Below are 56207 nucleotides of genomic sequence, written 5' to 3'. Positions count from 1 at the left end.
CCGGGCGAGGGCGTAGTAGCCCCACGGGGTGAGATGCGCGGCGACGGCCGGCAAGCCTTGGGAGAACACGGCGAGTATGCAACCAAGCACGCCTATGCCGAGGGCAACGAGCTGGTTCTCCACCTTCGCCGACAGCAGGATGTGCAGGGCCAGGACCGCAAGGTTGACGACGAGCATGCAGAGCGTGAATCCGGCCCAGTGTGCAAGCGGCGCCGGGGGCAGGATGCCGGCAAACACTTTCCCGAAGGCGAGAACGATGAGGCTGGAGCCGATCGTCACCGCGGCGACGATGAGCCCTAGAGCCACGAGCTTGGCTCGGCACAGCCCACCGGGGGTGATGCCAGAGGTGGATTGTAGTAGCCAGCCGTTGCCCTGGTGCTCGATGTCGGTCTGCCGGGACGCGAGCACCGCCAGCAGCAACGGGGAGATGAGAGGAATGCCGAGTGACATGCCCGCCAGCAGCGCATTCCACGCCCCCGGCGTGTCGGGGTCGAAGTCCGGGCTGGACACGACCGCGAACAGCGACAGGGCCAGTACACCGATGACCATGATCGTCGCGACGAGCCCGACTTTCAGATGCCGCATTTTGGCGAACTCGTTCGCCACGGCCCGCCCGGTCACAGTCCACCGCCTGCGGTCAGGCTCATGAACACGTCTTCGAGGGTCTGTTCTTGGCGACGTACGCCGTAAATACCAACCTTCTCGCCGACGAGGGCGGCGACGACGCCGGCGGTCTGCCGGTCGTCCAGGCCGGGTACGGCGACCTCTCCGGTCTCGGTGAGGCGTGCGCTGAACGATTGCAGGGTCACGGTGGCGGCGTGCGGGTTCGAGCAGGTGATGATCACGTCCGGGTTGGAGGCGACCAGCAGCTGGTCGCGGGAGCCCTGGAAGATCATCCGCCCGCCGGAGAGGATGCCGAGCATCGTGGCGGTCTTGTCGATCTCGCCGAGCAGGTGCGACGACACCATGACGGTCACTCCGTCGTCGGCGAGGCGGCGCAGCAGGGTGCGCATCTCCTCGATTCCGGCTGGGTCCAAGCCGTTCGTTGGCTCATCAAGAATGAGCAACCTCGGCTGCCGGGCGAGCGCCATCGCGATACCGAGGCGCTGCTTCATGCCGAGGGAGTAGTTGCGGACCTTCTTGTCCATCTGGTCCTGCAGCCGGACGGCACGGACCGCGTAGTCGATCTGCTGCCGGTTCAGGCCGAGCATCCGCTGCACCAGACGCATGTTCTCCGCCCCAGTCAGATGCGCATAGCCGGGCGGGGCCTCAATGAGAGAACCGATCCTGCCCAGCAAGTCGCGGCGAGTGGCTCGGGTCATGGGCTGCCCCATGATCTGCACCTGCCCACTGGTGGGCTGGACGAGGTTCAGCAACATCTTCATCGTCGTGGACTTCCCGGCCCCGTTCGGGCCGAGGAACCCGTACACGCTCCCGGCCGGGACGGACAGGTTCAGGTTCTCGACGACGGTGCGCTGCCCGTAGCGCTTGGTCAGATCAGCGGTGGCGAGGATCGTGGAAGACATGCCTCAACGATCCCGAAATCACGCGCCTGAATCGTCTCGCCACAGGCATATCTTCTACGTACCACTTGAGGCATACGCCAGCCGCCGCATATGCCCAAAGTCATATAGAGCAGGCCTTATGGGGTCAGCGTTCGCCAGCTTCGACCAGACCGGTCTCGTAGGCCAGAACGACCGCCTGCACCCGGTCGCGCAGGCCGAGCTTGGTGAGGATGCGGCCCACGTGCACCTTCACCGTGCCTTCCGCTAGCACGAGCTCGGCGGCGATCTCCGCGTTCGACAAGCCGCGTGCGACCAGCCGCAGCACCTCATGCTCCCGCGGCGTGAGCTTATCCAGCCGCACACCCGTCTCGTGTGACTCGGGTCGGTCGGGGCGGGAGCGGGTGAAGTGGTCGAGCAGGCGCCGGGTCGTGCTGGGCGCGACGACCGCGTCTCCGGCGTGCACGTGGTGGATCGCGGCCGTGACTTCCTCGACCGGGGTGTCTTTCAGCAAGAACCCGGAGGCACCGGCGCGGAGCCCGTCATAGGCGTACTCATCCAGGTCGAAGGTCGTCAAGATCAGCACGCCCGGGGCGTCCGGCCGCTCGCGCAGGCGGCGGGTCGCCTCGACCCCGCTCATCCGCGGCATCCGCACATCCATCAGCACCACATCCGCCTCGACACGGCCCAACAGGTCCAGGGCGGTGTCGCCGTCGTCGGCCTCGCCCACGATCTCGATGCCGGGCTGGGACTCAAGCACCATCCGCATCCCCATCCGAATCATCTCCTGGTCATCGACCAACATCACCCGCACCGTCATACCCCCTCCACTTCCCGCGGCAGCACCGCGACCACCTCGAAGCCCCCGCCCGTGCCGGGTCCTGCCGTCAGAGTGCCCTCGTGCGCGGCGACCCGCTCGCGCATCCCGACCAGGCCATGCCCGCCCGAGTCCGGCTGTACTCCAGCCGTCGGGCCGCGGCCGTCGTCGCAGACGCGCACCTCGACCTTGTCCGGCCGGTATGTCAGGGCCACGTCGACGCGGGTGAGGCCAGGGCCGGCGTGCTTGCGCGCGTTTGTGAGCGCCTCCTGCACTACCCGGTACACCGCCAGCTCCACGCCCTGCGGGAGCGGTACAGTCTCCCCGTCCAGAGTGAAGGTAACCGGCATGCCGGCCGTGCGGGACTGGGCGACCAGATCGCCGAGCTGGGCGACGCCTGGCTGCGGTGCCCGCGATCCCGGCTCGTCATCGCGGAGTACCCCGAGCATGCGCCGCATCTCCGCAAGCGCTGTCCGGCCCGTGTCCCGCACCCCGAGGATCGCCGTCTTCGCCCGATCCGGCTCCGTGTAGACCTTCGCAGCCGCCCCGTCGGACATCACCACCACCACGCTCAGGCTGTGCGAGACGATGTCGTGGATCTCCCGCGCGATCCGCTCCCGCTCGTCGGCGACCGCGATCCTGGCGTTCGTCTCTCGCTCCCGCTCCGCTTGCTCTGCCCGTTCCCGCAGGCCAGCGATGTATTGGCGGCGGATGCGCACCAGTGTGCCCCAAGTCCATACCCACAGCGTCACCACAATCAGCACGCCGAGCTGCCCCACGTCGATGAAGTCTGCGCCGAGGCGCGGAACGACGGCGACCAGCAACCATGCCAGCGTCACCACGGTTCCGGCGAGTGAGACCCACCAGAGATAGCGCGTCGCCACGTTGTAAACCGCGAACAGCAGCATCGCGTCCGCCGCGAGGATCGGCGCTCCGAGCATCAGCTGGACGCATGCGGCTGCCAGTATGACCCCGAGCACGGCAATTGGGTAGCGACGACGCAGCAGATATGGGCCGCATAACACCACAGACACGACCACCAGTCCAATAGCCGCGATAACGTCGTCGACGTAGATCGGGATGATCGGCAGGTTATAGAGAAACACACCCACCATGACGAGCAGATCCAGCAACCACGCCCGAGAGCCCAGCCACGAACCCGGCCGCAGCGCCGCACCGGGGGCGACAGAGGCACTGGGTGTGCTTACGGGTGTCGGGCCATCCATGCTTTCCAACGCTACCGCTGCAAGCTGACAGAAAAGCAAAGCACGGATACCCCGTGCTGGAGCGTTCTCGCTGCTACGACAGCCAGCACGTCCGATTCGTTCTCAGATGGAATCGGGCCCCCTGCACTCGACAGCGGGAGTCTTCGCTCGCTGTGACGGCTCATCTCCGGGCGAATCTCAGGGACGGCTGTCGTACCAGGCGTCCTCGGCCTCTTCATCGGCGCTGCGCTTGCGCCGGTGCAGACGGGTCTCCGAGGACCCGCCGAGCACGGCCTCGCCGTAGCGGCCACCTGACTGGGTGATCCGGGCGCCGGAGACCAGCGCGTCCTTGTCGATCACCTGCAGTCCGCCGGCCGCGCCTGTCTGCGCGTCCGGGGCGTCGGCACCGTAATGGCGGGAGAGTCTGACCGCCTCCTCGCGGTTCTTTCGCTCCCGCACCGCCATATAGATCAGGGCGATGACGATCATCACGCCGAAGGCGATCCACTGCAGCTGATAGGACAGGTGTGAGCCGGGGTCGGTATCCGGTTTGGCCAGGGGTGACAGCGCCGAATCGGCAGCCGGATCCTCCCGGTCGAGCTGCGCATAGGCGTGCCAGTAGGGGTCGGACAGGCCCGGGAGCCTCCGGGGGTCGATCGCCTTGAGCGTGCCGGGGGGATTGTCGTCCTTCGTCCCGTCCTGCGTGGGGCGCAACCAGCCGGTCACGGTGATGCGTCCCGGGGCCGGCTGGGGCAGCTCGGAGGCCTGGGGCAGGCCGCCGGTGTTCTTCGTGGGCAGGAAGCCGCGGACCACCAGCAGGGTGTGCCCGGTCTGCGCGCCATCGAGGCGCAGCGGGGTGACGACGTAGAAGCCGGGGGAGCCGTCCTGGCTGCGGTTGCGCGCCACGACGGTGTGTGCGGTGTCGTAGGTTCCAGTGACCCGGATATGCGACCATTCAGCCGTCGGGTCCAGCGGGGAGTCGGAGCCGGGCAGGACCGCGGACAGCTCGCCGGGGGCGGCACCGTAGTGGGCCTCGATATTGGCGATCTGCGCGTCTCTGGACTGCCTGCGGTGGTTCTGCCAGTTCGACAACAGCAGGCAGACGACGACGAGCACCAGCGCGAATGCGGCGTATCGAATCCACCGGGCGCTGAAGACGAACCGGTAATCGTGCTTGACCGACAACTCAGCCGGCTCCTTCCGGGATTTCCGTGACCGCGACCGTATCGCGCAGGAATCCGCGCAGGTCGAGGAACTGGGACAGGTGATTCAGGTGGGCCGGGCACGCCAGCCAGACCTTGCGGCGTTCGGGGGTGTGCAACCCGGGATTGTTCCACAGCAGTGCCCACTCGGCTGGTTCCCCACAGCCCTTGGCCGAACAGTGCAGCGGTGCGTCGTCGGCGGCGCTCATCGGCGGTCCTCCGGGGTTCCGGGCGGGAGGGGATTGACGATTTCACCGTAGACCACATCGTCCTCCGGCCGGCCGTCGTCCCTGCTGTGCGGGGCCGAATCGACTGGCTGCTGGGGCAGCTCGGGGGCATCACCGGAGGTGGTGAAGGCATCGGAGCGCAGGCGTTTGGCCTCGGCCCGGTTGTTCGCGATCAGCACCGCGATCCAGGGCAGGATGATCGCCAGAATCGCCGCAACCCAGCGCAACCAGCCATGGAACAGGAAGACCGCCAGGATGAAGCAGACGATGCGGGCCCCCATCGCGATGAGGTATCGCGTCTCACGCGTGCTGATGTCCTTCTCATGGGACTCCGCCGCGTCTGTGATGTTGATCGGGCTGCGCTTATTCACGTCGTCTTCGGCTCGGGTACGGTTCGCCTGCCAGCATACTCTTCCACTATGGGGTCGGGATACCGATTCGGGGCCAACCTGGGTTAGGTTTGTGTGCGAAGCCGTGTCACGGCTCTCGATCGTTTTTCTAGGGAAGGAACCATCACGTGAGTGAACCGCGCGTCGTGCTCGTCACCGGAGGCAACCGGGGCATCGGCCGGAAGATCGCAGAGGAGTTCCTGGCCGCCGGGGACAAAGTCGCCGTCACCTCGCGCAATGGGGAGGCGCCGGCCGGCGCACTGGCCGTCGCCGCCGATGTCACGGACTCGGCCTCCCTGGACGCGGCGTTCACCCGCGTCGAAGAGGAACTGGGCAATGTGCAGATCGTGGTGGCCAACGCCGGCATCACCGCCGATAACCTGCTCATGCGCATGAGCGAAGAGGACTTCGAACGGGTCGTCGACACGAACCTGACCGGAGTCTTCCGGACCGTGCGCCGCGGCATCACCAATATGATCCGGGGCCGGTGGGGCCGGATCGTGCTGATCTCCTCGGTCTCCGGCCTCTACGGTGTGCCCGGACAGGCGAACTACTCCTCGGCCAAGGCCGGCCTGGTCGGCATGGCCCGGTCGATCACCCGTGAACTGGGCGCACGCGGCATCACCGCCAATGTTGTGGCCCCCGGGTTCATCCGCACGGAGATGACCGATGAGCTGCCGGAGAAGAAGCAGAAGGAATACCTGGCCAATGTGCCCGCCGGCCGTTTCGCCGAACCCGAAGAGGTCGCCAAGGTCGTCCGCTGGATCTCCTCGGACGAGGCCGCCTACATCTCCGGCGCCGTGATCCCGGTCGACGGCGGCCTGGGCATGGGCCACTGAACCCCGATCAACCACGTACAGAATCAAAGGAGAAACTGCTATGGGAATCCTGGATGGCAAGCGCATCCTCGTCACCGGTGTGCTGACCGAATCGTCCATCGCCTTCGCCGCCGCCCGGCTGGCGCAGGAACAGGGCGCAGAAGTGATCCTGTCGTCCTTCGGCCGACAGATGAAGATCACCACGATCATCGCCGAGCGCCTGCCGCACCCTGCCACCGTCATCGAGCTCGACGCGACGAATGAAGACGATCTGGCGGCACTGCCCGAACGCCTCGGCGGGAACATCGACGGCATCGTCCACGCGATCGCCTTCGCCCCCAAGGACGCCCTGGGCGGGGTGTTCCTCGACACCCCGTTCGAGTCGGTGTCGAACGCTGTGCACGTGTCCTCGTACTCGCTCAAGGCGATCGCCGTGGCGGCCAAACCGGTGCTCAATCCCGGTGCCGCGATCGTCGGCCTGACCTTCGACGCGACCGTCGCCTGGCCGGCCTACGACTGGATGGGCGTGGCCAAGGCCGCGCTCGAATCCACCTCGCGCTATCTGGCGAAGTACCTGGGCGCCGACGGCATCCGCGTCAACCTGGTCTCCGCCGGCCCGTTGAAGACGACCGCGGCGAAGTCGATCCCCGGCTTCGAGGCCTTCGAGGACGTGTGGGGAACCCGCGCGCCCCTGGGCTGGGATCAGACGAACACCGAACCTGCGGGCAAGGCGATCGTCGCGCTGCTCTCCGACTGGTTCCCCGCGACCACCGGGGAGATGGTCCACGTCGACGGCGGCCTGCACGCCACCGGCGCCTGAGCCCACCGGCGCGGTAGAGTCGCTGCATGCCGACTCTCATCCTGGCCCGTCACGCCCACGCAGCCCACAGCCCTGGCACAACCGATTTCGATCGGCCGCTGACCGGGGCGGGGCTGGCCGAGGCGCGGCGGGCCGCCGCTTTCCTGGCCGCTGAAGCCGCCGCACCGGTCGACTACGCGGTGGCCTCGGCGGCGCTGCGGACCCTGCAGACCGGCGGGGCCGTGGTCGAGCAGGCCGGTGTCCCCGGCCTGGAGCTGGTAGCCGATACCGGCCTGTACGAAGCAGCCGTCCCGGCCTGGCTCGAGGTCATCTCCACGATTCCGGCTGAGAGCCGGTGCGCCTATCTGGTGGGCCATCAGCCCACCGTGGCGGCCACCGTGCTCACCCTGGCGCCGGCCACGGCGCTCACGGCGTTTCGGCCCAGCACCTTGGCAGTCTTCGAACTGCCCGGTTGGGACCTGGCACCGGGGGACTACCCGGTGCCGCACATCGTGGACTTCTGCTAGCAAGCCAGCCCGGTCACGGCCGACCACACGGCGCGCATATCGCGGACGTCCAGGGCCACATCGGCCACCTCGCGCAGGGCGGGTTTGGCGCAGAAGGCCACGCCCAGGGCGGCCTGACCGATCATCAGCGCATCGTTCGAGCCGTCGCCGATCGCCACGGTCCGCGCGGCGTCCAAGCCGTATGCCTCCACGAGCCGGGCCAGGGTTGCGACCTTGACGTGCTTGTCGACGATCTGCCCGGTCACCCGGCCCGTCAGCTTTCCGGCCTCGACCTGAAGATGGTTGGCCAGCACATCGGTGATGCCCAGGGGCTCGGCCAGGGCGCGCACGATCGGGGTGAAACCCCCGGAGACCAGGGCGACCCGGCCACCGGCGGCCTGCACCCGCGCCACGAACTCCGGTACCCCGGGGGTGTAGGTGACCCGCTCGGCGGTCGCGGCGAGCACGGATTCGTCCAGACCCGCCAGCGTCTGCACCCGCGCGTGCAGGGACTCGGCGAAGTCGAGCTCTCCGCGCATCGCGGCCTCCGTGACCCTGGCGACCTGCTCGCCCACCCCGGCCTGATCGGCCAGCAGGTCGATCACCTCTTCATTGATGAACGTCGAATCGACGTCCATGATGACCAGCTGCGGGGGCTGCTGGGCCAGGGCCGGCGGGATCGTCCAGACGGCGGCGTCGCCGGATGCGGCGGGTGCTGCGCTGAGTTCGGACTCCACGGTGAAAGAGGTGCCGGTGGGGGAGGTGGTGGGGATGATGCGGGAGACTCGGTACATGCCGGTCAGTCTACCGGCCGGTCGCCTGCGGCACCGTGGTCAGCACATCGGCCGCCGCGCGGTGCAGCTGGGACAGCAGTGCGCCCACCTGAGCCGGGGCGATGCTCAGCGGCGCCAGGATTGGCGACATCGATTCGTGGATGTCCAGGGCCGCGTGCACCGCGCCGACATAGCGCGGAGCCGGCAGCAGGGCCGCGATCCCATCGCGAATGGACGAACTCATATCGGCCTGCCAGTCCCGCCAAGCTGCATTGGCGATGGCCTCGGGAATGTCGGGGGTGGACTCGACGATGCGCAGCCCTGCCATCACGGTCTCGCGTAGCCGGCGGCACGCCTCTGCCGCGGTCACCACGCCCAGCCCCGCGAAGGGAACACGGGCGCAGTCGAGGACGCGCACCTCGGCGTCGGCGCCGAGTACCAGCACCGCCCTGGCCGGGCCGTAACCGCCGAAGTCCCCGGGCCCATGTGCCACGGCGACGGCGCGCGCCGCGGCGATCACGCGGGCGTGCGCAGGGTCGACCGCCGGCACGGTATACGGCAGGCTCGGGTGCACGGGAACGAAGCGCAGGGCGGCGATACCGGATCTGCGCGCCTGCCCGACCCACAGGAGCAGCCCGGCGGGTCCTCCGCCGAGCGCGTCCTCGACGACGAAGGGCACGGGGGCCTCATCGGCCAGGAACGTCTCGACGACGGAATCGGGAGAGGTTCGACCGTCCAACAGGGCATTGACCGACAGGGTCGTCAGCAGGGTTGCGAGCACGGTTTCCACAGCCGTTCAGACTACCCCGCGGCACCAGCCGATGGCACCCGCGGGGCCCGCCGGGCGTCGGGTCGGCGTGCGATATCGTAGGCACCATGACGGAAGTGCTGAAGTTTGACGATGTCCGCGTGCGCCGCGGTGACAATATGCTGCTCGACGGGATCGACCTGGCTGTCTCCGAAGGCCAGAACTGGGTGATCCTGGGACCAAATGGCGCGGGCAAGACGACCCTGCTGGAACTGGCCGCCGGCCGGATGCACCCGACCTCGGGCACCGTGCACATCCTCGAAGAGCAGATGGGCCGCGTCGACGTGTTCGAACTGCGTCCGCGCATCGGCTACGCCTCGGCCGCCCTGGCCGGGCGCATCCCCGGTTCGGAGACGGTCATCAACGCCGTGGTCACGGCCTCCTACGGCGTGTTGGGCCGGTGGGTCGAGGAATACGACGAGATGGACCTGGACCGGGCCCGCGATCTGCTGGGCGCGTTCAATATGGCCGAATTCGCCGAGCGCGCCTTCGGCACCCTGTCCGAGGGCGAGAAGAAGCGCGTCCAGATCGCCCGCGCGCTGATGACCGACCCTGAACTGCTGCTGCTCGACGAATGCGCCTCCGGACTGGACCTGGGCGGACGCGAGGAACTGCTGATGGCACTCTCGGAGATCCTGGTCGACAAGTACGCGCCCACCACCCTGATGGTCACCCACCACGTCGAGGAGATCCCCGTGGGCGTCACTCACGCCCTGCTGCTCAAGGACGGACGGGCAGTGGCCGCCGGTCCGATCGACCAGGTGCTCACGGAGGACAACCTGCACGAGACCTTCGGCTTGAATGTGGTGCTCAGCCGCGAGGCCGGCCGCTACTCGGCCCGCGCCCGCCTGTAGTCCATGGAATTCGACGCGCTCCAGATCGTCCTCATCCTGCTGGCCGGGGTGGGGGCCGGCGCTATCAACGCGGCCGTCGGCTCCGGCACCCTCATCACCTTCCCAGCCCTGGTGGCCTTCGGCGTCCCACCGCAGGTCGCGACGATGAGCAACGCGCTGGGGCTGATCCCGGGCAATATCGCCTCCTCGATCGGCTACCGGGAGGAGATCCGCGGCCAGGGCCGCAGACTGCTGAGCTGGCTGCCGGCCTCCGTGCTGGGCGCACTGCTGGGCGCGTTCCTGCTGCTGCACCTCCCGGAGACCGCCTTCGAGGCGATTGTTCCCGTGCTGATCGTGCTCGCACTCATCATGGTCGTCGTCCAGCCCGCCCTGCAGCGTCACCTCAAGAAGCGCAAGGCGGCAGCCGGGCAGCTCGCAGGCGACATGGGCGAGGTCGGTCCCTCCACGGGCCGCGCCGTCATCGTCTGGTTGGCGATCGCCGCCACCGCGGTCTACGGTGGCTACTTCGCGGCCGCCCAGGGGATCATCCTGATCGGCCTGCTGGGCCTGCTGACCGATGAGCCACTGCAACGGCTCAACGGGATCAAGAACGTCCTGGTCCTGGCGGTGAACACCGTGGCCGCGGCCTGTTACGTGGTCGTCGGCTTCGAGCGGATCAACTGGATGGCGGTGCTGCTCGTAGCGATCGGCTCACTCTTCGGCGGGTACTTCGGTGCCCGGATCGCACGCAAGATCAACCCGACGCTGCTGCGCGGCATCATCGTCGTCCTCGGCCTCGTCGCACTGGTCCGGATCCTGGGGATGGGCCGATGAACACGCGCAAGAAGCCCGAACCGAGCAGGGAACAGGTGCTCGAGGTGGCGGCGGGCGCCGGAATCGACCCCGCCCGGCTGCACTTCTTCACCACCCCGGACGCACCGGAACTGCACGACTACACGGACTTGACCGATGTGGCCCTGCGGCGGGTGCGGGAACCGGCCGAGGGCCTGTTCATCGCGGAATCGGACAAGATCATCCACCGGGCCATCGCCGCCGGCATGACGCCGCGCTCCTTCCTCATGTCCGCCCGCTGGTTCGCCGACCTCGCCGATGTGGTGGCGGCGAGCACCGCCCCCGTCTTCATCGGCTCCGAGGCCGCGGTCAGTTCGCTGACCGGGTTCCACCTGCACCGCGGGGCACTCGCGGCGATGGTCAGGCCCGCCGACCGCCCCCTGGCCGAGGTGCTCGACGGCGCCAGGCGCGTCGTCATCGTCGAGGACGTGGTCGACCATACGAACGTGGGCGCGATCTTCCGGTCCGCCGCGGCCCTCGGCGTCGACGCGGTGCTGGTGACCCCGCGGTGCGCCGATCCGCTGTACCGCCGGTCCATCCGCGTGTCCATGGGAACCGTCTTCCAGGTGCCCTGGACCCGGATCGAACCATGGCCCGACGCCCTGGGAACGCTGCACGACATGGGATTCCACACCGCGGCCCTGGCGCTGACGGAGGATTCCCTGACCCTGCGAGAATTCGCCGCGGCCGGTCACGAGCGCATCGCCCTGGTGATGGGCACCGAGGGTGACGGGCTGCGCCACAGAACGATCGCCGGCTGCGACTCCACCGTGCTCATCCCGATGTCCGGTGGCGTCGACTCGCTCAATGTCGCGGCGGCAACCGCCGTCGCCTGTTTCGCACTTCAGGAGGACTGATCCGTGTCGCCGACCGAACTCGCCGACTACCTCGAGACCGCCCGCATCACCGGTGAGGTCGCAACGCCCAGGGAGAACAACCTCTCCCACATCCGCAGGTTCCTCGCGCAGGAGGAGAACTTCGACTTCGGCGTCGAACTGACCCGCGACTGGGACTTCGATTCGGTATTCGCGCTGATGGTCGCCGAATGCGGCCTGCGCCCCGACCCCGCCTTCACCGAGGGCGTGGACACGATCTCCACGGCCAACTGCATCGCCGGGCTGGACCGGCTGCGCCAGATCGTCGCCGAGGTCGCATCCGACGGGGGCCGGATCCTCTTCGCAACCGGGCACCCGGGCGGTTTGTTCCCAGTGCACGCCGGCCTGGCCGCCTGGGCGCAGAGCCTGGGCGCCGACATCGTGCTGCCGGGCTCCGGCACCCCCGTGCCGGGCCGCGGCGGGTGGCTCATCCACATGAACCGGGTGTGGCTGTGGCATCACCTGGCCGGTCAGCCTCACACCCACTATCCCGAACCGATGGCAGCCCTGCTCGACGCCCTGCCCGCCCTGGGCCAGGAATTGCCGGACCTGGTCGTGGCCGATCACGGGTGGGCCGGCACCGCCGGTAGCAGGGGATTGCGGACCGTCGGATTCGCCGACTGCAACGACCCCGCCCTGTTCGTCGCCGCGGCCCAGGGACAGTTGGAGCTGACGATCGGCCTGGACGACGGGGTCTACCCCGAGCTCTATGCGCCGATGACGGAGTACCTGACCCGCCCTTGACCGGCCCCCGGAGCCGGCCGGATTCCTAAGCCGGTTCTCATCTGGGCGTTCGACACCGGGGGCGGACTCGGGGCACGCTTGGAACATGAAACGCCTGACCGGTCTGGGGGTGACCCTGGTCGTGACCCTCGTGACCCTGCTCGGGTGCGCCGTGTTGGTGCACTCGTTGTCCGGCGGGAGCGCCGAGGAACCCGATCTCACCCCCATCCGGGTCACGGCGACGCCCACTGCCTCCGCGCGTGCCACGCAGACCCCGAGCGCCTCCGCCGCCACCCCGGCGCCGAGCCCCTCAGCACAGCGGCGGGCCCGGACTCCCGCTGCTGACTCCGGCGGGGCTGGGCGGGACGAATCTGCACCGCGGACCTCGGCGCCGGACTTCCAGAAGGCCCCCAATCGGCCCAAACACCTCGAAGACGATGACGACGAGGACCAGGAGGATGACGACGAAGATGACGATGAGGACGATGACGATGACGATGAGGATGACGACTGATGGGAGTCGTACGCCGGCGCGCTGAGGCCCGCCGCCCGGCCAGCGTCGGTTTCCGTCTGACCGCTGGGGTGACCGTCATCGTCGCCCTGGCGCTGCTGGCCGTCGGAGTCGTGCTCTACATCGCCCAGTCCGCCGCTCTGCAGACCAGGATCGACAGGTCGATGACCCAGGAGATCACCGAATTCCGCGATCTGGCCGCCAGCGGCATCGACCCGGACACGGGTGAGCACTTCAGCAGTGTCGACCGGATGCTCAGCGTCTTCCTCGCGCGCAACGAACCGGAGTCCGCGGAGACCCTGTTCGCCTTCAAAACCGACGGCACCGTCATCTACCAGGGGATCGACGACGGGGTGCTGCGGCAGAAGGAGGAATTCCGGTCCCGTGTCACCGCCATCCAGGACGCCGGCGGCCTGACCGAGGTCAGGATCGGCGGGTCCCTCTACCGGATGAGCGTGCTGCCGGTCAGCCAGCCGGGCCAAGCGGGGGCCTTCGTCGTCGTCCACAATGTCACCACCTCCCGCGGCGAACTCACCGAGTTCATGCGCACCTATGCGATCGTCGCGGTGTTCACCGTCATCGTCGTGGGGTTCCTCTCCGGCTATCTGTCCCGCCGCCTGCTCGAACCGGTGGCCAGCCTGCGCGCGACGGCCCAGTCGATCTCCTCGGGCGCCCTGGACAAGCGCCTGGAGGTCACCGGGCACGACGACCTGGCGGAACTGGGCAATACATTCAACGCCATGCTCGACCGGCTCGAGCAGGCCTTCGAAACCCAGCGGAAGTTCCTCGACGACGCCGGGCACGAACTGCGCACGCCCCTGACGATCCTGCGCGGGCACCTCGAAGTGCTCGACGTCGCCGATGTGGACGACGTCGAACAGACCAGGGAACTGCTGCTCGACGAGATCATGCGGATGTCGCGGCTGGTCGACGACCTGCTGGTCCTGGCCAAGGCCCGCCGCCACGACTTCGTGCGCGCCGAACCGGTCGACCCGGCGGTCCTGCTGCCCGAGGTAGTCGCCAAGGCCAGCGGCCTGGCCCCCCGCCACTGGCACCTCGAACCACCACCACGCACTGTCATCACAGCCGATCCCCAGCGCCTGACCCAGGCCCTCCTCCAACTGGCCGACAATGCGGTGCGCCACACGGAACCCGGGAGCACCATCTCCTTCGGCGCCCAGGTCCACGCCCAGGACGGAACCGTCGACCTGTGGGTCGCCGACGACGGACCCGGCGTGCCCGAGGAGATCCGCGCGGAGATCTTCCACCGCTTCTCCCGCGGCGACACGAACGAATTGGGCGCAGGCCTCGGCCTGGCGATCGTGCAGGCGATCGCCGCCGCCCACGGCGGCCGGGCCTCGCTCGATCCCCCCGATCCGGCCCGCAGCGGAGCGGTGTTCCGCCTGAGCCTGCCAATCGACCCCACCCCATCCAGCGACTGACCGAAAGTACGAGGCCCATGAGCCGTATCCTCATCGTCGAAGACGAACCGCGGATCTCCGCATTCATCGCCAAGGGCCTCAAGGCCGCCGGCTTCACCCCGACCACGGCGGGCGACGGAATCGCCGGGCTGTCCTACGCCCTGTCCGGGGAGTTCGACCTCATGGTCCTCGACATCAACCTGCCTGGCCTCGACGGATTCGAAGTCCTCGACGAACTGCGCACCTCGCGGCCCGAACTGCCCGTCATCATGCTCACCGCCCGGGACGCGGGATCCGATACGGTGGCGGCCCTGGAGGGCGGGGCGGTGGACTACATGGTCAAGCCCTTCAACTTCGCCGAACTGGTCGCCCGCATCCGGTTGCGACTGTCCCAGGCCCAACCCGTTCCGGAGACGCCCACGGAGATCGTCGCCGGCGACGTCCGTATCGACCTGCTCAAACGCCGCGCCTCGGTCGCCGGCACCGATGTGGACCTGTCATCACGCGAACTGACCCTGGCCGCCGTGCTGATGGAGCACCGCGGCCAGGTGCTCTCCCGCGAACAGCTGCTCAGCCACGTGTGGGGCTACGACTTCGACCCGGGGTCCAACGTCGTCGACGTCTACGTGGGCTACCTGCGCAGAAAACTGGGCGCGGACTTCGTCACGACCGTGCGCGGGCTGGGCTATCGCGTGGACTGAGCTGCGACTGCGGCCGGCACCACACGTATAAGAGCCCTCTCATCGACGCCTCATCTGCGCCTTATACCCACCGTGTTGACTGGGAGGCATGGACACAGGACCGCACGGACAGGCAGGCGAGGACGAGCAGGGGGCCGGCAGATGACGTTGACGGTCGCGATGTACTCCCACGATTCCGTGGGACTGGGGCACTCCCGGCGCAATCGGGCGATCGCCCATGCACTGGCCGCGGATCTGCCGCGCCTGACCGGCCAGGACGTCTGCGGGGTGCTCATCGCCGGCCACCCCGACGCGCCCAGGGACTCGCTGCCGGCCGGCTGGGACTGGCTGGTCCTGCCCGGCTTCGCCCGCACCGGCTCCGGCTATGCACCGCGCCGCCTGCAGGTCGGCTCGAAGCGCCTGGCCGGAGTGCGCACCGCGGCCCTGTCCTCCGTGCTCGACGCCCTGGCGCCCGATCTGTTCATCGCCGACCGCCACCCCTTCGGCGTCGGCGGGGAACTGCGCACGCCCCTGGCCCGGCTGCGCGCCTGGCATCCGACCCGCACGGTCCTGGGCCTGCGCGAGGTCCTCGACACCCCCGGGGTGATGGCCGCCGAATGGGACCGTGCAGGCGGCCAGGAACAGATTTGCGAGGCCTATGACGCGGTCTGGGTCTACGGGGACCCGGACGTCTACGATCCCCGCACCACGGGGGAGTTGCCGGCGGGACTGGCCGCCCGCGCCCGGGCCACCGGGTATCTGTCACACGGCCGCCCGGCCGACGCCGGCACCGCACCGGCCGGCCCCTACCTGCTCACCGTGCTCGGCGGAGGTTCCGACGGCGGACCGGTGGCGCGCGCCGCTGCAGCCGCCGAGGTGCCCGCCGGGTGCGAGCACCTCGTCGTGACGGGCCCGCAGATGCCACCGGCCGAGGTCGCTGCCGTGCGCGCCGCCGCCGGCGAGCAGACCCTCGTGCTGAACTCCGCGGCGAACGTGCCGGAACTCATCAGGGGTGCGCGCGCAGTGGTATGCATGGCCGGCTACAACTCCCTGACCGAGGTGCTGGCCACCGACACCCCGGCACTGGTCGTCCCGCGCACGGCCCGCAGAGCCGAACAGCCACGGCGGGCGGCGGCCCTGGCCGGCCTGGGCCTGGTCGACTCACTGTCGCAGGAGGCGTGCACGCCCCAGACGGTGGGTGCCTGGTTCCGACGCGCCCATTCGGGGCCCAGGATCCAGCGCACCGGGGTCGACCTGGAGGGCCTGAGCCGCATCGGCTCGCTGGCCGCCGAACTGCTGGGCTATCCCAGCACCACCGAGACCATGAACCACCAGCAGATGCAGGAGTCCTGTTTTGTCGCCTGAGACGCGTTCCGTCACCGGCTATGTGCTCAAAATGTACCCGCGCTTCTCCGAGACCTTCGTCGTCTCGGAGATCCTGGCCCGGGAGGCCCGCGGGGAGAAAATCGTCATCTTCGCCCTGCGGCCGACCACCGACGCCCGGTTCCATCCCGAACTGGCCCGCGTCGCCGCCGAAGTGATCCACGTGCCCAGGGCCGCGAGCCCCCACCGCTGGTGGGACCAATGGCAGCGGACCGCGCGGTGTGAGAACCTGGCCGGCGGTCTGCAGCGCGCCCTGCCCGAATTGCTGGAAGCCGGCCACGACGATGCCGGCCAGGCCGTCGCCCTGGCCCGCCTGGTCCGCGAACACGGGGTGACGCACTTACACGCCCACTTCGCCTCGGTCGCCACCACCGTGGCCCGCCTGGCCGGGCGGATCGCCGAGCTGCCGTATTCGTGCACCGCCCATGCCAAGGACATCTTCCACATCTCCGTCGACGAGGCCGATCTGGCTCGGAAATTCGCCGATGCCCACCACGTCGTGACGATCAGCCAGTACAACCTGGCCGATCTGCGCCGCCGCTTCCCCGGAACCCGCCTGCACCTGGTCCACAACGGACTCGAACTGGACCGCTTCCCCTACCGGCCGCACCGGGAATCCGGGACACGGATTCTGGCCGTGGGCCGCCTGGTGGAGAAGAAGGGCTTCGGACTGCTGATCGGGGCCGCGGCCCGGCTGCGCGAGCGCGGCACACCGGTGAGCGTGGACATCGTGGGCGACGGCCCGCTGGCCGCCGAACTGGCCGCCCAGATCACCGCCGCAGGCCTCGAAAACACCGTCAGACTGCTCGGGCCCCGCACCCAGGCGGAGGTCCGCACGATGCTGGCCGAACACGATGTGTTCGCCGCCCCCTTCGTCATCGGCTCCGATGGCAACGCCGACGGCCTGCCCACCGTGCTGCTCGAGGCCATGGCATCGGGCATCCGCTGTGTGGCCGGCGACGTCACAGCGGTCTCCGAGGTGATCGTCGACGGGCGCACCGGCCGGCTTGTGCCCACCGGCGACGTCGCGGCCCTCACGGACGCCCTGGCCTCGGCCATCGCCGAGGGCGCCGAGGGCCTGGCCCGGCTGGATGCCGCCAGGGCGCTCATCGAGACCCGCTTCGACTCCCGCCGGCAGGCGGCCCGCCTGGCCGAACTGCAGACGCCGGGCCCCGACACCGCACCCCTGCCACCGGTGGTCGTGAACGAACAGCCGGCGGGGGTGCGCGCATGAGGATCGCCTATCTGCTGGCAGACCCCGGCATCGGGGTGTTCGGAACGAAGGGCGCATCCGTCCACGTCCAGGAGGTCATCCGGGCCCTGCGCCGCCTGGGCCACAGCGTCACCGTCTACGCGGTCCGCAGCGACGACACAGTGCCCGCGGACCTGGCCGATCTGCCGGTGGTCGAACTGCCGGTGGCCCGGACTGCGGACACCGCCGCCCGCGAGCGCGCCATCGCCGCGGCCGCCGACTCCCTGGCGCGTGCGGTGACGGTGGCCGGAGCCGACCTGGTCTACGAACGCTATTCGCTGTTCTCCACCGCGGGCTCTCGGGCCGCCGCGGCCCTCGGCGTGCCCTTCGTCCTCGAAGTCAATGCGCCGCTGATCGACGAGCAGGCCAGATACCGGGAACTGCACGACCGGGCGGGCGCTTTGGTCGCCACCGTGGCTCAGCTGGAAGCGGCACGGGTGGCGACCTGTGTGAGCGTCGGCGTGGCGGACTGGGTCCTCCAGCAGTGCCCGGGGGCCCGGACCCTGGTGGTTCCCAACGGGGTCGACGCCCACCGGATCACCCCCGCCGCACCGACTGCGGGCGGGCCGGCTGCCGACAAGCGGACCTTCACCGTCGGGTTCGTCGGCACACTCAAACCCTGGCACGGCACCCACCTGTTGCTCGAGGCATTCGCCCGCGCCGTCACAGCTGAGGCCGCTCTGCCGGGAGGACCTCGGGTCGACTGGCGCCTCGACATCTGTGGCAAGGGCCCGGAACTGGAGTCCCTGCGCGCTCTGGCCACCGACCTCGGGATCGGTGGGCGCACGCTGTTCCGCGGCGCGGTGGCACCGGCACAGGTGCCCGAAATCCTCCACGGCTTCGACGTGGCGACTGCACCCTACCCCGCCGCGGGCGACCACTACTTCTCGCCCTTGAAGGTCTACGAGTACCTGGCCGCCGGCCTGCCCACGGTTGCCAGCCGGATCGGCGAAATCCCTGGTCTGCTGGGCTCGGACGTCGGTGTCCTGGTGCCGCCCGGCGACGTCGCCGAACTCGCCGCGGCACTCGTTTCCCTGGCCCACGACCCGGTGCGGCGGGCCGCGCTGGGCGCCGCCGCGCGGGACGCGGCAGTCAACCGACACTCCTGGGACCGGCGCTGCGGCGCCTGGCTGGAGCTCGTATGAGCAAGAAGGACAAGATCCGCGCCTCCGCGGTGCGCCGCACGCTGGAAATCATCCGCCCGCATGCGGGTGGCCAGAAGTGGATCGCCCTGGGCGGCCTGATCGCGCTGCTGGGCGATGTGGCCTTCCGCGTGCTCGAGCCCTGGCCCATGAAGTATGCGATCGACCTCGTCTCTTCGAGTCTGGGCGCCCGCCTAGCGGACGGTGCCCAGATCTTCGGCATCGACCTGGGCCGGAACTCCGCCATCGCCCTGGGTTCCCTGGCACTGGCCCTGGCGATCATCGTGGGTGCCCGCGCGCTGTGCAACTACGCGGCGACCGTGTGCTTCGCCCTGGCCGGTTCCCGCGTGGCCACCCTGCTGCGCTCCCGGGTCTTCAACCACATTCAGCAACTGAGCCTGAAGTACCACTCCAGGGCCTCCGTGGGCGACACCTCACAGCGTCTGGTCGGCGATGTGGGTCGGCTCCAGGAAGTCGCTGTGACCGCAGGCCTGCCCCTGGTGGGCAACGTCATCACACTGCTCGTCCTCCTGGTCGTCGTAGTGATCCTCGACCCCCTGCTGTCCGCGGTGGTCGTCGTGGCCGCCGCCGCATTCCTGGTCATCAGCCGTTTTTCCGGCCCGAAGATCACAGGGGCTGCCCGTACCACCCGCAAGGGCGAGGGCAAGCTGGTCCACTCCGCGGCCGAGGCGCTGGGCGCCATGCGCGTCGTTCAGGCATACGGACTGGAACAGACCGTCGCCGCGGACTTCGCCGACGGCAACGCCCGCGCGCTCAAGGCCGGGGTCCGCTCCAAGCGGTTGGCCGCAGCCCTCGAACGCTCCACGGACCTGCTGGTCGGCGTGGCCTCGGCTCTGGTCCTTGTCCTGGGCGGCTGGCGGGTACTGTCAGGGGCGATGACGCCCGGCGACATGGTCCTGTTCATCATGTATCTCAAGATCGCGATGAAACCCCTGCGCGATATGGCCAAGTACACCGGCCGGATCGCCCGCGCCACCGCCTCGGGGGAACGGATCGCCGAACTGCTCGACGAACCCATCGACATCGCCGACGCCCCCGGGGCCATCACGATGGGCCGGGCGCAGGGCGACCTGGACTTCGTTGGCCTGGGCAGCCGCGACGGATACGGCCGCAGCCTGTTCACGGACCTGAACCTGCACATCCCGGCCGGCCAACGGGTCGGACTGCTGGGACCATCGGGAGCGGGCAAGTCGACCCTGGCCGGCTACCTGCTGCGCCTGTCCGACCCCGAAACCGGACGGGTGCTTGTCGACGGCCTCGACACCCGCGAGGTCACCCGCGCCGGGCTGCGCGCCAATGTCTCCATCCTGCTCCAGGAATCCGTGCTGTTCGCCGTGAGCATCCGGGAGAACATCCGCTACGGCAGGCTCGACGCCAGCGCCGGACAGATCGCCTACGCCTGCCGGCGGGCCGGCATCCACGACTTCATCGAAAGCCTGCCCGAAGGCTACGACACCGTGCTCGGCGGCCGCGGCGACACCCTCTCAGGCGGACAGCGCCAGCGCATCGCCCTGGCCAGGGCAATGGTCCGCCAGGCGCCCATCGTGATCCTCGACGAGGCGACGACCGGCTTGGACCCCGAATCCCGCGAGGCGATCGTGGGCAGTCTGGACGAGCTGACAACCGGACGGACCACCCTGGCCATCACCCACGATGTCGCGATGCTGCGCGGCCTCGACCGGCTCATCTGGCTCGAGGACGGGCGGATCGTCGAGGACGGCGCACCCGCCGAACTGCTCACCCGACCCGGCGGCAGGGTGGCTAGATGGGCCGGCCTGCAAACCCAGGGGCGGGCATGAGGGCGCCCGCGCACCCGGGAGCGCCATCGGACCCGGCGGATCGCAGCACGGACCTGCCGCAGGATCCCGCCGCGGCCGTGCACGCGCTCGCGGCCCTGCCCGCGACTCCCCGGCTGGCCGATCCCGCGGTGCTCGCCGAGCTCCTGGGAGAAGAGGCGGAACCCACATACGTGCGGATCAAACCGGGGGAGTCCCTCATCGTGGCCTGGCGCAGTGCCGTGCCGGAACCGGCGGAGGATGCGGGCCGAGGCCTCGGCGAACGATCCACAGCGGAGTGCCGCCACGGCTTCTGCGCGATCTTCACCGACCCTGCCAAGATCACAGGGGCGCTGCGGCGGGTCGCCAAGGCCGGATCCCGTATCGAAACACACGAACTGGGGGCCGGCCGGGTCCTGCTGACCGGCCCAGCGAGCGCCGACCCTGCCCTGGCCCACGAGGTCCACGCCGTCGTGAGGACACGCCGCTATGGCACACCGGAGACCTGGACGGTACTGAAATACAACCCCCGGCGCAGACTCATCGTGGCAACCCACGACGACCGCACGGGAGAACCCATCGTCCTGCGCATCGGTACGGGACCCGCCCTACCGCTGGTGCGCGCCACCGCACTGTGGCGCAGCCTGGGCGCCCCCGTCCTGCCCAGCATGTCCGTCGGACGGCGCGGCACCACCAGCGCCAGCCCGCTCTGGGGCGCCGGCGACCTGCACTCGCACCCCGACCCGGCCACAGCCTGTGCTGCGGGGCACGCCCTGGGCGCGCTGCACGCGCACTCCAGGGCGGGCGCCACCACGGGCCAGGAGACCGTGCTGCTCCACGGCGACGCATCCCCGGACCAGATCCTGGTGGCGGACCCGGAAGAGCCCACCGGCCAGAAGCCCGCCATCCGCATCATCGACTTGGACCGGGCGACGCGGGGCCCGGCGGCACGCGATGTGGGATCCTGGCTGGCCGCCTGCGAGGTGATCGACCTGGACCGACCTGGAGAGGGAACCCGGCTGGCCACAGACTTCCTCACCGGCTACGGCGCCACCAGGGACCTCGACGACACCGCCTTCACCGCAGAGGTGCGGCGCAGCCAGTCGACGGCCCTGCGCTCCCGCCTGGACGAACCCCTGCGCGCCCTGCGCCCGGATTGGCAGGATAGACGCGCCCGCCTGGTCGCCCTGGCGCTCGCCGCCCCCACGGTACAAGGACCGCTGCGATGAGCCCGGTACCGGCGGGTCCCCAGGTGGCAGGGCAATCCCTCCCGGACGATCCGCGACTGCCTGCACTGGCTCATTTGGCTGGCACTCTGGTCAGCCACAAGCCGGGCAAGCGCGCAGTGGTGCGCAGTCCGGACGGAACCCGGTACACCAAGGTCGTGAGGCCGGGGAAGGCCGCGAAGATCCTGGCAGGAGTGGAACGGGCCAGGCCCTTCGCCGGTCCCTTCGCAACACCCCGGATACTGACGTCCACGCAGGACACCGTGACCTTCGCCGCCCTGGCCGGAGTCGGCCTACACGATGCAGGGGCGTTCACCGAGGCCGCATGGGAGCGGGCCTGGAGGGCCTGTGCCCAGTCATGGCGGCGGTCCGTCGGGGTCGGAACGGAGGACCTGCCGGGGGACACCCCGGTGCACACGGGCCGGGCGGAGGCCCTGATCCTCACCGACAACCTGGCCCGGGCCGGTGGGGTGGAGCGGATCGATCCGGCCTTCGCCGCCCTGCTGGATGAGACAGCGAATCTGCTGGAGGACCGGGACATCGTTCCCGCACCCTGTCACCGCGACCTCCATGACAAACAGCTGTTGTTCGACGGCTCCACCACGCCCGGTTTGCTCGACGTGGACACCGCCTGCATCGCCGATATCGCCCTGGACCCGGCCAATCTGCGCGCCCACCTGAGATGGCGGGCCCGGCAGGGGATCTGGAGCGCATCGCGCGCCCAGGCGGCAGTGGATGCCGTGGACGAGGCGACGGCGCAGGCGGGCGTGGATCCGGCGGCCCTCGACCTGTACGAACGGGCCACCTGGCTGCGCCTGGGCTGCCTGTACGCCGCGCGCCCGGGCTGGCGGGAAACCGCCGCGAAGCTGCGCCGGGACCTGGTCGCCGGTGGAGTATAGGAGTATTCGGGTCCTTGACCAGGATAGGTCAACCTGAGTGGAGGAGCGTGGGTGAGGAGGCGAAGCGGTGACTTCCATACCGGGACTGCGGGCCACCGCGGGATTTCTGGGGGTGAACGTCTGCGTCGTCGTCATCGCATCCGTGTTCGCCTTCCCCGGCCTGGATTTGACATCCGGAGTGTTTTGGCTCTACAGCCTGTGCCTGGTGGGGGTCAATACCTGCATCGTCTGGTTGTGCTCAGCGCTATCCGGGTACGGCGGGGCGACGCCGCGGCGGCGGAACACGCGGACCGTGGTGGGGACCGGCCTGAGCATAGCCGGATTGTTCGTGCTCCTCTGGATAGTGGCGGGAATCCTGGAGAGCACGGGGCGTGGCGATGGTGGTCTGTTGGGAGTGACTTGGGTGGGCCTGCCCGGAGAGGTCGGCACGATCGCCCAAACATGGGTCTTCGGCTTCCTCGGCCTATTCTCCCCGGACGGGCCCGAACGCGGATAGTGCGGTCGGCCGGCAGGGCACTCAGCCGACTTCGATGCCCAGGTCCTCGATCACCTCGACGCCGGGGACGGCGGCCAGGGTGGCACCGGAGAGGATGAGCTTGGAGCCGCGGATGCCCGAGCCCAGGATGATCTCCGGTGCCTCGGCGACGCGGGTATCGATGAGCACCCGGTAGTTCTCCGGCAGGCCGATCGGCCCGATCCCGCCGTATTCCATCCCGGATTCGGCCACTGCGCGCTCCATCGGCAGGAACGATGCCTTGCGCACGTCGATGAGTTTGCGCACCCGCTTGTTGACGTCGGCCTTGGTATGGGCCAGGACCACGCAGGCGGCGATGCGTTCGTCATCGCCGCGGGTGCCGGCGACCAGCACACAGTTGGCCGAGGCCTCGGGCGCCAGGTCGTATGCCGCGGTCAGAGCCGCGGTGTCGGCCAAGTCGGGGTCGATCGCGAACACGTCGATCGGGCCAGCATCTGCACCCGGACCGGCCAGCGCTTGGGCGGTGGCAGGGGCCAGGAGATCGGTTCGGGTGGTGGCGGGGACGGTTTCGACCGAGTCGGGAATACTGTTCCATGTCATGGGAATCACTCTATCGGCCATGCGTCCCGGTTGCCGTGAGCTGTGTCCGGGTGGATCACATACGGTATAGTTGTCTTTTGGTCCGAACCCGGATCGAAGAAGAATTTGAGCACTGGCAGGCCATGTGCGCCCTTCAGGGCCCGGCACCAGGGCTCACAGAATTCGAAAGAGGATACTCATGCAGAAGGACATCCACCCGGATTACCACCCGGTCGTCTTCAACGACCTGGCTTCGGGCACCAAATTCCTGACCCGCTCGACGGTCAAGACCGAGAAGACCATCGAATGGGAAGACGGCAACACCTACCCGCTGGTCGACGTTGAAATCTCGTCCGCCTCGCACCCGTTCTACACGGGCAAGCAGCGCATCATGGACTCCGCCGGCCGCGTTGAGAAGTTCAAGGACCGCTACAAGGGCTTCGGCAAGAAGCACTGAGCTTCTTTCCACTGCACTGTGGCCCGCATCCGTAACAGGATGCGGGCCACAGTGTTTTTTGGTGCGGGGCGATCAGTTCTCATCGGGCGCGTCCCAGGCGCTTTCGCGATCGCGCAGGTCTAGGACCTGCTGGCGCCTGCGCCGGATGGCCATGAAGACGATGACGGCGGCCCCGCCGATAATACCGCCGATCACCCCGCCGGTCGCGGTCGATGAGCCGGTGGTGCCGGTGGGCCAGCCGCCCAGGCCCACATCGATCACCGGCTGACCGGTTTGCATGTGATAGGCCAGAACGGCGACGAGGAACAGGGCGAGCACGGCCCCAATCGTCATTGTGACTGCGAAGCGGCGTCCGGTGGTGCGCAGGGTTGCCCGGTTGAGGTCGACCCCTTCGCGTTTGCAGTAGCCGGCGGCCACTACACCCGTGAGCCCGTTGGCCAAGACGGGCAGGAGCGACCACAAGCCGGCCCCGATCAGCGCAAAGAGGATCCCCACGCAGATGCTCACATATGTTCCGACCGTCGCGGTCAGTGCATAGGCCCGCAGGATGATGTCGCGTTCGCGTTCATCGCCCATCGACGGGTCATTCAGCCCCGCCAGACGGTCGGCGAACTCATTGGTGCGTCGTGTGCTATCGGTCATGATTCCTCCAAGGGGAACAGGTCTTCGACGGTCGCGTCCAGGGTGCCTGCGATGCGCAGGGCCAGGTAGACGCTGGGGGCGTAGTCGCCACGTTCGATCGAGATGATGGTCTGACGGGAGACTCCGACGGTTCCCGCCAACTGGGCTTGGGTCAGCCCTGAGGTTTTGCGCCGCCCCTTGAGTGTGGGGACCGGCGTCCGGGCTTCGACCATGGCACCTCTCTTTCGTCAATGTCAATGATGCTTTACACAAAAAAGTAAAGCATCATTGACATATGATGTCAAGAGTTTTTGACATTCACACGAGGTTCCATTCGGCCGGCCGTTGCACGCCCCCTACTGGTCGAGTTCCTCGGAGGTCTCGATGTCGACGGACAGGGCATCGGCCAGGCGATCGAGCAGGAGCCGGCCGGTGCCCTCGAGTAGGGCACCGGAAGCACTGCGGCTGGCGGCCAGATCCCAGACCCCGCGGCCCATCGCGATCCGGTCGGCGAAGAGCACGACGACCTCCCGGGCGGGGGTGCCTGCCAGTTCGGCCTGCCGGGAATGCCAGACGATCCCCTGGAGTGCGGTTCCACCCTGACCCTGGGTATGGATCTCCCGCGCCACTGTGCGGGTACAGGGATAGTGTTCCGGATCACTGGAGGCGATGCCGGAGCGCTTCACCCCCAACTCCACCAGACGCTGATCGCGCAGATCGGCCAGCCGCAGCTGATGCGGAGTCCGGATACGGGCATGGAGTTTGCCCAACAGGGTCCTTTCGTCCACGATGCGCGGATGGGCCTGCGCGACATTGTGCAGACTGGTCTCCAAAAGAGCTGACTCCAGGTCCTCGGCGAGGTAGAGCGTGGGCACGCGCGCCCCGGTGCGCACGGCGTCGAAGGGCGCGAAGCGAGTATCGCCATAGCCGGGGTTGGCCTGGAAATACCCGTCCTGCGCATCATAGACGCGGTACCATTCCCGCCCGGCAGGGAACTGGGCCACCGGCATCCGCCCCGCCCTCGCACAGTCCACCAGCCGAGTCACTGCGACGGGGCAGCCCTCCGGATCCGGGCAGTCCAGGTCCTGCTCCGGAAACGAGTTCCTCACGCGACCTCGGCGCTGACCGGCCGCTGCGTCAACTCCAGTTCCGCTGCCATCCGGGTCGCGGCCCGCAGTGCCCGCCGGGGATTGTCGCCAACGACTTCCGCGGGGATCCCACCGCTGAGTAGGCCGGACGGGCTGGTCAGCCAGGCCCATAGGGACCAGCCGTTCATCCCGGCGGCCAGCAGGGTGCGCACCAGCGGGGTCATGGATGCTTCGAGGGTCCCATCCGCGGTCAGTTGCAGGGCCGGGATGATCGTCTGCCCGGCGACCTTGAGCGTGAACAGGTCGCCGCGCTCCCGCATCCGGGCGACCCAGGTGCGCGCGGAGCTCTCCCGCGATTGGCGCTTCTGGGCCAGGGACCGGTAGGTCTCATGGTCGTGTTCGAGCAGCAGGGCCTCCCGATTGGCTGCCAGCCGCTGCGCCTGCCGTGCGGTCGCCTCCGGAATCAGGGGGATCGCCGCATCCACCATGGCGCGATTGACGTGGGCATAGAGTGCGGAGCGGGCCCGCAGCTGTTCGCGCCCCGTGGCCTGGAACAGTGCAATGGCCTGCCTGACCTCGTCCTCGCTCAGCCCGGTGACCTCGATATGGTCATCCCCGGCGTGGACGCCGACGTTCTCCGGTACCTGCGTGGTGTTCATGCCCATCACCCCTGTTCGCCTCTTGGTATCGAGTGTAGCAATGTAGCGTCCGTATTCAAGATGCTACATCTGTTCGGTACCGTCTGGGGCGGGTTCCATATGAGCTCCATCATGCAATGTGGCAAGGAGATTGACCAGGGAAAGTACTGGATTCGCACAGAGACGGGCTAGGGTATGGGGCATGACCGAGGAAACGTCTGCACACGAAGAAGTCGCATGGACGATCCGGCATCCGACGCCGGCCGACGCCGACGGGCTGGCCCTCGTCCATGTCACCGGTTGGCGCGAGGCCTATGGTGACCTCCTGCCCGAGCATTTCTACGGCACCCAGGCCATGGTTCAGCGCCGCGCCCTGTGGAGTCGGGGCACCGCACTTCCCGAGTACGTCGCCCGAACCCTGGTCGCCGAGCTCGATGGGGAGATCGTGGGGTTCGCCCTGCGCACCCCGACGCGGGACGAGGACTCACCCGTTCCGGAAGAGCTCGCAGCGATCTACGTCCTGTCCGAGGTCTACGGCACCGGGATCGGGCAGGCGCTGCTCGACGGTGCGCTGGACGGGCGGCCGGCGATGCTGTGGGTCGCCAAGGACAATCCCCGCGCCAGGAGGTTCTACGAGAAGAACGGTTTCCATCCGGACGGCGAGGAGAAGAGCGATCCTGACCTCAAGGGCCTCGTGGAGATCCGCATGGTCCGGCGCTGATCTCCTCCACCGTCGGCCCGTCCTGCCTAGAGTTCGACGGTCCCGGACACGGTCGTCACCGCTCGGCCGCCCACCCAGATCGTCCCATCGGCATCCCGGTCGATCGTCACCCTGCCCGCTCGCCCCAGGCGGGTGCCCTGCGAGACCGTATAGTGCTCCGGTAGCCTGCCCGACGGAACCAGCCACCGGGCGAACCCCGCGCACAGGCTCCCGGTGACAGGGTCCTCGGGAACCCCGCCGTCGGGGAGGAATGCGCGGACCTCCACATCGGCCACGGGCTGACCGGCACCGGTTTCGGCTACCGGGGGATAGGCGCCCAGCACGCCCAGTGCGCTGCCGGCGAAGCGCGCGAAGTCCGGCTCCACATCCAGCACGGTGGCGGCATCGCGCAGCCACAGGCCCAACCAGCCCGGACCATTGTCGATCCACTGGGCGTCCAGGACGTCCTCATCGGCGATACCCAGGACGTCGAGCGCATGCGCCAACTCGGTCCCATTCGGGGAGCCCGTGCGCACGAACCCGGGAGCCGCGAAGGCCAGGGAGCCGTCTGCGGCGATGCGCAGCTCGATCAGCCCCAGGCCGCACTCCTGGATAAGCCCCTGCCGTGTGCCCGCGGCGTTCGCGGCCAGCCAGGCGTGCGCCGAGCCCAGGGTGGGGTGTCCGGCGAAGGGCAGTTCCCCACCCGGGGTGAAGATCCGCAGCCGGTAGTCCGCCCGCGGATCGCCGGCGCGCGACAGGAAGGTCGTCTCCGAGAGGTTGGTCCACCTGGCGAAGGCTGCCATCTGCGCCTCGCTGAGATCATCCGCATCGTGGACGACCGCCACGGGATTGCCGCTGATCGGACCGGAGGCGAAGACGTCGACCTGGGAGAAACGATGAGTGCTCATGGACGCCAGTCTATGTTCGGCCTCACAGTCGGCGGACGCTGATCCGCTCATCGGGCTCGCAGCGGCCGGCGGCCTGGTAGAGGGAGCGGACGCCGGTGGCGTTGTCCAGCGCCCTGGCGATTCCGTGGGCGACCTTCTCCTTGGCGGTGAACACGGCACGGTCCACCGGCAATCCGGTGGCCACACCCGCGGCGATCGCGGAGGCGAAGGAGCAGCCTGCGCCGTTGACCAGGTCGTTGTTGACTTTCGTCGAGGCCAGCACAGTGGCCTCGTGCCCGTCGTAGAAGACGTCGAGGGCCTCTGCCCCGTCCAGGCGGGCGCCGCCCTTGACCACGACGTTGGCCGCGCCCATCGCGTGGATGGCCCGTGCCGCCTCGGCCATCTCCTGCGGGGTGTGCAGCGCATCGGCGCCGGTCAGGGCCGCGGCCTCGTCCAGGTTCGGGGTGATGACGGTGGCAAGCGGCACCAGGTGTTTAACGAACAGGTCGCCCAGATCCACCATGGTGCCGGTGCCCTTGCTGACCAGCACGGGGTCGAACACGAAGGGCAGGGAGCCCGCCCGCCCGCGCCGATCGCGCAGTCGCTCGGCCAGCAGCAGGGCCGATTCCGCCGAGCCCAGCATCCCGGACTTGATGACGTCGAAATCGTGGACGGACAGGGCCGAATCGAGCTGGCGGGCGATCAGGTCCGTGTCGAGGAACTCGATCGCATGCCGGAAGTCCTTGGCGAAGCCCTCTTCCCCGTGGAAGGTGACGATGCAGGTCAGGACGGTCGCGCCGAAGACCCCGTACTCCTCGAACATCTTCAGATCGGCTGCCTGTCCGGCGCCGCCGGTGACGTCGTTTCCTGCAACGGTGAGTGCTTTTCTGGCCATGGGTGCGATTCTACGCCGGGCTCAGAGCCCGCCGGGATATCCCAGCTGCCGCCAGGCCTCGTAGATGCCGATGGCCGCGGAATTGGCCAGGTTGAGTGACCGGCGGGCCGGCAGCATCGGGATACGCACACGCAGGTCCACATGCTCATCGGCCAGCACCTCTTCTGGCAGGCCGGTGGACTCGCGGCCGAACATGAGCACATCGTCGCCGTCGTAGCTCACGTCCTGGAAGTGCTCGGCGACGTGTCCGGTGAAGGCGATGACGCGCCGGTGGCCGAGTTCGGCCCACAGGTGTTCGAGGTCCGGATGCACGGTGACGTGGGCCAGGTCGTGGTAGTCCAGGCCGGCGCGCCGCAGTTTCGCATCGGTCAGGTCGAAGCCCAGGGGCTCGACTAAGTGGAGGTGGGCGCCGGTGACGGCCGCCAGGCGGATGGCGTTGCCGGTGTTGCCGGGGATTTCCGGGGTGTGGAAGACGATCTGCAAAGTCACGGATCAAGTCTAGACGGGCCGTGTCCGTGCCCCGTCCTAGAGTCGGGAACAGAGTAGAACACATATTCGAATCATGTTGATTCATTAGAACAGGAGTTCGATAATAATCCCATGGCAGCACAATCCGCACAGCTGAGAGCACTGAGCAGCCTGCCCGGCATCGGCTACGCCGCAACACTGACCCGGCCGACCTTCCCCGTCACCGGAGTCCTGCAGCGCCTCTTCGCCCACGGCGGCCTGCCGCGCGGCGGCATCCTCACCATCTCGGGCCCGCACGCCCTGCTGCTGGCCCTGGCCACCGCCGCAGGGGCCACGGCACAGGGCACCTGGTGCGCCACCCTCAACATCGGCTCGACCTCCACCCGGACGATCCTGGACCTGGGCATCGACTCGGACCACTTCGTCGACGTGCAGGTGCCGCCGGGCGACTGGCTGCGCGCCACCTCGATCCTCCTGGAGTCCATCGACATCCTCATCACCCGCGTCCCTTTCCACCTGACTGGGGGAGAGGAACAGCGCCTGGCCGCCCGGGTCCGCGAGCGCAGCGCCGGCCTGGTCCTCCTGACACCGGCGCCCGGAACCCACGCCGGCCCGCACCGGCCGGCCCGCCAGGGCGGCAGGCCGGCCGACCGGGATTCCCTGACGGTCTCCGGCTGCCACTGGACGGGTCTGGGGCAGGGCTGCGGCCGCCTGCGCGAGGCCCGAATCACGGTGGACAATCCCACAACGGGCCGGCACTCACTCCTCCTGCCCGACCACCACGGCCGGGCGGGCGCCACCCATGCACCGGAGACGCCACAGCCGGAGCGGAGGCTGCACAGTGTCGACTGACCCGGCAACGCAGGCACCCGCCCAGGCCGGCTCCGCGCCGACCCGCCGCACCCTCGTCCTGACCGTCCCCGACTGGCCGGCCCTGGCCGCCGGCCTGACCCACGGCCTGCCCCCGACGGCCCCCATCGCGGTGCTGGCCGCCGGCCGGATCCACACGGCGAACGCCCCGGCACGCACTGCGGGCGTCCTGCCCGGCATGACGAAACGCGCCGCCCGTGCCCGCCTGCCGCACCTGACGATCCACCCCAGGGACACCGAGGCCGAACACCGGACCTTCGCCACCGCCGTGACCGTGCTCGAAGACCTCGTGGCACGCTTCACCCTGCTGCGCCCCGGCACCATCACCGTCCCCCTGCACGCCCTGCCCCACCACCACTCGGAACCGGACGCATACCCGGACGCACACCCGGGCACGGGGGAGGCCGGCTGGGTCGAACACCTCCTGATCGCGCTGACCGATCGAACCGGCTGGGAGGTCTTCGCCGGCGTGGCCGACTCCACCTTCGCCGCCCTCCTGGCAGCCGAAACCTCACAGCTCGTCCCACCCGGGCACACCGCGGACTTCCTCGCCGGCCAGCCCATCGACGAACTGGCCCGCCTGGAGACGACCCCGCCGACCCTCACCGACACCCTCCACGCCCTGGGCCTGCACACCCTGGGCGCACTCGCCGAACTCCCCGCAGCCCAGGTCTTCGAACGCTTCGCCGCCGCCGGCCTGCGCGCCTGGCACCTGGCCGCCGGCCATGAGGACCGGCTGCCGATCGACCACGCCCGCACCAGAGAACACCACGTCGGCACCCACCTGGAACCGCCGAGCGCGAACACGGACGTGCTCTCCTTCACCGCCCGCACCCTGGCCACGGACTTCCTGACCGACATCCGCGCAACCGGCCACGTCTGCACCCAGATCGGCATCGGCCTGCACACCGTCACCGGAGCACTCCAACAGCGGACCTGGCGGTTGGAGACGATGGACGAGAACACCATCGCCGACCGCATCCGCTGGCAATCCCAATCCCTCCTCACCGATGTGGGAACCACCGACCCCGCACCCGAGGACGCCGATGGCATCACCACCATCGAACTGACGGCCGTCGAACTGTGCGCGCCCCTGGAAACCCAGACCAGCCTGTTCGACACCAGCACCGGCCACGTCTCCAGCACCCTCGAACGCATCCAGGGACTCTTCGGCACCGACGCCGTGCGCACCCCCGGAATCCAAGGTGGCCTGGACGCAGCGGAGACCAACCTGTGGACGCCCTGGCAACAGACACCCGCCGGCCACCGCTCGGCCACCGCGCCCTGGCCCGGCCACCTGCCCACCCCCACACCACTCATGGTCGGCACCACCCCCGTCCACCTGACCGATGCCACCGGCACCCCCGTCACCGCCCGCCCCGACGGCCTGGACACCGCACCCGCCTGGCTGCACACGACCACCGGCCGCCACGCCATCGCAGCCCACTCGGCCCCCTGGCCCGTCGAAGCCCGCTGGTGGGAACCCGCCCCGCTCTACCACGTCCGACTCCAAGTGCTCCTGGACACCGGCGAAGCCCTACTCCTGACCTGCACGGCCGGCACCTGGCACATCACCGGGAGCTGGACATGAGCCGCTTCACCAACCCCGACATACCCTGGCGCGAATTCGAACGCCGACTCTCCCGCACCACCCCCGACCCCGAAGCCACCGGCTCAGACGCACCCACCTTCGCCCGCCCCGACAGACACACCCAACCCATCCGGGAACCGACACCCGCCCGCCCGCCGGCGGACACCGTGCCCTACGCCGAACTGCACGCCCACTCCCAGTTCAGCTTCCTCGATGGCGCCTCCGACCCCGAAGAACTGGCACACACCGCCCACGCCCTGGGCCTGCACGGACTCGCCCTGACCGACCACAACGGCCTCTACGGCGCCGTCCGACTGGCCCAAGCGGCCAAACCCCTGCACCTGCCCACCATCTTCGGCGCAGAACTCTCCCTGGACCTGAAACAGAAGATCCCAGGCCAAGCCGACCCCCAGGCCACCCACCTCCTCGTCCTGGCCCGCGGCGTCACCGGCTACCGCAACCTGTCCACCCAGCTCTCCACCGCCCTGCTGGCCGGAGAGAAGAACCACCCCGTCTACGACCTCGACGCCCTGACCGCAGCCGCCGGAGACTGGTACATACTCACCGGCTGCCGCAAAGGCCACCTGGGCCAAGCGCTCGCGGCCCACCCCGGAGCGGCACCGGGACGCACAGACCCGGCCGGACGGGCCCTGGCCGAACTCGTGGAACGCTTCGGCGAGCGCGTCGTCGTCGAACTGACCCGCGCCGGCCTGCCCACAGACGATGAGCACATCGCCCGGCTGACCGCCCTGGCCCAGGCCTTCGACCTGCCGACGGTGGCGACGAACGCCGTGCACTACGCCACCCGCGCCCGCTTCCACGACGCCCAGGCCCGCGCCGCGATCCGCGCCCGCAGACCCCTAAGCGAACTGGCCGGCCACCTGCCACCGAACGCCTCGGCCCGCCTGCGCGACGGCGCCCGGATGCGCCACCTCTTCGGCCCCGCACCGGTGGCCCACACCGTCACCCTGGCCCGCGAATGCGCCTTCGAACTCTCCGCCGCCCGCGCCGGCCTCCCACACGCCCCCATCCCCGCCGGCACCACCGAACCCGAACGCCTGCGCGCCCTGGTGACAGCCGGCGCCCACCGCCACTACGGCCCCCGCAGCCACCGCCCCGACGCCTGGGCACAACTGGACCGGGAACTCGCCGTCATCGAAACCATGGGCTTCCCCGGCTACTTCCTCATCGTCGAGGACATCGCCCGATTCTGCCGCGACAACGACATCTACTGCCAGGGCAGGGGCTCGGCGGCGAACTCGGCCGTCTGCTACGTCCTGGGCATCACCGCAGTCGACGCCGTGCGCTTCGGACTGCTCTTCGACCGCTTCTTAAGCCCCGAACGCGCCGGCTACCCCGACATCGACCTCGACATCGAATCCGACCGCCGCGAAGAAGTCATCCAATACGTCTACCGCCTCTACGGCCGCGACCACGCCGCCCAAGTCGCCAACGTCATCACCTACCGCGCCAAATCGGCCATCCGCGACGCCGCAGCCGCCCTGGGCCACGACCCCGGCGCCGGGGACGCCTTCACCCGCGCCCTGACCCACCACCGCAGCCTCCCGGCACCAGGCCAGACCCCCATCCCCGCACCCGTCCTGACCCTCGCCGAGAACCTTCTGGACACACCCCGCCACCTGGGCATCCACTCCGGCGGCATGATCCTGGCCGACCGCCCCATCGCCCACACCGTCCCCGTCGAACCCGCCACCATGGAAAACCGCACCGTCATCCAATGGGACAAAGACGACGCCGCCGCCATGAACCTGGTCAAATTCGACCTGCTGGGCCTGGGCATGCTCGGCGCCCTCCACCAGACGATCGACCTGCTGCGCACCCACCGACTCGTCCCCACCGACTTCACCCGCACCGACATCCCCAAAGAAGCCCCAGAGGTCTACGACATGCTGTGCGCCGGCGACGCCATCGGCGTCTTCCAAGTCGAATCCCGCGCCCAACTGGCCACCCTGCCCCGCCTGAAACCCCGCACCCTCTACGACCTCGCCATCCAAGTCGCCCTCATCCGCCCCGGCCCCATCCAAGGCGGCTCCGTCCACCCCTACCTCCGCCGCCGCCAGGGCACCGAAGACATCACCTACCTCCACCCCAGCCTGCGCGGCGCCCTGGAGAAAACCCTGGGCATCCCCCTGTTCCAAGAACAACTCATGCGCATGGCCATCGACACCGCAGGCTTCACCGGAGCCCAAGCCGACGAACTGCGCCGCGCCATGGGCTCCCGCCGCTCCCACACCCGCATGGAAGCCCTGCGCCACGACTTCCACACCGGCGCCGCCACCCGCGGCATCGACCCCGCCACCGCCCAGACCATCTTCGAGAAAATCGCCGCCTTCGCCGACTACGGCTTCCCCGAAAGCCACGCCATCAGCTTCGCCGGCCTCGTCTACGACTCCGCCTGGCTCAAACACCACCACCCAGCCGCCTTCACCGCCGGCCTCCTGCGCAGCCAACCCATGGGCTTCTACTCACCCCAATCACTCATCGCCGACGCCCGCCGCCACGGCGTCACCATCCAACCTGCCGACATCAACGCCTCCACCGCCCGCACCGACATAGAACCCACACCGGCAAACCCCACCGCACCCGCCATCCGCCTCGGCCTCGACCAAATCCGCGGCATCACCACCAGCACCGCAGAACACATCACCACCACCCGCGGCACCCACCCCTACACCAGCCCCGAAAACCTCGCCGAACGCACCGGCCTCGACACAGGCGCGCTCGCCGCCCTCGCCACAGCGGGAACCCTCGACACCCTCGGCCTCGACCGCCGCCAAGCCCTCTGGATCACAGGCTCCCTGACCGGCATCGGCCCCGACACCCTGCCCGGCACCTCACCCATCTACCACACACCCACCCTGCCCACCCTCAGCCACTTCGAAACCACCCTCGCCCAACTGACCACCACCGGCATCACCACCGAGGCCTACCCCACAGAACAACTCCGCACCGCCCTCACCGCCGCCGGCTACGCCTCCACCGCAGACGCCCACCACACACCCGACCACACCCGCATCACCGTCGCAGGCCTCATCACCCACCGCCAACGCCCCGCCACAGCCTCCGGCATCACCTTCATGAACCTCGAAGACGAATACGGAATGCTCAACATCGTGTGCACCCAAGGATTCCTCCACCGCTACGGTCCCATCGCCCTGAACCACAACGCCCTGACCATCACCGGACTCATCCAACGCGCAGACACCGTCGTCAGCCTCTACGCCCACTCCCTGCAACCCCTCCACCTCGACAACACCACACTGACCCTGCCCACCGAATCCCGCGACTTCCAATAACCCACCCCGGCATCCACTAAAATGGACCCGGTGGACACCCCGAACCGAAACCGGCAATCCCAACCCCGCAACTTCTGGAACCTCTCCTTCACAGAAGCCTGGGAACGCTTCAGCTACTACGGCCTCCAAGGTGTCCTCACCTACTACCTCCTCTACAACACCACCGACGGCGGACTCGGCCTGACCAACACCACCGCCGTCAGCATCGTCGGCGCCTACGGCGGCAGCCTCTACCTCGCCCAGCTCCTCGGCGCCTGGCTCGCCGACCGCCTCATCACCGCCCGCCACCTCGTCCTAACCGGCGCCATCATCATCACCAGCGGACACCTCTGCCTGGCCCTCATCCCCGGCATCACCGGCCTCATCACCGGCCTGACCTGCATCGCCATCGGCACCGGACTCCTCAAAACCAACATCACATCCCTCATCGGCGTCCTCTTCACCGGCTGGAACCGCACCCACCGCGACGCAGGATTCTCCTACTACTACCTCGCCATGAACATCGGAGCCATCGCAGGCCCCCTCCTCACCGGCTGGCTCCAAAGCAGCCTCGGCTTCCACTACGCCTTCGGACTCGCCGCCATCGGCATGACCATCGCCCTGACCCAATACTGCATCCGCATGCACACCCTCCCAGCCACAGCCGACACCATCCCCAACCCCATCGACGCCCACGCCCTCCTGCGCCGCGCCGGCATCACCGCCATTGCCGTCTGCCTCATCATCGCCGCCATCGCCTCCGGCATCATCGACGCCAACAACCTCAACTGGGCAGTCGGCGCCGTCATCGCCCTGTGCGTCACCGGCTACTTCACCCTGATGCTGCGCTCGCCGGACATCGACGGGGCCGAACGCACCCGGGTGGCCGGCTACCTGCCACTGTGGCTGGGGGAGACACTGTATTACGGCCTGTGGCTGCAGCTGTTCACCACCGTCCCGCTGATCGTCAGCGAACACGTCGACCTGTCCGTGGGCGGCTGGGACTTCCCCGTGGCCTGGTTCTCCGTGGTCGGCGAGGTCGCACTCGTCCTGGTCATCCCTCTGCTGGCCGGCGCCCGCTGGCGCTCCGGCCGGTTGGGAGCACTGGGGCCGGCGCACAAGTTCACGATCGGCTTCGCGCTCATCGGCGTCGCCTACCTCATGATGTGGCCGGCCGCCGGGGCCGGCGACCACGCGGTGTCCGTGTGGTGGATCCTGCTGTGCCTGATCGTCGCGGGCGTCTCCGAGGCCTTCGTCGGCCCGATCGGCTTCTCCGTCGTCGCCGAGGTCGCCCCGGCCAGGTTCGCCACCCAGCTGGTCGCCCTGAAGATCCTGTGCCTGGGCGCGGGCTCCACCCTCTCCGCCCTGTTCGCGCTGCTCTACACGGCCGTGCCCGCCACCGTGTTCTTCCCCATCATCGGCGCCGTCGCAGCAGCGGCCTGCGCCCTGCTGCTCACCGGGGACAGGCCGTTGCGCCGTCGGCTCTACGCGGGGCTGCGGGCCCGACTCTGAGCCCGGATTCTCACCGAAGTCCCGCTGCCATGTCCGATTCCCGCTAGACAGGACCCGTCCGACGCGTTTGGATAAGGGCATGGACATGACAGGGGAGCAGGACGCGGACAGGCGCTACCGAGCCGTGTCCAGCCGCGATGCCCGGTTCGACGGGCAGTTCTTCTTCGCCGTGACGAGCACGGGGATCTTCTGCCGTCCCTCCTGCCCCGCCCGGACCCCGGCCCGGCAGAACATCCGCTACTTCGCCAGCGCGGCGGCTGCGAGCAGGGCGGGGTTCCGGGCCTGCCGCCGCTGCCTGCCCGAGACCGTCCCCGGCCCGCCCACGGACCCCGCACAGGTGGCGGGCCGGGCCCTGCGGCTGATCGACGACGGCTACGTCGACCGCCACTCCGTGCCCCGGCTGGCGGCGGAACTCGGCTACACTCCCCGCCACCTGGGCCGGATCCTCGAAACCGCATACGGGGCCTCGGCTCTGGACCTGGCCCGTGTCCGGCGCGCCCAGCTGGCCCGCGAACTGCTCCTCGGCACACGGCTGCGCAGCGCCGATATCGCATATGCGGCCGGGTTCGGCTCCATCCGGCAGTTCAACGACACGATCCGCGCCGTCTTCGACCTGACCCCCACCCAGCTGCGCGAGCGCGCTCACCGGTCAGCCACCCGTACCCGCGGTGAGAATCCGGATCCACTGGTGGACCCGAACGGTGGCGGGCCGGCGGGACTGCGATTACAGGTGGACCTGCCCCTGCGCCCGCCCTATGACGCCCCCGGCATCATGGACTTCCTCGAACACCGGACGATTGCCGGGGTGGAGGCCATCGACCGGTCAGCGGACCGACTGCGCTACAGCAGGACTCTGCTGTTACCCGGCGGCCCCGGGGCGATCCGCGTCGAATTCGCCCGGGCCTCGGCCACCCCCGGCCATTGGCGGGCGGCGGCCGAGCTCGAGCTCCCGCGCCTGGCTGACCTGGGACCGGCCACAGCGCGCATCCGCCGGCTGTTCGACCTCGACGCGGACGCTCCCGCGATCGACGCCGCCCTAGGACGGGGGCCGCTGGCTGCACAGGTGGTGGCGCGGCCCGGCATCCGCATCCCCGGGGCCGTCGATCCCATGGAGATCACGGCCAGGGCCATTGTGGGCCAGCAGATCTCCGTGGCAGCGGCGGCCGGCCATCTGAGCAGGCTGACCACCGTACTGGGCGAGCCGTATACCGGTGGGTTTCCGGAACTGAGCGCCTACTTCCCGAGTGCCGCGGCCCTGGCCAGCGGGCTGCCGGAAGCCGTGCCGGGACACCCGGACCCCGACCGGCCCCTGCGGCTGCCCGCCCGCCCGATTAACACCCTGCGCCGGCTGGCCTGCGCACTGTCCACCGGGGCACTGCCCACGGAGGGCCGGGCCCCGGACCAGCTGCGGGACGAGCTACTGGCCCATTCCGGAATCGGGGAATGGACCACGGAGTACATCGTCATGCGGCTCACGGGAGATCCCGACGCCTGGCCGGTCGGCGACCTGCACCTGCGCGGGATCGACCCGAGGGGATTCGCCCCCTGGCGGTCCTACGCGGCGCTGCACATCTGGCAGCGGGCAGCAGCCGGACCGGGGAGGAGCCCCCGGCGATCAGCACCATCGAAGAAGGACGAATGAGCATGAGGACACCACAGCACCACCAGGCGGACAACGTCCGCAGCCGTACCGTTCCCACCCCCGACGGGCCGTTCACGATCGTGGCCGGGCCCCATGCGGTCCTGGCCTCGGGCTGGACCACAAACCCCGGGCAGCTGGTGGAACTCATCCACCCCAGCCTGCGACCGCAGACCGTGGTGGAGACAACGAAGGCCGGAGAAGCGCCGGGCACCGGAGCAACCGACCCGAGCCCGGACCTGGGCCAGACCGAGGTGCTCGACCACGCGGTACGGGCCGTTGCGGCCTACTATGCCGGTGATCTGGCCGCCCCCGCGCGCATCCCCGTCGAGCAGGCATCGGGTCCCTTCCGCGAGGCGGCCTGGCAGGCCCTGCGCCTGATCGCGCCGGGGCATCCGCTGAGCTATGCGGAGTTCGCCGCGGCCGCCGGGCGGCCCACCGCGATCCGGGCGGCCGCCTCGGCGTGTGCGAAGAACGCGGCAGCGTTGTTCGTGCCATGCCATCGCGTGCTGCGCACCGGCGGCCAGGTGGGCCAGTTCCGCTGGGGTCCCGAGCTCAAACGCTCGCTGCTGACCAGGGAGGCCGACACCCCGATGACGAAAGATGACGCAGTGTGACCTTCAGATGACGCCGTACACCGGGTCGGAGGCGGTGTGCCCCTAGATTGGTCCGCAGCAGTCAGCAGTCCACCCGAGGAGCACACGCCATGGCCGAACAGTCCTTCGAAACCCGCCAGGTCCACGCCGGACAGATCGTCGACAGCCAGACCGGCGCCCGCGCGCTGCCGATCTACCAGACCACCTCTTTCGTCTTCCCCGACGCCAAGGCGGCGGCGGACCGTTTCGCCCTGGCGGAGCTCGGCCCGATCTACACCCGCCTGGGCAACCCGACGATCGAAGCCGTGGAGGACCGGATCGCCAGCCTCGAGGGTGGCGTGGGAGCGGTCTTCGTGGCCTCGGGCCAGGCAGCCGAGTTCTACTCCATCATCAACATCGTCGAGGCCGGCGGCCACGTCGTCTCCAGCCCGAGCCTGTACGGCGGCACCTACAACATGCTGGGCGTTACGTTGAAGAAGTTCGGCATCGACGTCACCTTCGTACAGAATCCAGATGACCTGGACGAATGGCGGGCGGCCGTCAAACCCAACACCCGCGCGTTCTTCGGCGAGGTCGTGTCCAACCCGCGCTCCGATGTGCTCGACCTCGCCGGCGTCTCTTCCGTCGCACACGAGGCGGGCGTCCCGCTCATCGTGGACAACACGCTGGCCACTCCGTATCTCATCCGCCCCCTGGAGCACGGCGCCGACGTCGTGGTCCATTCGGCCACGAAGTACCTGGGCGGCCACGGCACCGCGATCGGCGGGGTGATCGTGGACGGTGGTACGTTCGACTACACGCGCGAGCCGGAGAAGTTCCCCGGCTTCAACGAGCCCGATCCCAGCTACAACGGTCTGGTGTTCGGTCGCGATCTGGGGCCGGATTCCGACTTCGGCGCGAATGTGTCGTACTTCCTCAAGATCCGTGTCCAGCTGCTGCGCGATCTGGGCGCCGCGGCCTCGCCGTTCAACGCCTTCCTCATCAGCCAGGGCCTGGAGACGCTGAGCCTGCGCGTGGAGCGCCACGTGTCCAACGCGCAGCGCGTCGCCGAATTCCTCGAAAACCACCCACAGGTGCAGAAGGTCAACTACGCGGGCCTGCAGTCCAGCCCCTGGTACGAACGCGGGCGGGAACTTTCGGAAGGCCGCGGGGTGGGCTCCGTGCTCAGCTTCGACATCGCAGGCGGCTATGACGCGGCCGTCGCATTCGTCGATGCGCTGCAACTGCACTCCAACGTCGCCAACATCGGCGATGCCAAGTCGCTCGTCATCCATCCGGCGTCCACGACGCACTCGCAGCTGAGCCCCGAGGAACAGGCACAGTCGGCGGTGAATCCGGCGCTGGTACGCCTGTCGGTGGGCATCGAGGGAATCGAGGACATCCTGGCCGACCTGGAGGTGGGCTTCGCGGCAGCGAAGTGATGAACCCAGGGCGGCAGCGAAGTGATGGATTCCATACTCCGGCGGGGCAATAAGTCGAATTAAGTACTTCGGCGGGGTCTACCGCGGTTCCCTGTGCGACAGTGTTCGGGAACCGTCCATTTCGACCGGAGGAATCATGGTAGTCGCAGCGCAGAGAGCCGTTCTGGACCTGGAGGATGTCGGGTTGGACTGCGGTGCGATGCTGCCGGAGGTTCGCATCGCCTATGAGACCTTCGGCACTCTCAACGCCGATGCCTCGAACGCGATTCTGATCGAACACGCCCTGACGGGGGACTCCCATGTCACCTCCGGGGTCAGCGACGCGAACGCCAATGAGAACTCCACGTCCTTCGCCCCTGGGTGGTGGGAGGCGCTGGTGGGTCCCGGCAGGGCAATCGACACGAATCGGTATTTCGTGGTGTGTTCGAATGCGCTCGGCGGTTGTACCGGGAGCACCGGACCCACGTCCTTCGCCCCCGACGGGCTGCCCTACGGAGGGCGCTTCCCCTCGGTCAGCGTGCGCGATCAGGCCAGGGTCGAACTGGCTCTGTCCGATCACCTCGGCATCGGTGTCTGGGACACCGTCATCGGCGGCTCCATGGGAGGGGCGAGGGCACTCGAGTTCATTCTCCTGGCGCCGCAGCGGGTGCGCCGGGCCGCTATCCTGGCCGCACCCGCGTACTCCTTGGCCGACCAGATCGCCTGGGCCCACGCCCAGGTGCAGGCGATCCAGCTGGATCCCGATTACTGCGGTGGCGACTATCTGGCGTTGGGGCGGTTCCCCAAGGCGGGGCTGGGATTGGCCAGGCAGATAGCGCATCTGACGTACCGGGCGGATGCCGAGCTCAACGAGCGCTTCGAACGCAACCTGCAGGAGACCACGGACGTCCCGGTCTACGGTAAGGACGCCTACTATTCGATCCAGTCCTATCTGGATCACCAGGCCCGCAAACTGGTGGGCCGCTTCGATGCGCAGGCGTATATCGTGCTCACGAACGCTCTGCGCGATCATGACATCCGTCGGGGTCGAGGTGACGGCAGCCTGCGTTCGGCACTGGCCGGCGCCACGCAGGACTTCCTCGTCCTGTCGATGTCGACGGATCGCCTGTACCCGCCTCAGCAGGTGCTCGAACTGGCGCAGGCCCTGCCCGGTCGGGTCGACTATGCGACTATCCCCACCCGGGCCGGCCACGACGGATTCCTGACCGAGGCCAAGCAGGTCGGGGAGCGGTTGCGGGACTTCTTGGGCCAATAGGATCCGTCGCCCCGGCCTTGCGGGTCGACTCCGCTGGGCCGCCTCCAGTGGCGCTGTGACTCCGACCATAGTAGTGTGAGTCAGGTAACTCCCACGTTCCCCACGCCAAGGAGCACTGATGAAACGCCATTTCCTCCCCGTCCTCGCATTGAGTGCTGCCGCACTGCTCGGACTCTCGGCCTGTGGCCAGTCGGGCACGCCGGAGGCCGGCGGTGACTCAGCAGCCGCGCCGGAATACGAGGTAGCCCAGGACGTCGACGTTTCCGGCTCTCCGGTCCTGGAGAAGGCCAAGAAGGCCGGCAAGATCAACATCGGCGTGAAGTTCGACCAGCCCGGCCTGGGCAATATGCCCGTGGGCAAAGACAAGCCGGAGGGCTTCGACGTCGAAATCGCCAAGATGATCGCCGCGAAGCTGGGATTCTCCACCGATCAGATCAACTGGACGGAGACGGTCTCGGCCAATCGGGAGCCCTTCATCCAGAACGGCAAGATCGACATGCTGGTGGCAACCTATACGATCAATCCCGAGCGCAAGAAGGTCGTCGACTTCGCCGGCCCCTACTATGTCACCGGCCAGGGCTTCCTGGTGCCCGCAGACAATGAGGACATCAAGGGACCCGACGATGTGACTGGCAAGAAGATCTGTTCGGTCGACGGTTCGAACTCCGCACAGCAGATCAAGGAGAAGAACCCGAAGGTCAACCTGGTCACCTACGACACCTATTCGAAGTGCGTGACCGACCTGGAGAGCGGTTCGGTGGAGGCCGTGACGACCGATGACGCGATTCTGCGCGGCTATGCGGCCCAGTACGACGGGAAGTTCAAGACGACCTCAGATCTGTTCACCGAGGAGCCCTATGGCATCGCGATGAAACACGGCGACACGACCATGCGCAAGGCCGTGAACAAGGCGCTGCAGGAATCCGAGGACAAGGGCGACTGGAAGAAGGGCTTCGAGCACACGCTGGGCGATTCCTCCCAGGTCCAGATTCCCTCCATCGAGGAATACTGAATCGCGGGGTATCCGGCATCGCGCGATCCGGCTGGGACGGGTCAGTCCCTGACCTTGCCGGAGTGCGCGTCGACCGCCACACTGTGCACGGCGCCGTCCTGGTCGAGTTCGAAAGTGTAGGTGGGGGAATCTTCGGTGCTGAGATCCCAGCGGATCAGGCTGCCGTCGGTCTGCGAGGTGGCAGCGTGCAGGGCTTTATCGTAGGACACGGTCTTGGAGTCGTCGACCGTGCCCACCTTCTCCTTCTTGCCCAGCTGCTGGGAACCGTGATCGAGCGCCTTCGCGGAGATCGCGTCGATCACCGCCTGTGATTGCAGACGGCCATTGACGGTGCGCACCTGGTAGGCCCAGGTGCGGTACAAGCGGTCATAGGACAGTTTCATCTCCTGCAGCTCGCCGCCGCCGGAGTATTCCCTAGCGGCGGCAACGGCCTGCTCGGGGTCGACGGGGACGGGCTTATCGGCGATGTTCGTGGATTTCCCGAAATCCTTGTGCTGGGCCTTCGGTGCGGCCGCCTTCGGCTTCTCCGCCGGCGCCGAGGCCTGCGCGGCTTGGTCGGAGGCCCCGGCTTCCTGCCCGGGGCCGTTCTGGTCGCCGGCAGGGGAGCAGGCGGCCAGAGCGCCCAGGGAACCTGCGGAAAGAACGGCTATGGCAGCAAGTCGAGTTGTCTTGGATAACATGCGGCCACGCTAACGACCCCGGACGCGCCAATGCAACCGAGGACCGGCCAGGGCGTGTCGAATCGGCGGCCGGACCGCCCGGTTGGGACCGGGTGATCCGGCAGGCCGATTCAGTCGGCCAGACCGCGCACGCGCACAGACAGGCAGGTCACACAGCCCTCGAGCTTCTCGAACTCGGTGATCTCAACCGTCGTCACCCGGTATCCCAGGCCGCGGATCAGCTCAGCGGTCCGGGGTGCGGAAGCGGACATGACGACATGCGAATCGGACAGGCAGACGACGGCTGTTCCGTGTTCCTCGGGGACCGGGATGAAGCGCTCGAAGATCGAGGGATTGTCGACGAAGTCGGGGTAGCCGATCACCGTGCCGTCGGGCAGCGCGGTGACTGCGGTCTTCAGGTGCAGGACCTTGGTCACCGGCACGGCCACGACTGTGGCGCCCAGGGGCGTGAGGATGGCGCGCAGCTGGCGGATGCCCTCGGCATTGGTCCGGCCGCCCTGGCCCACATAGATCGTGTCGCCGATCTTGAGGATGTCACCGCCGTCCATGGTGCCGGGCTCTGTGATCTGGTTGAGTGAGCAGCCCAGCCCTGCGACGACACTGCGCGTGCCGGCGGGTTCGGCCTGGCGGCTGGGAGCGCCGGAGTGCATGGACACGGCGACATTCTTGTACATCAGCACGGAGTCCTCGACGAAAACCGCGTCAGCGCAGTCCGGGGCGGGTTCGACTTCGCGGGTATCCCAGCCGGCTTCCTGCAAAGTGTGGACATAGCCCTCCCACTGCTGCATGGCCAGAGGGACGTCGACCGGGACGCGCTCGATGTTGTCGACCAGTCCCTCATTCAGATTGGGGCTGGGTTTGCGGACCAGGGCGATCTTCGACATCGTCTGCCTTTCATATGGTTGTGTACTGCGAAAAATCAGAGGGCGGTTGGGGCGCGCCGTCTCCAGGATAGTGTGGTCCGGCTATTCGATTCGGCCTGGGTCCGCCGCCATCGCCAGGGTCGAATGCCGGCGGCTCCAGGTGAAGTAGAAGATCAGGGCCACGGCTATCCAGATGACGAAGGCGATGAGGGTGATCGGTTGCAGGCCGCTGATCACGTAGAGGCAGGCCAGGATCGACAGGACCGGGGTGACGGGGTATCCGGGGACCTTGAAGCCGCGGGGCAGGTCCGGCCTGGTCCGGCGCAGGATGATCACGCCCAGGCTGACCAGGAGGAAGGCAGTCAGGGTTCCGATCGAGGTCAGGTCGGCCAGGATCCCCAGAGGGAGGAGGCCGGCCAGGACGGCGACGACGGCGCAGACGATCCAGGCGCCCGCCGCGGGGACGTGGGTCCGCGGGCTGATCCGGGCGAAGACCCGCGGCGCCAGCCCGTCGCGGCTCATCGAGTACAGGATGCGCGTCTGGCCGTACAGGCAGATAAGGGTGACGGAGAAGATCGAGATGACCGCGCCGATCGCCAGCACCGTGCCCGGCCAGGTCTGCCCGATCAGGTTCTGCACGATGGTGGCCAGGCTGGCCTGCTGTGCGCCGAACTGTGCAGGGGCCTGCGCGCCCAGGGCCGCCACTGCGACGAGCAGGTAGATGAGCGTGACGATGGCCAGGGCCCCGATGAGCGCGCGGGGCATCGCCTTGCGGGGATTCTTGACCTCGCCGCCGGCGGTGGCGACAGCGTCCAGACCGATGTAGCTGAAGAACAGTGAACCGGTCGCCATCGAGATGCCCCGGATGCCCTCGGGGGCGAAGTTTGCGAAGTGGTCGGCGGTGAAGCCGGTGAACGCGATGCCCACGAAGACGATGAGCACGGCCAGCTTGATGAGCACCATGACACTGTTGGCGCGGGCCGATTCGCTGGCCCCGCGCAATAACAGCACCAGGCACAGGGCGACCAGGATGATGGCGGGGACGTTGACGATCCCTCCTGCATCGGGCGCGGCCGACAGCGCCGGTGGGAAGCTGATGCCGAACAGGTTCTCCAGGAGCAGGTTGAGGTATTCGGACCAACCCACCGCCACAGCTGCCGCGGACACGCCGTATTCCAAGATGAGGCAGGCTCCCACGACGAAGGCGATGAGTTCGCCCATGGTGGCGTAGGTGAAGGAGTACGAGGATCCCGAGGCCGGAATCGTCGAGGCCAGTTCGGCATAGCACAGGACGGTGAGTCCGGCGACCACGGCGGCCAGGACGAATGACACGATGACGGCGGGACCGGCTTCTGGAACGGCCTCCGACATGATGAAGAAGATCCCGGTTCCCACTGTCCCGCCGACCCCGATCATCATGAGGTGGAAGGTCGACATGGACCGGCGCAGGCCGGAGCCCTGAGCCTGGGGATCGGCCGGGAGGCGACGCCGGAAGAGCTGGCGGGCGAACGATTCTGCCACGATGGTCCTTTGCCGCTGGGCTGATGGGTGAACGCTCACATGCGGGTGTGGGATGTTCACCCCAATCCATGCACTGAACCTAATAATTATGCACCCTGCTGGAAGTGGACGTCGGAACGGATCGGTGTGATCCTCACCCCAAGGAGGTTCCGACCTGGTGGCAGGTGGCCGGGACCGTGCGGATCAATCGTCGATGAAGGCCCGTTTCGTCGCGGTGTCCACCGTGACATCGACGTCCTTGCCGTCCTCGTCGAAGTCGAAGGAGTAGTCGATGCGGCCGTCATCGGCCTCCAACGACCAGCCGGTCAGCCTGCCGGAGGACTTCTCCTGGGCCAGGGAAAGCGCCTCGGAATACGGCAGGGGCTTGTCGACCTCGATGGGCGTCTCCCGATCGTCTGTGGCCTCCTTGTGAACATCGACGACCTTGCCCGTAACCGCATCGACGGAGACCTCGTACTCCGTCCGGTCGTGCTGGAAGCCGAGTTCGTACTCCCAGGCGGAATTCCGCTGCTCGAAGTCCAACTCGATCGTGTAGAAGGTGCCCTGCGCTTTCTGCTGCGCGGCCTCGAGTGCGGCCGCCGGTGTGATCGGCATGTTCTGTGTGGCCAGATCGATGTTCTCTCCGAAGGCCGAGGCGGTGGGAATCGTGGCGGGACCCGTGGAGTCCGTGGCCGCCGGGGCATCAACGGATGTGGGTGAGGTACTGGGAGCCGGGGAGCCGGAGCTCGGTGAGTCGGTCGGGGTGCCGGAGCCGCAACCGGCTAGCAGTCCGACCGCGAGGATGGGGGAGGACAGGGCGAGCAGAGTGCGGCTGGTGCGCTTGGTCGTCATGTCATGAGATTAGCAAGCGAAGGTAAGACGCCTTTCATCTGTCCCGCAGGCTCCGGCTGCGCGGTTTCCCGCGGCTGCCGGGGCGGAAACCGCAGTGGTGGGCGGCCGCCCCGGCGGGCGACCTCAGCGCCTCCGGCGCGCGGCCATCTTCGACTTGTAGATCGCCTTCTCATCGGCCGGCCAGGTCGATGTTGCCCGGCCCGCGCGGTAGTGGGCGCGGGCCTCGTCCTGGCGGGCGGCCTCGGCGCCGTCGGCGATCGGGGCCCGGCGATGTTCGGGACCGAATCCGAAGGCCTCCACGATGTCCAGTGCATTGTCGGCCAGCAGGCCGCACAGTCGGTCGATCGCAGGACCGACCTGCCTGGCCCTGGCCATGGGCAGTCGACCGTACATCAGGTGCCAACCGATGTGCTGTTCGATCAGGCTCAGCCCGAATAGATCGCGCAGCCGTTTGACCAACTTCGCCTCGGCCGGGTGTGCCGCCCTGTCGATCTGCTTGTACTGCGCGTCGATGGCCTCCCATTTGAGCATCTCGACATAGGCGCGGGCGGTCTCGATGAGCTCGTGCTGATGCCGGTTGAACAGTTCGGCGGCGGCCTCCGGTGAGGCCTTGGCCGCAGGTCGCAGGTCGCCGGCCAGCTGCGCCACCATGACCCGCACGCGTTCGGCCAGCAGAGCCCCGATCAGTTTGCCCGAACGGATCCGCCTGGCGTTGAGTGCAGGGGTGAAGATGTCACCGATCGTGCGCCCCGCGCTGGCCAGGCCTGTGCGGTAGAGCGAGTGTTCGGCCGCCTGGGTGCCGATGTACCGGGCCACCCCGCCGAAGTCCACGTCCTTCAACTCGGCCGCGTAGTCTCCCAGCAGGCGTTTGCCCACCAACTGCAGCAGGACGGTGTTATCGCCTTCGAAGGTCGCATAGACGTCCAGATCCTGGTGCAGCCCCACCAAGCGGTTCTCGGCCAGGAATCCCTGGCCGCCACAGGCCTCCCGGCATTCCTGGACGATGTCCAGGGCGTCCCAGGTGCTCAGGGCCTTGAAGCCCGCCGCCCGTGTCTCCAGGGTCTGCCTGGCCTCGTCGGTGTCGTCTGCGCCGGAGAAAACCCGCTCGAAGTCTCCCAGTAAAGACTCGTGGGCTGCGGCGTTCGCCCAGGTCCGGGCCAGCGCCGGCATGAGCCTGCGCTGGTGCTGGGCATAGTCCAGCAGGGTCGTCTCCTCGTCGGCGTCCGCGCCGGCGAACTGCCTGCGGGCCAGCGCATAGCGCACTGCGATGTCGAGTGCGAGCTTCGCACCGACCGTGGCCGCCCCGTCCAGGGACACCCGCCCCTGGACCAGGGTGCCGAGCATCGTGAAGAAGCGGCGCCCGGGCGATTCGATGTCCGAGGTGTACGTTCCGTCCGCGGCCACCTGGCCATAGCGGTCCAGCAGGTTGGCCCGCGGCACCCGGATCCGGTCGAAGGCGATGCGGCCGTTGTCTACGCCCGGCAGGCCGCCCTTGTACCCGTCGTCCTCGATCGTGATGCCGGGCAGGGTCTGACCCTCCTCCGTGCGCAGCGGGACGAACAGCGCGTGGATGCCGTGGTCCACGCCCCGGGTGATGAGACGGACGAAGACGACCGCGGCCCGTGCATCCCTGGCGGCGTTGCCGATGTAGTCCTTGGTCGCGGCTCTGAACGGGGTGTGGACCTCGAATTCCTGTGTGGCGGGATCGTAGGTGGCGGTGGTGCCCAGCGCCGCCACGTCGGAACCGTGGCCGATCTCGGTCATCGCGAAGCTGCCCATTAGCTCGCCGGCCATAACGGCGCGCAGCCAGCGTTCGTGCTGGGCGGCATTGCCCAGGTGCTGGATCGCTCCGCCGAAGAGTCCGTATTGGACGCCGGCCTTGATCTGCGCCGAGGGGCTGGCCAGCAGAGTCTCCTCGAAGCCCGCGACATAGGCGGCGAAGGCCTCCTGCCCGCCCAGTGCTCGAGGCAGACTCTGAGCTGGAAAGCCCTGTTTGCCCAATTCCAATGCGGCGCGGGTGGTAGCCGATCGCTGCGCCTCGAGGCTGGGATCATCGGCGGGCTGTCGCAGGGCCGGGTCGCCGGCGAAGGCGCGACCGCGCAGGCGGAAGTCCCGGCGCGGGCCATCGGCCAGACCGGCCAGGACATCGTGGTCCACGGGCAGTCGCTCGGATCCTGCTGGGGTCTTCGAGGTGTCAGCGTTCATCGGTGGTCTCCTCCGGTGTGGGTGGAACGGTCGCAGGCTGCAGAGAGGCGCGCAGCCAGCCCGCGATCTGTGTGGAGACCGCGGCGATCTGGGCATCGGTGATCGGCGTCCCCGTGTGGGTCGCCAACCAGTGCTCGGTTGACATTCTGACGAATCCCACTGCGCCACGGGCCCAGATGTGGTCGTCCGGGGTCGACAGCCCCAGCCCGTGGATCAGGGATTGGGTCACGCGGGTGAAGAAGCCTTGATTGGTGCCGTCGTCTACGGCGGCCGCACAGAAGCGGTAGAGGCCAGGGGAGCCGGCGGCCAGTTCGACGAAGGAGTGGACCATCAGGGTGAGGGGATCGGCCGGGTGTGCGGTATCCGCCTGTGCGGCCTGGGTCAGATGGCGTTCGATCACGTCCATCGCCCAGGTGCTGCAGGCACGCTGCAGCCCCGCGCGATCGCCGAAGTAACGGTAGAGGACTGTCTTGGACGTCCGGGTGCGCGTCGAGATCTGATCCATGGACAGTTCGGAGCCGTATTCGGTGACGGCGGCGCGCACTGCTCGAAGCAGTTCGACGCGGCGGGTGGCTCTGTGTGTATCCCAGCGGGTGGACCGTCCATCTGGTGATGTGACAGACTTCATGTCAAACACAGTAGCAGGTACTCTTGGTAACAGGTAAATTCTCCTGCCCACCGACAAGGAGCCCCGGATGACATCCCAGTCACCACGCCGCGCCGCCATCCTCGGCGGCAATCGCATCCCATTTGCCCGGTCGAACCGGGAATACTCCCACGCCTCGAATCAGGACATGTTCACCTCGGCCATCGACGGGCTGGTGGCCCGGTACGGCTTGGCCGGGCGGGAACTGGGGGAAGTGGCAGGCGGTGCCGTGCTCAAACACTCCCGCGACTTCAACCTGACCCGCGAAACCGTTCTGGGCTCGGCCCTGGCGTCCACCACTCCGGCCTTCGATCTGGGCCAGGCCTGCGCTACCGGGCTCGAGGCAGTGGTGACCATCTCCCAGAAGATCCGCCTCGGACAGATCGACTCCGGTATCGCAGGGGGAGTCGACTCCGCCTCGGATGCGCCCCTGGCCGTGGGTGAACACGCCAGGGGAATCCTGCTGGAGGCGATGCGGTCGAAGACCCTGGCCGGACGCGTCAAGGCACTGAGCCGTCTGCGGCCCAGCGATCTGGCGCCGGCTGCTCCGAGTACGGGGGAGCCGCGCACCGGACTGTCCATGGGCGAACACCAGGCGCGCACAACCGCCGACTGGGCGATCTCCCGGCAGGCACAGGACGATCTGGCCCTGGCCTCGCACCGGAACCTGGCCGCGGCCTGGGATGCGGGCTTCTTCGACGACCTGGTCACCCCGTATCTGGGGGTGGTCCGCGACACCAATCTGCGCCCCGATTCCACCCCGGAATCGCTGGCCGGCCTGCGTCCGGTCTTCGGCACCTCCCTGAATACGGCCGCGACGATGACGGCGGGCAATTCGACACCCCTGACCGACGGCGCCTCTGCCGTGCTGTTGGGCAGTGAGGATTGGGCTCAGTCCCAGGGACTATCGCCCCTGGCCTATCTGGTCGATGCGCAGGCGGCCGCCGTGGACTTCGTCACCGGAGACGAGGGCCTGCTGATGGCCCCGGCCTACGCCGTCCCCAGACTGCTCGAGCGCAACGGTCTGAGCTTCGAGGATATCGACGTCTTCGAGATCCACGAGGCCTTCGCCTCCACCGTGCTGTGTCACCTGGCCGCCTGGGAATCCGAGGAGTTCTGCCGCGAGCGGCTGGGCCTGCCCGGTGCCCTGGGACCGATCGACCGGGACCGGCTCAACCCGCTGGGCTCCTCCCTGGCCGCCGGCCATCCCTTCGCGGCGACGGGCGGGCGGATCATCGCGACCACGGCGAAGTACCTGCACGCCACGGGCAAGCGCCGCGCACTGGTATCGATCTGCGCGGCTGGCGGTCAGGGCCTCGCGGCGATCGTGGAAGCGGCATGAGAGGGCAGGGGAAGACGATGGGAAAACGGAATACGACGGGTGATGCGTACCTGGACCTGGTCAACGGACCGTTGAAACTGCTGGCCAAACAGTTGGGCCTGCCCCGGCCGGTCCCGCTGCGCCGCTTCGGCGAATCGGGCTCGGAGCCGGCTTTCCAGGACGGACCCGTGCTGATCCTCGGGCGCGCGGACCCGGCGGATGCGGTTGCGGGCCTCGTGCTCGAGGCCGGATTCGCAGTCCACCGGCACCGGGACCCCTCCGCCCGCTACCAGGGCATCATCGCGGTGCTCGCCGGGGCCGAGGACGTCGATGAGCTGGCCGAGCCCGCCCTGACGATCGGCGCTGCGCTGCGGTCTTTGCGGCCCTGCTCGCGCATCATCACGATCTCCGATGCGACGGACTCCGTCCTGCACGATCCTGCCAGGGCCGCGACCGCGCAGGCGGTGCTCGGACTGACCCGGTCCCTGGGCCAGGAGATGCGGGCCGGGACCACGGCCAACGGCATCCTGCTGAACGAGGCGCCCATCACCGCGCCCTCCGTCGCCTCGACTCTGGCCTTCCTGCTGTCAGCCAAGTCCGCCTACATCGACGGGCAGTTCCTCACCGTCGACTCCACGTCCGGTCGGGCAGTCGGGACCGTGGAGATGGCAGGGCTCGGTGCGGCGGGGCCGCTGGCCGGCCGGACCGCAGTGGTCACGGGTGCCGCTCGCGGGATCGGCGCCGCCATCGCACGGGTGCTCTCACGCGACGGTGCCACGGTCTACGGGGTGGACATCCCGGCCGCGGGCCAGGCCCTTGCCGCGACCATGAACGAGGTGTCGGGAGTCGCGATTCAACTCGATATCACGGCACCGTACGCGGGCGCGCGCATTGTGGAGGCCGTCGGAGCGCCCATCGACGTCCTCATCAACAATGCGGGAATCACCCGCGATCGGATGCTGGCGAATATGGAGCCGGCGGGTTGGGAATCCGTTCTGGCGGTCAACCTCAAGGCGGAACTGGCCCTGGATCGATCCCTGAACGAGTTGGAGGCCTGGGGCGAGCATCCGCATGTTGTCGCACTGGCCTCGACCTCGGGAATCGCGGGCAATAAGGGGCAGACGAACTATGCCGCGGCCAAGGCCGGGGTGATCGGCCTGACCCGTGCTGCTGCGGCCGAATTCGCTGCCAGGGGCGGGACCATCAACGCCGTGGCCCCCGGCTTCATCGAAACGGAGATGACGGCGAAGATGCCGCCGCTGCGCCGCCAGGTGGCCCGGCGCGTGTCCAGCCTGCAGCAGGGCGGGCTACCACTGGACGTGGCCGAGGCCGTCGCCTTCCTCGCCTCCGAGCACGCAGGTGGAATCAACGGGCAGACCCTACGGGTCTGCGGACAGAACATCGTGGGGGCCTGAGATGGGACGGATGAGCACCTATGCGAAGGCGGCGGCCTCGGCCCTGCCCAAGCCCGGCCGGGCACGGCCGGATGCGCAGGCGCTGTTGGCCGTGCCGGCCGTCGAGGCGAGGGTCGGAGTCGACCGTGACCGGCTGGCGGCCTTCGTCCACGCGGTGCATGGCACTCTGCGGACCGAGGCCTCGGCCGGTTACCTGCACACCCTGGGCTTCCTGCCCGGGATGGAGCTGATGACGAGCCCGGGATTCGGCCTGCCGGTGATGGGCATGGTGCATGTGCACAACAGCTTCGTCCAATACCGGCCGGTGGTCGTCGGCGATGAGCTCGACCTGCGTGTGGAAGTCACCGCGGTGGAGCCCCATAAGAGGGGCACAACCGTGGACATCACCGTCACCGCCTGCCATCGCGGCCGGGCCGAGCCTGCATTTCGAGACACCTCGACCTATCTGGCCCGCGGCCGCTTCCTGTCGGGCGGACCGGATCCGGAGGACACTGCTGTGGGGGAGTCCGCGCGCCGCACCCTGCCCTTCGATCCGGCGGTCACGCCGCAGGCCCTGTGGCGCCTCGACACCTCGGTCACCCGGGACTATGCGCGTGTCTCCGATGACATCAATCCGATCCATCTGAGCACCCCGGCGGCGAAGGCCTTCGGATTCCCCGCGCGGATCGCCCATGGCATGTACTCGGCCAGCCGTGCCCTCGCAGCAATCGACCCGCATGTGTCGTACTTCATATGGGAGGTTTCCTTCGCCGGGCCCATCGTCCTGCCGGCCACGGTGACGCTGGCGTACTCGAATGCCGAGGCTCCGGTCGGGGCATTGAGAGAGGACGGACCTGTCGATGACGATGCCGAATTCCGCGGGATTTCGCGGCAGAAGACGGTTTTCCAGGTGTTCGACGCCAAGCGGGGCAAGCCCCATGTGTTGGGCTCCGTAACGTTCCCGCAGGACTGATTCGACGGCTCTGCGCAGGATGGCCGCGCGATTTTGCAAACCCCCACAGTCCGTGTAATGTATTCCTTGTTGCCCGGCGCGGGTGGCGGAATAGGTAGACGCGCTAGCTTGAGGTGCTAGTGCCCAATATATCGGGCGTGGGGGTTCAAGTCCCCCTCCGCGCACAGTTGTCCTGAGTCGCAACAAGGACAGCAGGAAGGCCCCGGAGTTTTCACTCCGGGGCCTTCCTGCTGTCCGAACCCATACCGTGAAGTGGGCAGTTGACTTTCAGCGGGATGGGGCAATCTTCGCCTTCGACGCTACCACTGTGATCACGCGGCGGCCGGCGCGGGAGAGTGAGAGGCCCTCGTCTGGCGGCGTGATCGGCTACTACTATGGACAAGGAGAATCGGCTTAGTACGCTGACTGGATTCTCTGCCGGGGTGTCGACGATGGCCTCGCAGAAACGTGGAGGAGAGCATCTTGTTGGTAGCGCGCGGTGGAGACATCCTCACCTACGAAACCAGCACATCTCGGGTTCTCGCCTCGGTCGTGGTGACCATTGTGCTGGTCGTCTTCAACGCCATATTCCTGATGGCCTACCGCCGTTCTCCCGACACCCGGCGCAAATCACTGGTGACAGGGCTCAGCTGGTTGACAGTGGGGGCGGTCTTCATCGGACTCGTATGCATTTCCGGAAGGCCGCTGCCCGTAATCGACGAAGAAGCCGCGGAGGCCAAGCTTGTGAAGAAGTTTGGCATCTACGACGTCAGGCTCGTGAACAACGACTTCGACCCCGAGGCCGCGATCGGTGATGAACCGACGGACGATTCGCCCGAATTCATCGGAAAACTGGGAGTGAGATGCGATGACACCGGCCAGGCGAATCCCGGCGATTATTCCGATGCATTTGATTACATGCAAGTGCAGTTTCGGGCGTCGTTCGCCGATAACGGCAATGGGATCACGAACATCACGATCATTGAACCGGCCGGTTTGAAACCCGAGGACATCGCCTGGGGGCACTCGCCCGGACGCTGACACCGACGTATCCCGCGTTGACCACTCCTACACGCAGCGCGGCCCTGCCTCACGTGAGTGATCAATCCTGGGGGAGTCCCGTCGTGCGGTGCCGGCTGTCCCCCGCGAGGATTCCGTAGATAAGAGTGTCGGTCCATTCGCCCTTGCTCCACCAGTCCTGTCGCAGATGGGCTTCGTGTTCCATGCCGAGGTTGCGGGCGAGCTTGGCCGAGGCGGTGTTGCGCCCGTCCATCTGCGCGGTGACGCGATGCACCCGAAAGTGTTCGAATGCGAGATCGAGCACGGCCGCTACGGCCTCGGTCGCAAGTCCCTGACCGCCGAAATCCGTATCGAGCACCCAGCCGATTTCACAGACCCGGTGTTCTCGGTCGGTGAACCACAGCTGTACATCGCCGACCAGCCGGCCGGCGTGCTCGATGACGAGGGCGAGCGCCCCGGTCTCACCGTCCAGGTCGGTTTTCGGTACACGCTCCGCGGTCTTGACGATGGCGTCCTGAGGTGTCCACGGTTCGTCCAAGAGGAACCGCGCGACCTCGGGACGACAATAGACAATCCGGAGCGCGTCGGCGTCGTCGGTGCGGTGGACGCGGAGTATGAGACGCTCGGTGCGCAGTGGGAGGAAGCTCGGTTTCATCCCGGCCCAGCATACTCAATTCGTGAACAGGACTTCGTGACACGGGCTGCTGCCCGACAAACAGGGAAGCATGTGAGGGCCTGGGCGGTTTTAAGCGCTAGTCGCCGTCGAGTGCGAACGTCACGATATCTACCGGATCGGTCGTTCCGAGGCCCGGATAGTGACTCTCCAGGGCCGTATGAAGGTCTTCGAGGCAGGTGAAACCATCTTTTATCGCGATGTCCTCGGTCGCCTCGTCGCGGGCGATCGTGCGGACATCGGTGATGGTAGCGGGGATGACGACGACCTCACCGTCTTCTTTCTCAAAGACGAGCTCTGCGGAACCCGGTCTGAATGGGTCGTCGATTCGGATGGTCTGCGTTTTGGAGCCCGATCTGATGGGACCCTCGTACCCTTCCCACATATAGAGCTTCTGCGGTTGGTCGACGGCACGCCAATCGTAGGCCAGGGGCAGCAGCTCTGCGGCGGTGCGCGTAGTGAGCCCGTTCGCATCACGTACGACGAAACGTATTCTCGGATCCATGTCGAAGATGACCTGGCGGCACTTTCCGCACGGGGATATGACGTCACCTGTGGAGCCGTAGACTGCTGTGACCGCGACGATCGGGTCCGTGGGCACAGACGAAGCGTGATTGGACAGCGCGGCGATTTCCCCGCATGGCCCACCCAGGAAGTGATAGGTGTTGAGCCCGAGAACGACCTGGCCGGAAGCGGTGAGCAGACCGGCCGCAACTGTATGATCGTAGTCGTCGTTCCAGCGCGCGGCATGTTCGCCGGTGAGTCGGACCAAGTGTCGCAGTTCATCACTGATCATTCGATTCACTTTACGGCACGGGCTTTCCTCTCAGGGATCCGGCAGAAGTCTTGATCGGTACCTGTGTAGTACCCGGTTGAGCAGTCCGGCTGGTCAGTCGACGTCGACGGTCCGCACGAGGATCAGAGCGATACTCACGCAGACCGAGGCCAGCGGTCCGACAAGCCCACCGAGCGCCGACACCGCGAGGATCAAGCCGTATCCCGCCTCGTCCACACCAAGTTGCCGCTGGGTGAAAACGACGAGGATCGAAAACGGGAGCATATTGCCGATGGTGGCGATGGCTCCGCTCACGGCCAGCCCTCCGGCGGCTCGATCGTGCGTGAGCCGGACTGCACCAGTTGTGACTTACCTCGAGATCGAGGTGCGCGCCGCAGAGTCTACGGTCGAGGCCGTGACGGGACCGGCGGAGCGGTCCAGGCGATCATCCGCCCACACGCCGATCGGGATTCAACGAGTAAGCGCACGAGCGCGTACAACGTCGACAGTCCGGCGACCCAGCGTGGGTCATCGGTGAGGGAAGTGGCTGTGTGTGTGGGGGGGTGTCCCTATGTTCTTTGTCAAGCGATTCGGTAGATTTTTCCCGGAATCCGCTTGACTCAGTTTGGGGCGTGCTGGGGTGACCGGTTGACCGTGTAGTTCGTCGTCACGGTGCCACCAGTTGGT

The 56207-nt window shown here is 68.1% G+C and carries 58 protein-coding genes and 1 tRNA gene (1 of these 59 running past the window's edge); 33 read left to right on the top strand and 26 right to left on the bottom strand.

Annotated features, from left to right (window positions below; all coding sequences use genetic code 11):
* The 7 genes from NQ034_RS01930 to NQ034_RS01900 all read right to left on the bottom strand — a co-directional run.
* Positions 1-606, bottom strand: partial view of an ABC transporter permease gene (locus NQ034_RS01930; RefSeq protein ID WP_257046717.1) — the 5' portion only. The gene continues 129 nt to the left of window position 1, outside the view; 606 of the gene's 735 nt are visible here — the first part of the coding sequence; its start codon is at positions 604-606; the stop codon falls past the left edge of the window.
* A gap of 11 nt (positions 607-617) precedes the next feature.
* A complete protein-coding gene (locus NQ034_RS01925) occupies positions 618-1526 on the bottom strand; it encodes an ABC transporter ATP-binding protein (RefSeq protein WP_257046716.1) in 909 nt (302 codons plus the stop codon).
* Positions 1527-1650: 124 nt separating this feature from the next.
* Positions 1651-2322, bottom strand: coding sequence for a response regulator (locus tag NQ034_RS01920; protein ID WP_257046715.1), 672 nt, complete (start codon positions 2320-2322; stop codon positions 1651-1653).
* Positions 2319-3545, bottom strand: a complete 1227-nt coding sequence (locus tag NQ034_RS01915; protein ID WP_444861096.1) for a sensor histidine kinase — start codon at positions 3543-3545, stop codon at positions 2319-2321. Before NQ034_RS01915 ends, NQ034_RS01920 begins: the two co-directional genes overlap by 4 nt.
* 177 nt (positions 3546-3722) lie before the next feature.
* Positions 3723-4709: an SURF1 family cytochrome oxidase biogenesis protein gene (locus NQ034_RS01910; protein WP_257046713.1), complete on the bottom strand. Its 987-nt coding sequence runs from the start codon at positions 4707-4709 to the stop codon at positions 3723-3725.
* A gap of 1 nt (position 4710) precedes the next feature.
* The gene (locus NQ034_RS01905) at positions 4711-4935 is read right to left on the bottom strand and encodes a hypothetical protein (RefSeq protein WP_257046712.1); all 225 of its coding nucleotides are present in this window, start codon (positions 4933-4935) and stop codon (positions 4711-4713) included.
* Positions 4932-5324 carry a DUF3099 domain-containing protein gene (locus tag NQ034_RS01900; protein ID WP_257046711.1) on the bottom strand — a complete coding sequence of 131 codons (393 nt, stop codon included), beginning with the start codon at positions 5322-5324 and terminating at the stop codon, positions 4932-4934. The genes NQ034_RS01905 and NQ034_RS01900 overlap by 4 nt, the downstream gene beginning before the upstream one ends.
* A 146-nt stretch (positions 5325-5470) precedes the next feature.
* Between NQ034_RS01900 and fabG the strand changes: the two genes are divergently transcribed.
* From fabG to NQ034_RS01885, 3 genes are read left to right on the top strand one after another with little or no spacing between them, the layout of a single operon-like run.
* Complete coding sequence (fabG, locus tag NQ034_RS01895) at positions 5471-6181, top strand: 3-oxoacyl-ACP reductase FabG (RefSeq protein ID WP_257046710.1); 711 nt, start codon at positions 5471-5473, stop codon at positions 6179-6181.
* A 40-nt stretch (positions 6182-6221) separates the two neighbouring features.
* Positions 6222-6980 (top strand): enoyl-ACP reductase FabI, encoded by a 759-nt coding sequence (fabI, locus tag NQ034_RS01890; RefSeq protein ID WP_257046709.1) that lies wholly within the window; start codon positions 6222-6224, stop codon positions 6978-6980.
* Positions 6981-7006: 26 nt separating this feature from the next.
* The gene (locus NQ034_RS01885; protein ID WP_257046708.1) at positions 7007-7486 is read left to right on the top strand and encodes a SixA phosphatase family protein; all 480 of its coding nucleotides are present in this window, start codon (positions 7007-7009) and stop codon (positions 7484-7486) included.
* Here the strand turns inward: NQ034_RS01885 and serB are convergent.
* Both serB and NQ034_RS01875 read right to left on the bottom strand, forming a co-directional pair.
* The gene (gene serB, locus NQ034_RS01880) at positions 7483-8259 is read right to left on the bottom strand and encodes a phosphoserine phosphatase SerB (RefSeq protein WP_257046707.1); all 777 of its coding nucleotides are present in this window, start codon (positions 8257-8259) and stop codon (positions 7483-7485) included. The genes NQ034_RS01885 and serB overlap by 4 nt on opposite strands.
* 10 nt (positions 8260-8269) lie before the next feature.
* Positions 8270-9028 carry a hypothetical protein gene (locus NQ034_RS01875; protein WP_257046706.1) on the bottom strand — a complete coding sequence of 253 codons (759 nt, stop codon included), beginning with the start codon at positions 9026-9028 and terminating at the stop codon, positions 8270-8272.
* Between the two features lie 86 nt (positions 9029-9114).
* Here NQ034_RS01875 and NQ034_RS01870 point away from each other — a divergent pair, with 86 nt between their 5' ends.
* From NQ034_RS01870 to NQ034_RS01805, 14 genes are all read left to right on the top strand, one after another.
* Positions 9115-9900, top strand: a complete 786-nt coding sequence (locus NQ034_RS01870) for an ABC transporter ATP-binding protein (protein ID WP_257046705.1) — start codon at positions 9115-9117, stop codon at positions 9898-9900.
* A gap of 3 nt (positions 9901-9903) precedes the next feature.
* Positions 9904-10713 carry a sulfite exporter TauE/SafE family protein gene (locus NQ034_RS01865; protein ID WP_257046704.1) on the top strand — a complete coding sequence of 270 codons (810 nt, stop codon included), beginning with the start codon at positions 9904-9906 and terminating at the stop codon, positions 10711-10713.
* Positions 10710-11588, top strand: coding sequence for a TrmH family RNA methyltransferase (locus tag NQ034_RS01860; protein WP_257046703.1), 879 nt, complete (start codon positions 10710-10712; stop codon positions 11586-11588). Before NQ034_RS01865 ends, NQ034_RS01860 begins: the two co-directional genes overlap by 4 nt.
* Before the next feature lie 3 nt (positions 11589-11591).
* Positions 11592-12350: a phosphatase gene (locus NQ034_RS01855; RefSeq protein ID WP_257046702.1), complete on the top strand. Its 759-nt coding sequence runs from the start codon at positions 11592-11594 to the stop codon at positions 12348-12350.
* Positions 12351-12435: 85 nt separating this feature from the next.
* Positions 12436-12843, top strand: a complete 408-nt coding sequence (locus NQ034_RS01850) for a hypothetical protein (RefSeq protein WP_257046701.1) — start codon at positions 12436-12438, stop codon at positions 12841-12843.
* Positions 12843-14282, top strand: coding sequence for a sensor histidine kinase (locus NQ034_RS01845; RefSeq protein ID WP_257046700.1), 1440 nt, complete (start codon positions 12843-12845; stop codon positions 14280-14282). The genes NQ034_RS01850 and NQ034_RS01845 overlap by 1 nt, the downstream gene beginning before the upstream one ends.
* A 17-nt stretch (positions 14283-14299) precedes the next feature.
* Positions 14300-14962, top strand: coding sequence for a response regulator transcription factor (locus NQ034_RS01840; protein ID WP_257046699.1), 663 nt, complete (start codon positions 14300-14302; stop codon positions 14960-14962).
* Positions 14963-15103: 141 nt separating this feature from the next.
* The gene (locus NQ034_RS01835) at positions 15104-16306 is read left to right on the top strand and encodes a glycosyltransferase family protein (protein WP_257046698.1); all 1203 of its coding nucleotides are present in this window, start codon (positions 15104-15106) and stop codon (positions 16304-16306) included.
* 31 nt (positions 16307-16337) lie between these two features.
* On the top strand, positions 16338-17558 hold the full coding sequence (locus NQ034_RS01830) for a glycosyltransferase (protein WP_444861099.1): 1221 nt from the start codon (positions 16338-16340) through the stop codon (positions 17556-17558).
* Entirely contained in the window at positions 17555-18721 is a 1167-nt protein-coding gene (locus NQ034_RS01825; RefSeq protein ID WP_257046696.1) for a glycosyltransferase family 4 protein, read from the top strand. The genes NQ034_RS01830 and NQ034_RS01825 overlap by 4 nt, the downstream gene beginning before the upstream one ends.
* A complete protein-coding gene (locus NQ034_RS01820; protein WP_257046695.1) occupies positions 18718-20538 on the top strand; it encodes an ABC transporter ATP-binding protein in 1821 nt (606 codons plus the stop codon). Before NQ034_RS01825 ends, NQ034_RS01820 begins: the two co-directional genes overlap by 4 nt.
* Positions 20535-21743, top strand: a complete 1209-nt coding sequence (locus NQ034_RS01815; protein ID WP_257046694.1) for a phosphotransferase family protein — start codon at positions 20535-20537, stop codon at positions 21741-21743. Before NQ034_RS01820 ends, NQ034_RS01815 begins: the two co-directional genes overlap by 4 nt.
* Positions 21740-22639, top strand: a complete 900-nt coding sequence (locus tag NQ034_RS01810; protein WP_257046693.1) for a phosphotransferase family protein — start codon at positions 21740-21742, stop codon at positions 22637-22639. The genes NQ034_RS01815 and NQ034_RS01810 overlap by 4 nt, the downstream gene beginning before the upstream one ends.
* A 67-nt stretch (positions 22640-22706) precedes the next feature.
* Positions 22707-23135, top strand: a complete 429-nt coding sequence (locus NQ034_RS01805; RefSeq protein ID WP_257046692.1) for a hypothetical protein — start codon at positions 22707-22709, stop codon at positions 23133-23135.
* 21 nt (positions 23136-23156) lie between these two features.
* Here NQ034_RS01805 and NQ034_RS01800 read toward each other — a convergent pair whose 3' ends face one another.
* Positions 23157-23714 (bottom strand): YbaK/EbsC family protein, encoded by a 558-nt coding sequence (locus NQ034_RS01800; protein ID WP_257046691.1) that lies wholly within the window; start codon positions 23712-23714, stop codon positions 23157-23159.
* Between the two features lie 178 nt (positions 23715-23892).
* On the opposite strand from NQ034_RS01800, the gene NQ034_RS01795 reads away from it, so the two are divergent.
* Complete coding sequence (locus NQ034_RS01795) at positions 23893-24150, top strand: type B 50S ribosomal protein L31 (RefSeq protein ID WP_257046690.1); 258 nt, start codon at positions 23893-23895, stop codon at positions 24148-24150.
* A gap of 72 nt (positions 24151-24222) precedes the next feature.
* Here NQ034_RS01795 and NQ034_RS01790 read toward each other — a convergent pair whose 3' ends face one another.
* From NQ034_RS01790 to NQ034_RS01775, 4 genes are all read right to left on the bottom strand, one after another.
* Positions 24223-24792 carry a hypothetical protein gene (locus NQ034_RS01790; RefSeq protein WP_257046689.1) on the bottom strand — a complete coding sequence of 190 codons (570 nt, stop codon included), beginning with the start codon at positions 24790-24792 and terminating at the stop codon, positions 24223-24225.
* On the bottom strand, positions 24789-25004 hold the full coding sequence (locus NQ034_RS01785) for a helix-turn-helix transcriptional regulator (protein WP_257046688.1): 216 nt from the start codon (positions 25002-25004) through the stop codon (positions 24789-24791). Before NQ034_RS01785 ends, NQ034_RS01790 begins: the two co-directional genes overlap by 4 nt.
* A 123-nt stretch (positions 25005-25127) precedes the next feature.
* The gene (locus tag NQ034_RS01780; protein ID WP_257046687.1) at positions 25128-25880 is read right to left on the bottom strand and encodes an RES family NAD+ phosphorylase; all 753 of its coding nucleotides are present in this window, start codon (positions 25878-25880) and stop codon (positions 25128-25130) included.
* Positions 25877-26518 (bottom strand): hypothetical protein, encoded by a 642-nt coding sequence (locus NQ034_RS01775; RefSeq protein WP_257046686.1) that lies wholly within the window; start codon positions 26516-26518, stop codon positions 25877-25879. The genes NQ034_RS01780 and NQ034_RS01775 overlap by 4 nt, the downstream gene beginning before the upstream one ends.
* Positions 26519-26699: 181 nt before the next feature.
* On the opposite strand from NQ034_RS01775, the gene NQ034_RS01770 reads away from it, so the two are divergent.
* Positions 26700-27218, top strand: a complete 519-nt coding sequence (locus NQ034_RS01770; RefSeq protein WP_257046684.1) for a GNAT family N-acetyltransferase — start codon at positions 26700-26702, stop codon at positions 27216-27218.
* A 26-nt stretch (positions 27219-27244) separates the two neighbouring features.
* Here the strand turns inward: NQ034_RS01770 and NQ034_RS01765 are convergent, their stop codons facing one another.
* Genes NQ034_RS01765 through NQ034_RS01755 form a run of 3 tightly spaced genes read right to left on the bottom strand, consistent with a single transcriptional unit; the run spans position 27245 to position 29468 of the window.
* Entirely contained in the window at positions 27245-28105 is an 861-nt protein-coding gene (locus NQ034_RS01765; protein ID WP_257046683.1) for a PhzF family phenazine biosynthesis protein, read from the bottom strand.
* A 22-nt stretch (positions 28106-28127) separates the two neighbouring features.
* Positions 28128-28979 (bottom strand): bifunctional hydroxymethylpyrimidine kinase/phosphomethylpyrimidine kinase, encoded by an 852-nt coding sequence (gene thiD / locus NQ034_RS01760; protein WP_257046682.1) that lies wholly within the window; start codon positions 28977-28979, stop codon positions 28128-28130.
* Between the two features lie 21 nt (positions 28980-29000).
* A complete protein-coding gene (locus NQ034_RS01755; RefSeq protein ID WP_257046681.1) occupies positions 29001-29468 on the bottom strand; it encodes a tRNA (cytidine(34)-2'-O)-methyltransferase in 468 nt (155 codons plus the stop codon).
* Positions 29469-29579: 111 nt separating this feature from the next.
* Between NQ034_RS01755 and imuA' the strand changes: the two genes are divergently transcribed.
* From imuA' to NQ034_RS01710, 9 genes are all read left to right on the top strand, one after another.
* The gene (imuA', locus tag NQ034_RS01750) at positions 29580-30299 is read left to right on the top strand and encodes a DnaE2-dependent mutagenesis accessory factor ImuA' (RefSeq protein WP_257046680.1); all 720 of its coding nucleotides are present in this window, start codon (positions 29580-29582) and stop codon (positions 30297-30299) included.
* Positions 30289-31908 carry a DNA polymerase Y family protein gene (locus NQ034_RS01745; RefSeq protein WP_257046679.1) on the top strand — a complete coding sequence of 540 codons (1620 nt, stop codon included), beginning with the start codon at positions 30289-30291 and terminating at the stop codon, positions 31906-31908. The genes imuA' and NQ034_RS01745 overlap by 11 nt, the downstream gene beginning before the upstream one ends.
* Positions 31905-35225 carry an error-prone DNA polymerase gene (locus tag NQ034_RS01740; RefSeq protein WP_257046678.1) on the top strand — a complete coding sequence of 1107 codons (3321 nt, stop codon included), beginning with the start codon at positions 31905-31907 and terminating at the stop codon, positions 35223-35225. The genes NQ034_RS01745 and NQ034_RS01740 overlap by 4 nt, the downstream gene beginning before the upstream one ends.
* A gap of 30 nt (positions 35226-35255) precedes the next feature.
* Positions 35256-36716, top strand: a complete 1461-nt coding sequence (locus NQ034_RS01735; RefSeq protein WP_257046677.1) for a peptide MFS transporter — start codon at positions 35256-35258, stop codon at positions 36714-36716.
* 85 nt (positions 36717-36801) lie between these two features.
* Positions 36802-38358, top strand: coding sequence for an AlkA N-terminal domain-containing protein (locus NQ034_RS01730; protein WP_257046676.1), 1557 nt, complete (start codon positions 36802-36804; stop codon positions 38356-38358).
* Positions 38355-38972, top strand: coding sequence for a methylated-DNA--[protein]-cysteine S-methyltransferase (locus tag NQ034_RS01725; RefSeq protein WP_257046675.1), 618 nt, complete (start codon positions 38355-38357; stop codon positions 38970-38972). Before NQ034_RS01730 ends, NQ034_RS01725 begins: the two co-directional genes overlap by 4 nt.
* 47 nt (positions 38973-39019) lie before the next feature.
* Positions 39020-40372 carry a bifunctional o-acetylhomoserine/o-acetylserine sulfhydrylase gene (locus tag NQ034_RS01720; protein WP_257046674.1) on the top strand — a complete coding sequence of 451 codons (1353 nt, stop codon included), beginning with the start codon at positions 39020-39022 and terminating at the stop codon, positions 40370-40372.
* 136 nt (positions 40373-40508) lie between these two features.
* Positions 40509-41627, top strand: a complete 1119-nt coding sequence (metX, locus tag NQ034_RS01715) for a homoserine O-acetyltransferase MetX (RefSeq protein ID WP_257046673.1) — start codon at positions 40509-40511, stop codon at positions 41625-41627.
* Positions 41628-41745: 118 nt separating this feature from the next.
* Complete coding sequence (locus NQ034_RS01710) at positions 41746-42639, top strand: glutamate ABC transporter substrate-binding protein (RefSeq protein WP_257046672.1); 894 nt, start codon at positions 41746-41748, stop codon at positions 42637-42639.
* Between the two features lie 41 nt (positions 42640-42680).
* On the opposite strand, the gene NQ034_RS01705 is transcribed toward NQ034_RS01710, so the two are convergent.
* The 6 genes from NQ034_RS01705 to NQ034_RS01680 all read right to left on the bottom strand — a co-directional run bounded on the left by NQ034_RS01705 (position 42681) and on the right by NQ034_RS01680 (position 49367).
* Complete coding sequence (locus tag NQ034_RS01705; RefSeq protein ID WP_257046671.1) at positions 42681-43319, bottom strand: PepSY domain-containing protein; 639 nt, start codon at positions 43317-43319, stop codon at positions 42681-42683.
* 110 nt (positions 43320-43429) lie between these two features.
* Positions 43430-44203, bottom strand: coding sequence for a dimethylargininase (ddaH, locus tag NQ034_RS01700; RefSeq protein WP_257046670.1), 774 nt, complete (start codon positions 44201-44203; stop codon positions 43430-43432).
* A gap of 81 nt (positions 44204-44284) precedes the next feature.
* On the bottom strand, positions 44285-45703 hold the full coding sequence (locus NQ034_RS01695; protein WP_257046669.1) for an APC family permease: 1419 nt from the start codon (positions 45701-45703) through the stop codon (positions 44285-44287).
* Between the two features lie 183 nt (positions 45704-45886).
* A complete protein-coding gene (locus tag NQ034_RS01690; RefSeq protein ID WP_257046668.1) occupies positions 45887-46534 on the bottom strand; it encodes a PepSY domain-containing protein in 648 nt (215 codons plus the stop codon).
* A gap of 123 nt (positions 46535-46657) precedes the next feature.
* Positions 46658-48739 carry an acyl-CoA dehydrogenase family protein gene (locus NQ034_RS01685; protein ID WP_257046667.1) on the bottom strand — a complete coding sequence of 694 codons (2082 nt, stop codon included), beginning with the start codon at positions 48737-48739 and terminating at the stop codon, positions 46658-46660.
* On the bottom strand, positions 48729-49367 hold the full coding sequence (locus NQ034_RS01680; protein ID WP_257046666.1) for a TetR/AcrR family transcriptional regulator: 639 nt from the start codon (positions 49365-49367) through the stop codon (positions 48729-48731). Before NQ034_RS01680 ends, NQ034_RS01685 begins: the two co-directional genes overlap by 11 nt.
* Positions 49368-49434: 67 nt before the next feature.
* Between NQ034_RS01680 and NQ034_RS01675 the strand changes: the two genes are divergently transcribed.
* The 5 genes from NQ034_RS01675 to NQ034_RS01655 all read left to right on the top strand — a co-directional run bounded on the left by NQ034_RS01675 (position 49435) and on the right by NQ034_RS01655 (position 54093).
* Complete coding sequence (locus NQ034_RS01675; protein ID WP_257046665.1) at positions 49435-50727, top strand: acetyl-CoA C-acetyltransferase; 1293 nt, start codon at positions 49435-49437, stop codon at positions 50725-50727.
* A gap of 17 nt (positions 50728-50744) precedes the next feature.
* Positions 50745-52121 (top strand): 3-oxoacyl-ACP reductase, encoded by a 1377-nt coding sequence (locus NQ034_RS01670; RefSeq protein ID WP_257046664.1) that lies wholly within the window; start codon positions 50745-50747, stop codon positions 52119-52121.
* A 10-nt stretch (positions 52122-52131) separates the two neighbouring features.
* Positions 52132-53073 carry a MaoC/PaaZ C-terminal domain-containing protein gene (locus NQ034_RS01665; protein ID WP_257046663.1) on the top strand — a complete coding sequence of 314 codons (942 nt, stop codon included), beginning with the start codon at positions 52132-52134 and terminating at the stop codon, positions 53071-53073.
* 76 nt (positions 53074-53149) lie between these two features.
* Positions 53150-53237 (top strand) — tRNA-Leu (locus NQ034_RS01660).
* A gap of 298 nt (positions 53238-53535) precedes the next feature.
* Complete coding sequence (locus tag NQ034_RS01655; protein ID WP_257046662.1) at positions 53536-54093, top strand: hypothetical protein; 558 nt, start codon at positions 53536-53538, stop codon at positions 54091-54093.
* 61 nt (positions 54094-54154) lie between these two features.
* On the opposite strand, the gene NQ034_RS01650 is transcribed toward NQ034_RS01655, so the two are convergent.
* The 3 genes from NQ034_RS01650 to NQ034_RS01640 all read right to left on the bottom strand — a co-directional run bounded on the left by NQ034_RS01650 (position 54155) and on the right by NQ034_RS01640 (position 55835).
* The gene (locus tag NQ034_RS01650) at positions 54155-54727 is read right to left on the bottom strand and encodes a GNAT family N-acetyltransferase (RefSeq protein ID WP_257046661.1); all 573 of its coding nucleotides are present in this window, start codon (positions 54725-54727) and stop codon (positions 54155-54157) included.
* Between the two features lie 97 nt (positions 54728-54824).
* The gene (locus NQ034_RS01645) at positions 54825-55541 is read right to left on the bottom strand and encodes an ASCH domain-containing protein (RefSeq protein WP_257046660.1); all 717 of its coding nucleotides are present in this window, start codon (positions 55539-55541) and stop codon (positions 54825-54827) included.
* A 93-nt stretch (positions 55542-55634) separates the two neighbouring features.
* Positions 55635-55835, bottom strand: coding sequence for a hypothetical protein (locus tag NQ034_RS01640; RefSeq protein ID WP_257046659.1), 201 nt, complete (start codon positions 55833-55835; stop codon positions 55635-55637).
* Between the last annotated feature and the right edge of the window lie 372 nt (positions 55836-56207).

Source organism: Brevibacterium moorei (genome assembly GCF_024580735.1).
Classification (GTDB): Bacteria; Actinomycetota; Actinomycetes; order Actinomycetales; family Brevibacteriaceae; genus Brevibacterium; species Brevibacterium moorei.
Note: the sequence above shows the minus strand (reverse complement) of the source record. Positions and strands in the feature narration are given on the sequence as shown.

Excerpts from the sequence above, each read along its gene's own strand:
- NQ034_RS01925 (WP_257046716.1), bottom strand. The coding sequence starts at position 1,526 with ATGTCTTCCACGATCCTCGCCACCGCTGATCTGACCAAGCGCTACGGG.
- NQ034_RS01920 (WP_257046715.1), bottom strand. The coding sequence starts at position 2,322 with ATGACGGTGCGGGTGATGTTGGTCGATGACCAGGAGATGATTCGGATG.
- NQ034_RS01915 (WP_444861096.1), bottom strand. The coding sequence starts at position 3,545 with ATGGATGGCCCGACACCCGTAAGCACACCCAGTGCCTCTGTCGCCCCC.
- NQ034_RS01905 (WP_257046712.1), bottom strand. The coding sequence starts at position 4,935 with ATGAGCGCCGCCGACGACGCACCGCTGCACTGTTCGGCCAAGGGCTGT.
- fabI (WP_257046709.1), top strand. The coding sequence starts at position 6,222 with ATGGGAATCCTGGATGGCAAGCGCATCCTCGTCACCGGTGTGCTGACC.
- NQ034_RS01885 (WP_257046708.1), top strand. The coding sequence starts at position 7,007 with ATGCCGACTCTCATCCTGGCCCGTCACGCCCACGCAGCCCACAGCCCT.
- serB (WP_257046707.1), bottom strand. The coding sequence starts at position 8,259 with ATGTACCGAGTCTCCCGCATCATCCCCACCACCTCCCCCACCGGCACC.
- NQ034_RS01870 (WP_257046705.1), top strand. The coding sequence starts at position 9,115 with ATGACGGAAGTGCTGAAGTTTGACGATGTCCGCGTGCGCCGCGGTGAC.
- NQ034_RS01865 (WP_257046704.1), top strand. The coding sequence starts at position 9,904 with ATGGAATTCGACGCGCTCCAGATCGTCCTCATCCTGCTGGCCGGGGTG.
- NQ034_RS01860 (WP_257046703.1), top strand. The coding sequence starts at position 10,710 with ATGAACACGCGCAAGAAGCCCGAACCGAGCAGGGAACAGGTGCTCGAG.
- NQ034_RS01850 (WP_257046701.1), top strand. The coding sequence starts at position 12,436 with ATGAAACGCCTGACCGGTCTGGGGGTGACCCTGGTCGTGACCCTCGTG.
- NQ034_RS01845 (WP_257046700.1), top strand. The coding sequence starts at position 12,843 with ATGGGAGTCGTACGCCGGCGCGCTGAGGCCCGCCGCCCGGCCAGCGTC.
- NQ034_RS01840 (WP_257046699.1), top strand. The coding sequence starts at position 14,300 with ATGAGCCGTATCCTCATCGTCGAAGACGAACCGCGGATCTCCGCATTC.
- NQ034_RS01835 (WP_257046698.1), top strand. The coding sequence starts at position 15,104 with ATGACGTTGACGGTCGCGATGTACTCCCACGATTCCGTGGGACTGGGG.
- NQ034_RS01830 (WP_444861099.1), top strand. The coding sequence starts at position 16,338 with ATGTACCCGCGCTTCTCCGAGACCTTCGTCGTCTCGGAGATCCTGGCC.
- NQ034_RS01825 (WP_257046696.1), top strand. The coding sequence starts at position 17,555 with ATGAGGATCGCCTATCTGCTGGCAGACCCCGGCATCGGGGTGTTCGGA.
- NQ034_RS01820 (WP_257046695.1), top strand. The coding sequence starts at position 18,718 with ATGAGCAAGAAGGACAAGATCCGCGCCTCCGCGGTGCGCCGCACGCTG.
- NQ034_RS01815 (WP_257046694.1), top strand. The coding sequence starts at position 20,535 with ATGAGGGCGCCCGCGCACCCGGGAGCGCCATCGGACCCGGCGGATCGC.
- NQ034_RS01810 (WP_257046693.1), top strand. The coding sequence starts at position 21,740 with ATGAGCCCGGTACCGGCGGGTCCCCAGGTGGCAGGGCAATCCCTCCCG.
- NQ034_RS01800 (WP_257046691.1), bottom strand. The coding sequence starts at position 23,714 with ATGACATGGAACAGTATTCCCGACTCGGTCGAAACCGTCCCCGCCACC.
- NQ034_RS01795 (WP_257046690.1), top strand. The coding sequence starts at position 23,893 with ATGCAGAAGGACATCCACCCGGATTACCACCCGGTCGTCTTCAACGAC.
- NQ034_RS01790 (WP_257046689.1), bottom strand. The coding sequence starts at position 24,792 with ATGACCGATAGCACACGACGCACCAATGAGTTCGCCGACCGTCTGGCG.
- NQ034_RS01785 (WP_257046688.1), bottom strand. The coding sequence starts at position 25,004 with ATGGTCGAAGCCCGGACGCCGGTCCCCACACTCAAGGGGCGGCGCAAA.
- NQ034_RS01775 (WP_257046686.1), bottom strand. The coding sequence starts at position 26,518 with ATGAACACCACGCAGGTACCGGAGAACGTCGGCGTCCACGCCGGGGAT.
- NQ034_RS01770 (WP_257046684.1), top strand. The coding sequence starts at position 26,700 with ATGACCGAGGAAACGTCTGCACACGAAGAAGTCGCATGGACGATCCGG.
- NQ034_RS01765 (WP_257046683.1), bottom strand. The coding sequence starts at position 28,105 with ATGAGCACTCATCGTTTCTCCCAGGTCGACGTCTTCGCCTCCGGTCCG.
- thiD (WP_257046682.1), bottom strand. The coding sequence starts at position 28,979 with ATGGCCAGAAAAGCACTCACCGTTGCAGGAAACGACGTCACCGGCGGC.
- imuA' (WP_257046680.1), top strand. The coding sequence starts at position 29,580 with ATGGCAGCACAATCCGCACAGCTGAGAGCACTGAGCAGCCTGCCCGGC.
- NQ034_RS01740 (WP_257046678.1), top strand. The coding sequence starts at position 31,905 with ATGAGCCGCTTCACCAACCCCGACATACCCTGGCGCGAATTCGAACGC.
- NQ034_RS01730 (WP_257046676.1), top strand. The coding sequence starts at position 36,802 with ATGACAGGGGAGCAGGACGCGGACAGGCGCTACCGAGCCGTGTCCAGC.
- NQ034_RS01725 (WP_257046675.1), top strand. The coding sequence starts at position 38,355 with ATGAGCATGAGGACACCACAGCACCACCAGGCGGACAACGTCCGCAGC.
- metX (WP_257046673.1), top strand. The coding sequence starts at position 40,509 with ATGGTAGTCGCAGCGCAGAGAGCCGTTCTGGACCTGGAGGATGTCGGG.
- NQ034_RS01710 (WP_257046672.1), top strand. The coding sequence starts at position 41,746 with ATGAAACGCCATTTCCTCCCCGTCCTCGCATTGAGTGCTGCCGCACTG.
- NQ034_RS01705 (WP_257046671.1), bottom strand. The coding sequence starts at position 43,319 with ATGTTATCCAAGACAACTCGACTTGCTGCCATAGCCGTTCTTTCCGCA.
- ddaH (WP_257046670.1), bottom strand. The coding sequence starts at position 44,203 with ATGTCGAAGATCGCCCTGGTCCGCAAACCCAGCCCCAATCTGAATGAG.
- NQ034_RS01690 (WP_257046668.1), bottom strand. The coding sequence starts at position 46,534 with ATGACGACCAAGCGCACCAGCCGCACTCTGCTCGCCCTGTCCTCCCCC.
- NQ034_RS01685 (WP_257046667.1), bottom strand. The coding sequence starts at position 48,739 with ATGAACGCTGACACCTCGAAGACCCCAGCAGGATCCGAGCGACTGCCC.
- NQ034_RS01680 (WP_257046666.1), bottom strand. The coding sequence starts at position 49,367 with ATGAAGTCTGTCACATCACCAGATGGACGGTCCACCCGCTGGGATACA.
- NQ034_RS01675 (WP_257046665.1), top strand. The coding sequence starts at position 49,435 with ATGACATCCCAGTCACCACGCCGCGCCGCCATCCTCGGCGGCAATCGC.
- NQ034_RS01670 (WP_257046664.1), top strand. The coding sequence starts at position 50,745 with ATGGGAAAACGGAATACGACGGGTGATGCGTACCTGGACCTGGTCAAC.
- NQ034_RS01665 (WP_257046663.1), top strand. The coding sequence starts at position 52,132 with ATGAGCACCTATGCGAAGGCGGCGGCCTCGGCCCTGCCCAAGCCCGGC.
- NQ034_RS01650 (WP_257046661.1), bottom strand. The coding sequence starts at position 54,727 with ATGAAACCGAGCTTCCTCCCACTGCGCACCGAGCGTCTCATACTCCGC.
- NQ034_RS01645 (WP_257046660.1), bottom strand. The coding sequence starts at position 55,541 with ATGATCAGTGATGAACTGCGACACTTGGTCCGACTCACCGGCGAACAT.